Source organism: Chryseobacterium gwangjuense, from assembly GCF_021311115.1.
GTDB classification, from domain to species: Bacteria; Bacteroidota; Bacteroidia; order Flavobacteriales; family Weeksellaceae; genus Chryseobacterium; species Chryseobacterium gwangjuense.
Genome location: NZ_JAJTNP010000001.1, coordinates 115343 through 173013 on the forward strand (window position 1 = coordinate 115343; position 57671 = coordinate 173013).

The 57671-nt window shown below is 34.1% G+C and carries 51 protein-coding genes (2 of these 51 running past the window's edge); 32 read left to right on the forward strand and 19 right to left on the reverse strand.

Annotated elements, in window-relative coordinates; translation table 11 throughout:
* The 10 genes from atpB to LV842_RS00515 all read left to right on the forward strand — a co-directional run.
* A protein-coding gene (gene atpB / locus LV842_RS00470) for a F0F1 ATP synthase subunit A (protein WP_233109497.1) crosses the window boundary here: on the forward strand, positions 1-771 show its 3' portion. Its footprint begins 330 nt before the window's first position; 771 of the gene's 1101 nt are visible here — the last part of the coding sequence; its start codon lies off the left edge, out of view; its stop codon occupies positions 769-771.
* Positions 772-815: 44 nt separating this feature from the next.
* Positions 816-1010: an ATP synthase F0 subunit C gene (atpE, locus tag LV842_RS00475; protein ID WP_002979108.1), complete on the forward strand. Its 195-nt coding sequence runs from the start codon at positions 816-818 to the stop codon at positions 1008-1010.
* An 86-nt stretch (positions 1011-1096) separates the two neighbouring features.
* Complete coding sequence (locus LV842_RS00480) at positions 1097-1594, forward strand: F0F1 ATP synthase subunit B (protein ID WP_233109498.1); 498 nt, start codon at positions 1097-1099, stop codon at positions 1592-1594.
* 2 nt (positions 1595-1596) lie between these two features.
* Complete coding sequence (gene atpH / locus LV842_RS00485; protein ID WP_233109499.1) at positions 1597-2136, forward strand: ATP synthase F1 subunit delta; 540 nt, start codon at positions 1597-1599, stop codon at positions 2134-2136.
* Between the two features lie 18 nt (positions 2137-2154).
* A complete protein-coding gene (gene atpA, locus LV842_RS00490) occupies positions 2155-3732 on the forward strand; it encodes a F0F1 ATP synthase subunit alpha (RefSeq protein ID WP_233109500.1) in 1578 nt (525 codons plus the stop codon).
* An 86-nt stretch (positions 3733-3818) separates the two neighbouring features.
* Positions 3819-4682, forward strand: a complete 864-nt coding sequence (atpG, locus tag LV842_RS00495) for an ATP synthase F1 subunit gamma (RefSeq protein WP_233109501.1) — start codon at positions 3819-3821, stop codon at positions 4680-4682.
* Between the two features lie 164 nt (positions 4683-4846).
* The gene (locus LV842_RS00500; RefSeq protein ID WP_233109502.1) at positions 4847-5323 is read left to right on the forward strand and encodes a T9SS type A sorting domain-containing protein; all 477 of its coding nucleotides are present in this window, start codon (positions 4847-4849) and stop codon (positions 5321-5323) included.
* Between the two features lie 16 nt (positions 5324-5339).
* Positions 5340-7274 (forward strand): autotransporter outer membrane beta-barrel domain-containing protein, encoded by a 1935-nt coding sequence (locus tag LV842_RS00505; RefSeq protein WP_233109503.1) that lies wholly within the window; start codon positions 5340-5342, stop codon positions 7272-7274.
* Between the two features lie 247 nt (positions 7275-7521).
* Positions 7522-8880 carry a hemolysin family protein gene (locus LV842_RS00510; RefSeq protein ID WP_233109504.1) on the forward strand — a complete coding sequence of 453 codons (1359 nt, stop codon included), beginning with the start codon at positions 7522-7524 and terminating at the stop codon, positions 8878-8880.
* 11 nt (positions 8881-8891) lie between these two features.
* Positions 8892-9197, forward strand: a complete 306-nt coding sequence (locus LV842_RS00515; protein WP_233109505.1) for an ATP-dependent Clp protease adaptor ClpS — start codon at positions 8892-8894, stop codon at positions 9195-9197.
* 110 nt (positions 9198-9307) lie between these two features.
* Here the strand turns inward: LV842_RS00515 and LV842_RS00520 are convergent, their stop codons facing one another.
* The 7 genes from LV842_RS00520 to LV842_RS00550 all read right to left on the reverse strand — a co-directional run bounded on the left by LV842_RS00520 (position 9308) and on the right by LV842_RS00550 (position 16553).
* Positions 9308-9820 carry a hypothetical protein gene (locus LV842_RS00520; protein ID WP_233109506.1) on the reverse strand — a complete coding sequence of 171 codons (513 nt, stop codon included), beginning with the start codon at positions 9818-9820 and terminating at the stop codon, positions 9308-9310.
* A gap of 51 nt (positions 9821-9871) precedes the next feature.
* Complete coding sequence (locus LV842_RS00525) at positions 9872-11227, reverse strand: M20/M25/M40 family metallo-hydrolase (RefSeq protein ID WP_233109507.1); 1356 nt, start codon at positions 11225-11227, stop codon at positions 9872-9874.
* Between the two features lie 3 nt (positions 11228-11230).
* Positions 11231-12628, reverse strand: coding sequence for a M28 family peptidase (locus LV842_RS00530; protein WP_233109508.1), 1398 nt, complete (start codon positions 12626-12628; stop codon positions 11231-11233).
* Positions 12629-12682: 54 nt separating this feature from the next.
* Positions 12683-13927 (reverse strand): DUF1015 domain-containing protein, encoded by a 1245-nt coding sequence (locus tag LV842_RS00535; protein WP_233109509.1) that lies wholly within the window; start codon positions 13925-13927, stop codon positions 12683-12685.
* Between the two features lie 8 nt (positions 13928-13935).
* Entirely contained in the window at positions 13936-14895 is a 960-nt protein-coding gene (locus LV842_RS00540) for a D-2-hydroxyacid dehydrogenase (RefSeq protein WP_233109510.1), read from the reverse strand.
* A 123-nt stretch (positions 14896-15018) separates the two neighbouring features.
* On the reverse strand, positions 15019-16083 hold the full coding sequence (serC, locus tag LV842_RS00545; protein WP_233109511.1) for a 3-phosphoserine/phosphohydroxythreonine transaminase: 1065 nt from the start codon (positions 16081-16083) through the stop codon (positions 15019-15021).
* A 119-nt stretch (positions 16084-16202) separates the two neighbouring features.
* Positions 16203-16553, reverse strand: a complete 351-nt coding sequence (locus LV842_RS00550; RefSeq protein WP_034682968.1) for a 4Fe-4S binding protein — start codon at positions 16551-16553, stop codon at positions 16203-16205.
* Positions 16554-16612: 59 nt separating this feature from the next.
* Here LV842_RS00550 and LV842_RS00555 point away from each other — a divergent pair, with 59 nt between their 5' ends.
* Together LV842_RS00555 and LV842_RS00560 are read left to right on the forward strand one after the other, a co-directional pair.
* A complete protein-coding gene (locus LV842_RS00555; RefSeq protein ID WP_233109512.1) occupies positions 16613-17647 on the forward strand; it encodes an acyl-CoA reductase in 1035 nt (344 codons plus the stop codon).
* A gap of 37 nt (positions 17648-17684) precedes the next feature.
* Complete coding sequence (locus LV842_RS00560) at positions 17685-18131, forward strand: peptidylprolyl isomerase (RefSeq protein WP_233109513.1); 447 nt, start codon at positions 17685-17687, stop codon at positions 18129-18131.
* A gap of 119 nt (positions 18132-18250) precedes the next feature.
* Here the strand turns inward: LV842_RS00560 and LV842_RS00565 are convergent, their stop codons facing one another.
* The 5 genes from LV842_RS00565 to LV842_RS00585 form a co-directional block, all read right to left on the reverse strand.
* On the reverse strand, positions 18251-18499 hold the full coding sequence (locus LV842_RS00565) for a DUF6952 family protein (protein WP_002980002.1): 249 nt from the start codon (positions 18497-18499) through the stop codon (positions 18251-18253).
* Positions 18500-18554: 55 nt separating this feature from the next.
* Entirely contained in the window at positions 18555-18860 is a 306-nt protein-coding gene (locus LV842_RS00570; RefSeq protein WP_233109514.1) for a thioredoxin family protein, read from the reverse strand.
* A 128-nt stretch (positions 18861-18988) separates the two neighbouring features.
* A complete protein-coding gene (locus LV842_RS00575) occupies positions 18989-19621 on the reverse strand; it encodes a peroxiredoxin (RefSeq protein WP_233109515.1) in 633 nt (210 codons plus the stop codon).
* Positions 19622-19770: 149 nt separating this feature from the next.
* Entirely contained in the window at positions 19771-22710 is a 2940-nt protein-coding gene (locus tag LV842_RS00580) for a M16 family metallopeptidase (protein WP_233109516.1), read from the reverse strand.
* Positions 22711-22724: 14 nt separating this feature from the next.
* Positions 22725-23918, reverse strand: coding sequence for a pyridoxal phosphate-dependent aminotransferase (locus LV842_RS00585; RefSeq protein ID WP_233109517.1), 1194 nt, complete (start codon positions 23916-23918; stop codon positions 22725-22727).
* A gap of 138 nt (positions 23919-24056) precedes the next feature.
* Here LV842_RS00585 and LV842_RS00590 point away from each other — a divergent pair, with 138 nt between their 5' ends.
* The 5 genes from LV842_RS00590 to LV842_RS00610 all read left to right on the forward strand — a co-directional run bounded on the left by LV842_RS00590 (position 24057) and on the right by LV842_RS00610 (position 29308).
* A complete protein-coding gene (locus LV842_RS00590; protein WP_233109518.1) occupies positions 24057-24878 on the forward strand; it encodes a GLPGLI family protein in 822 nt (273 codons plus the stop codon).
* Between the two features lie 116 nt (positions 24879-24994).
* Positions 24995-25630 carry a 16S rRNA (guanine(527)-N(7))-methyltransferase RsmG gene (rsmG, locus tag LV842_RS00595; RefSeq protein ID WP_233109519.1) on the forward strand — a complete coding sequence of 212 codons (636 nt, stop codon included), beginning with the start codon at positions 24995-24997 and terminating at the stop codon, positions 25628-25630.
* A 35-nt stretch (positions 25631-25665) separates the two neighbouring features.
* Positions 25666-26073, forward strand: a complete 408-nt coding sequence (locus tag LV842_RS00600) for a hypothetical protein (protein WP_233109520.1) — start codon at positions 25666-25668, stop codon at positions 26071-26073.
* A 5-nt stretch (positions 26074-26078) separates the two neighbouring features.
* Positions 26079-26618, forward strand: coding sequence for a DUF922 domain-containing protein (locus LV842_RS00605; protein ID WP_233109521.1), 540 nt, complete (start codon positions 26079-26081; stop codon positions 26616-26618).
* A complete protein-coding gene (locus tag LV842_RS00610; protein WP_233109522.1) occupies positions 26615-29308 on the forward strand; it encodes a PD-(D/E)XK nuclease family protein in 2694 nt (897 codons plus the stop codon). The genes LV842_RS00605 and LV842_RS00610 overlap by 4 nt, the downstream gene beginning before the upstream one ends.
* A 237-nt stretch (positions 29309-29545) precedes the next feature.
* Here the strand turns inward: LV842_RS00610 and LV842_RS00615 are convergent, their stop codons facing one another.
* The 3 genes from LV842_RS00615 to LV842_RS00625 all read right to left on the reverse strand — a co-directional run bounded on the left by LV842_RS00615 (position 29546) and on the right by LV842_RS00625 (position 32831).
* Positions 29546-30724: an acyl-CoA dehydrogenase family protein gene (locus LV842_RS00615; RefSeq protein ID WP_233109523.1), complete on the reverse strand. Its 1179-nt coding sequence runs from the start codon at positions 30722-30724 to the stop codon at positions 29546-29548.
* Between the two features lie 102 nt (positions 30725-30826).
* Positions 30827-31621 carry an NUDIX hydrolase gene (locus LV842_RS00620; protein ID WP_233109524.1) on the reverse strand — a complete coding sequence of 265 codons (795 nt, stop codon included), beginning with the start codon at positions 31619-31621 and terminating at the stop codon, positions 30827-30829.
* Between the two features lie 16 nt (positions 31622-31637).
* Positions 31638-32831 carry an MFS transporter gene (locus LV842_RS00625; RefSeq protein ID WP_233109525.1) on the reverse strand — a complete coding sequence of 398 codons (1194 nt, stop codon included), beginning with the start codon at positions 32829-32831 and terminating at the stop codon, positions 31638-31640.
* Between the two features lie 178 nt (positions 32832-33009).
* Here LV842_RS00625 and LV842_RS00630 point away from each other — a divergent pair, with 178 nt between their 5' ends.
* The 6 genes from LV842_RS00630 (at position 33010) to LV842_RS00655 (ending at position 43855) form a co-directional block, all read left to right on the forward strand.
* The gene (locus LV842_RS00630; protein ID WP_233109526.1) at positions 33010-35913 is read left to right on the forward strand and encodes a SusC/RagA family TonB-linked outer membrane protein; all 2904 of its coding nucleotides are present in this window, start codon (positions 33010-33012) and stop codon (positions 35911-35913) included.
* 12 nt (positions 35914-35925) lie between these two features.
* Positions 35926-37461 carry a RagB/SusD family nutrient uptake outer membrane protein gene (locus LV842_RS00635; RefSeq protein WP_233109527.1) on the forward strand — a complete coding sequence of 512 codons (1536 nt, stop codon included), beginning with the start codon at positions 35926-35928 and terminating at the stop codon, positions 37459-37461.
* A 4-nt stretch (positions 37462-37465) separates the two neighbouring features.
* The gene (locus tag LV842_RS00640; protein ID WP_233109528.1) at positions 37466-38896 is read left to right on the forward strand and encodes a glycoside hydrolase family 30 protein; all 1431 of its coding nucleotides are present in this window, start codon (positions 37466-37468) and stop codon (positions 38894-38896) included.
* Between the two features lie 3 nt (positions 38897-38899).
* Positions 38900-41122, forward strand: a complete 2223-nt coding sequence (gene bglX / locus LV842_RS00645; RefSeq protein WP_233109529.1) for a beta-glucosidase BglX — start codon at positions 38900-38902, stop codon at positions 41120-41122.
* 391 nt (positions 41123-41513) lie between these two features.
* Positions 41514-42317, forward strand: coding sequence for a glycoside hydrolase family 16 protein (locus tag LV842_RS00650; RefSeq protein ID WP_233109530.1), 804 nt, complete (start codon positions 41514-41516; stop codon positions 42315-42317).
* Between the two features lie 98 nt (positions 42318-42415).
* A complete protein-coding gene (locus LV842_RS00655) occupies positions 42416-43855 on the forward strand; it encodes a glycoside hydrolase family 30 protein (RefSeq protein WP_233109531.1) in 1440 nt (479 codons plus the stop codon).
* Positions 43856-43987: 132 nt separating this feature from the next.
* Here the strand turns inward: LV842_RS00655 and LV842_RS00660 are convergent, their stop codons facing one another.
* Entirely contained in the window at positions 43988-44797 is an 810-nt protein-coding gene (locus LV842_RS00660; RefSeq protein ID WP_233109532.1) for an enoyl-ACP reductase FabI, read from the reverse strand.
* Between the two features lie 265 nt (positions 44798-45062).
* Between LV842_RS00660 and LV842_RS00665 the strand changes: the two genes are divergently transcribed.
* Entirely contained in the window at positions 45063-45620 is a 558-nt protein-coding gene (locus LV842_RS00665) for a DNA-3-methyladenine glycosylase I (protein ID WP_233109533.1), read from the forward strand.
* Between the two features lie 29 nt (positions 45621-45649).
* A complete protein-coding gene (locus tag LV842_RS00670; protein WP_233109534.1) occupies positions 45650-46510 on the forward strand; it encodes a hypothetical protein in 861 nt (286 codons plus the stop codon).
* Between the two features lie 42 nt (positions 46511-46552).
* Here LV842_RS00670 and LV842_RS00675 read toward each other — a convergent pair whose 3' ends face one another.
* Positions 46553-47407, reverse strand: coding sequence for a nucleoside phosphorylase (locus tag LV842_RS00675; protein ID WP_233109535.1), 855 nt, complete (start codon positions 47405-47407; stop codon positions 46553-46555).
* A 272-nt stretch (positions 47408-47679) separates the two neighbouring features.
* Here LV842_RS00675 and LV842_RS00680 point away from each other — a divergent pair, with 272 nt between their 5' ends.
* The 3 genes from LV842_RS00680 (at position 47680) to LV842_RS00690 (ending at position 52836) form a co-directional block, all read left to right on the forward strand.
* A complete protein-coding gene (locus LV842_RS00680; RefSeq protein WP_233109536.1) occupies positions 47680-49506 on the forward strand; it encodes a cytochrome-c peroxidase in 1827 nt (608 codons plus the stop codon).
* A gap of 229 nt (positions 49507-49735) precedes the next feature.
* A complete protein-coding gene (locus LV842_RS00685; RefSeq protein WP_233109537.1) occupies positions 49736-51880 on the forward strand; it encodes an alkaline phosphatase PhoX in 2145 nt (714 codons plus the stop codon).
* Positions 51881-51936: 56 nt separating this feature from the next.
* Complete coding sequence (locus LV842_RS00690) at positions 51937-52836, forward strand: leucine-rich repeat domain-containing protein (protein WP_233109538.1); 900 nt, start codon at positions 51937-51939, stop codon at positions 52834-52836.
* Positions 52837-52839: 3 nt separating this feature from the next.
* On the opposite strand, the gene LV842_RS00695 is transcribed toward LV842_RS00690, so the two are convergent.
* Together LV842_RS00695 and LV842_RS00700 are read right to left on the reverse strand one after the other, a co-directional pair.
* Complete coding sequence (locus LV842_RS00695; RefSeq protein ID WP_233109539.1) at positions 52840-53163, reverse strand: translation initiation factor; 324 nt, start codon at positions 53161-53163, stop codon at positions 52840-52842.
* Positions 53164-53222: 59 nt separating this feature from the next.
* Positions 53223-53960, reverse strand: a complete 738-nt coding sequence (locus tag LV842_RS00700; RefSeq protein ID WP_233109540.1) for a hypothetical protein — start codon at positions 53958-53960, stop codon at positions 53223-53225.
* A gap of 244 nt (positions 53961-54204) precedes the next feature.
* Between LV842_RS00700 and gpmI the strand changes: the two genes are divergently transcribed.
* From gpmI to map, 4 genes are all read left to right on the forward strand, one after another.
* The gene (gene gpmI, locus LV842_RS00705) at positions 54205-55746 is read left to right on the forward strand and encodes a 2,3-bisphosphoglycerate-independent phosphoglycerate mutase (protein ID WP_233109541.1); all 1542 of its coding nucleotides are present in this window, start codon (positions 54205-54207) and stop codon (positions 55744-55746) included.
* A 144-nt stretch (positions 55747-55890) separates the two neighbouring features.
* Positions 55891-56871, forward strand: a complete 981-nt coding sequence (locus LV842_RS00710; RefSeq protein WP_233109542.1) for an acyl-ACP desaturase — start codon at positions 55891-55893, stop codon at positions 56869-56871.
* Positions 56872-56963: 92 nt separating this feature from the next.
* Positions 56964-57395: a BT0820 family HAD-type phosphatase gene (locus tag LV842_RS00715; protein WP_233109543.1), complete on the forward strand. Its 432-nt coding sequence runs from the start codon at positions 56964-56966 to the stop codon at positions 57393-57395.
* A gap of 106 nt (positions 57396-57501) precedes the next feature.
* Positions 57502-57671, forward strand: the start of a protein-coding gene (map, locus tag LV842_RS00720; protein WP_233109544.1) for a type I methionyl aminopeptidase. It continues 640 nt past the right edge of the window; 170 of the gene's 810 nt are visible here — the first part of the coding sequence; the start codon lies at positions 57502-57504; its stop codon lies off the right edge, out of view.

Below are 57671 nucleotides of genomic sequence, written 5' to 3' on the forward strand. Positions count from 1 at the left end.
CACGAAAAAATTTACAAGACTGATGCAGCTGGAAATTTAACAGAAGATAAAGAAGGTCACGTTACTTCAGAGAAAGTTTTAGACTTATCAATTACGAAGAGTGTACTTATTATCATATTGACATCAATCTTTATGTTTGTATTGTTCACTGGAATGGCTAAGTCTTACAAGAAATCTGTAGTTCCTACAGGTGCAGCAAGATTTTTAGAGCCTTTAGTGATTTTCGTGAGAGATGAAATTGCTATTCCAAACATCGGACATAAATATAAGAGATTCATCGGTTATCTTTTAACTGTATTCTTCTTTATCTTATTCTTGAACGTATTAGGATTAATGCCTTTCGGGATCAATGTTACAGGTAATATTACCATGACATTCTTCTTGGCAATCCTTACTTATTTAATTACTACATTCTCTGCTAACAAAGATTACTGGAAGCACATCTTCTGGATGCCGGGAGTACCTGTACCAATGAAGTTGATCATGTTGCCAATCGAATTGTTAGGAACAATCACTAAGCCTTTCGCATTGATGATTCGTCTTTTTGCAAACATGACTGCAGGACACATCGTAGTAATGAGTTTGATCGGATTAATTTATGTATTTAAGAATTTTATTGCAGGTGTTGCATTCCCGTTCTTAACATTAGTAATCTATTTATTGGAAGTATTGGTAGCATTCTTACAGGCTTATATCTTTACAATGTTATCAGCTTTGTTCATCGGAATGGCAGTACAGGAGCATGAGCATGAACACCATGCAGCTCACTAATTAATTGAAATTAAACAGAAACAAATTTTTTAAAATTATATATTATGGAAATCCCTAAAATTGTAGGTGCTGGTATCGTAGTACTAGGTGTAGGTATCGGTCTTGGTAAAATCGGAGCTGCTGCTCTTGAAGCTATCGCTAGACAACCTGAACAATCTGGAAAAATCCAAACAGCTATGCTTATCGCTGCTGCCCTTGTAGAAGGTGTTGCGTTTGCTGCTCTATTCGCAGTAAACTAATTAAAACAAAAAATCACTATCTGTAACGGTTGGTTACAGGTAGTGGTTATTTAAGAAAAAGTAATAATTATTTATACATTTATATAATGGAATTAATTCATCAGTTTTCGTCAGGATTATTTATTATCCAGTCTGTTATTTTTCTAGCATTATTATTTTTGTTAGGTAAATTCGCTTGGAAACCTATCTTAAAATCTATCAATGATAGAGAAACTTCTATTGTTGACGCTCTTAACCAGGCTAAATTGGCTAGAAAAGAGATGGAAACTTTAAAAGAGGATAACGAAAGAATCATTCGTGAAGCTAAAATCGAAAGAGATGCGATCCTTAAAGAAGCTAGAGATATTAAAGACAGAATTGTAGCAGAAGCTAAAGATGCTGCTAAAGCTGAAGGAGATAAATTGATTGAATCTGCTAAGCAGACAATCAACGCTGAAAAAAATGCTGCAATGGCAGATATCAAAACTCAAATTGGTACAATTTCTATCAATATTGCAGAATCTATCCTTAAGCAGAAATTAGACAACAACGAAGCTCAGAATGAGTTGGTTCAGAATTATTTAAACAAATCAAATCTTAATTAAGAATGCTTACATCTAAAGTAGCTAAAAGATATGCACAAGGTTTGCTTGATTTTACAAACGAAACAAGCCAAACAGCTACTGTATTTTCTGAAATGAAAGCTGTAGTAAAGATAATGATCGAATCTAAAGATTTGAATAAATTCTTCCTTACTCCTTACATCGACTCTAAAAAGAAAATTGAAGTAGCTTCAGAAATTTTTAAAGGATTATCACAATCTTCTCAAAACCTAATTAAATTGGTTATTAAGCAAGGTCGTGAAGCTCAGTTGAAAAATATTGCTCAGGAATTCATCAATAAAGTTGAAGATATCAACGGGGTACAGAGACTTACTCTTACTACCGCTACAGAAATTTCAAATGCTAATATCGAAGAAATCTTAAAATCAAGTAAACTTGTAAACACAAGCGCTAACTTTGATTTAAAAAGAACGATTAATCCTGAAATTTTAGGAGGATACATTCTAAGAGTAGGAGATCAGCAGATTGATGCGTCTGTAAAGACTAAACTTAATCAAGTTAAAAAAGATTTTCAATTAAATTAAGAAAAAAACAACCATACAATGGCAGAAATAAATCCGGCAGAAGTATCTGCGATCTTAAAACAGCAATTGGCCAACTTCGACACTCAATCTAATGTTGAGGAAGTAGGTACAGTTTTAACCATCGGTGATGGTATCGCTCGTGTATACGGGTTAGAAAACGTACAATACGGAGAGTTGGTGAAATTTTCTAGTGATGTAGAAGGTATTGTACTAAACCTTGAAGAAGACAACGTAGGTGTTGCTTTGCTAAGTGAAAGTAAATTAGTAAAAGAAGGAGATACAGTAACAAGAACAAACAGAATTTCTTCTATTAAAGTAGGAGAAGGGATGTTAGGAAGAGTAGTAGATACTCTTGGTAACCCTATCGATGGTAAAGGTCCTATTACTGGGGAATTATACGAAATGCCATTGGAAAGAAAAGCTCCGGGAGTTATTTACAGACAACCGGTAACTGAGCCTTTACAGTCTGGTATCGTTGCTATTGATGCGATGATTCCTGTAGGAAGAGGGCAAAGAGAGCTTATCATTGGTGACAGACAGACAGGTAAAACTACTGTTGCGATCGATACGATCATCAACCAAAAAGAATTTTTTGATGCTGGTAAACCAGTATATTGTATATATGTTGCTATCGGTCAGAAAGCTTCTACTGTAGCACAAATCGTTAAAACTCTTTCTGATAAAGGAGCTTTAGCATATACGGTAATCGTTGCGGCTAACGCATCTGATCCAGTTCCAATGCAGGTATATTCTGCGATGGCAGGTGCTGCAATCGGTGAATTCTTCAGAGACAGCGGTAGACCAGCTTTGATCGTTTATGATGATTTATCTAAACAAGCGGTTGCTTACCGTGAGCTTTCTCTACTATTGAGAAGACCACCGGGTCGTGAGGCTTATCCTGGAGACGTTTTCTATCTTCACTCAAGATTATTGGAAAGAGCTGCGAAAATTATCGCTGATGATAATATCGCAAGTCAAATGAATGACTTACCTGAGTCTTTAAGACCAATCGTAAAAGGTGGTGGTTCATTAACAGCACTTCCAATCATTGAAACTCAAGCGGGTGACGTTTCTGCATATATCCCTACCAACGTAATCTCTATTACTGACGGACAGATCTTCTTGGAGTCTGATCTATTCAACTCAGGGGTTCGTCCTGCAATCAACGTAGGTATCTCTGTATCAAGGGTAGGAGGTAATGCTCAGATCAAATCAATGAAAAAAGTTTCTGGTACTCTTAAATTAGACCAGGCTCAATATAAAGAATTAGAAGCGTTTGCTAAGTTCGGATCTGACCTTGATGCTGCTACATTAGCGGTAATCTCTAAAGGGGAAAGAAACGTAGAAATCCTTAAGCAGCCAGTAAATGCACCACTTCCTGTAGACAGTCAGGTAGCGATCGTATATGCTGGAACAGAAAACTTAATGAGAAACGTTCCTATCAGAAAAATTAAAGAATTCCAACACGAATACATCGAGTTCCTAAGATCTAAGCATCCTGAAACAATGGCTGCAATTAAAGCTGGAAAAATCGATAACGAGATTACAGGAGTTCTTAAGCAGGCAGCTAACGATTTAGCTTCTAAATATAACTAAAAATTAGTTGATGGTTTTTGGTTGATAGTTGACAGAATTTTCTAAAACTAGCAACCAACAACCGACAACCAACAACTAACCCAAATATGGCAAACTTAAAAGAAATACGAGGTAGAATCAGTTCAATTTCATCTACGATGCAAATTACACGTGCTATGAAAATGGTTTCGGCAGCGAAACTAAAGAAGGCGCAAGATGCTATCGTAATGTTGAGACCATATTCTGAAAAGCTTCAGGAGATTATCCAGAATGTAAATTCAAGTTCAGATCCTGATCAGGTTTCTATTTATGCTCAGAAAAGAGAGGTGAAGAGAGTTCTATTTATTGCAGTAACTTCAAACAGAGGTTTGGCAGGAGCTTTCAACTCATCTATCGTAAAAGAGCTTAACAGTCAGTTTCAGAATAATTCTCAGTACGAAATTGAGGTTCTTACCATTGGTAAAAAAGTTTTTGATGCTGTAAGAAAAAACAGAACGGTATTTTCTAACGAAAGTGCAGTATTTGATAATCTTACATTCGACAGAGTTGCTAATGTTGCTGAAGGGGTAATGAAAAGCTTCAGAGATGGTAAATTTGACGAAGTATATTTGATTTACAATAAATTTGTAAATGCTGCAACCCAAGAGGTCATTTCAGAACAGCTTCTTCCTATTTCAATGCCTGAAACAGAAAAAACAGAAGTAGAAACTGATTATATCTTTGAACCAAATAAAAATGAGATTTTAGATAATTTGATTCCAAAATCAATTAAAACTCAGGTTTTTAAAGCAGTTTTAGATTCTGTAGCCTCTGAACACGGAGCAAGAATGACGGCAATGCATAAAGCAACAGATAATGCACAAGCATTGAAAAACGATCTTGTGATTTTCTATAACAAAGCGAGACAGGCTGCTATTACAAACGAAATCTTAGAAATCGTTTCAGGAGCTGAAGCTTTAAAGAATTCATAAATGAACTAGTATTTATAAAATCTATAATACACTAAGCATCGATATTTTCGATGCTTTTTTTGTTTTCGGGAATACCCTACTAAAGAAATGGGATTTTTACGATTGTGATATTTTCGGTTTAAGTGTAAATTTGTTGAATTAAAAACTAAAAAACCAACTTATCCATGAAAACAAAATTATATCTTTCGTTTTTTTTGCTATTATTTTTTTTCGTGAGTTTTGCTCAGGGATCAGTAAATGCTTCTGGAGGGGGTGTTACGAATGCTAGCAATACAATTTCATATTCGATAGGTCAACCTTTTTATCATCAGATAAATGGTGGAGGATTCATACTCATAGAAGGTGTTCAGCAACCTTATGAAATTATAACCATGGGAACAAGTGAATACTCAGGAATAGAATTGGGTATCAAAGTTTATCCTAATCCAACTACTTCATTACTTTTTCTTAAAATAGACGGTGTAGCTCTTAAAGGTTTGAGTTACCAGTTGTTCGATTCTTCCGGACGAAATATTTTTCAAGAAAAAATAAAACAGGTTGAAACATCTATTGACCTGAGTTCAAAACCTTCCGGGGTTTACATCTTAAGTGTATTTAATACCGAAAAAAGTATTAAAACCTTCAAAATCATTAAAAACTAATACAAAAATAAGGATCATGAAAAAAATCTCTCACTTAATGAAATTGGCCGTATTGGCTTATTTTTTCTTATTATTTCAAAACTTTTATGCTCAGGCACCCGATAAAATGAGCTATCAGGCAGTAGTAAGAAATGCAAGTAATGCTTTGATAACAAACCAGGCTATCGGAGTAAGAATCAGTATTTTAAGAACATCCCCTGCAGGAACAGAAATATATAAAGAAGTTTTCGCTCCTAATCCGACAACCAGTTCAAGTGGACTTTTGTCACTGGAAATAGGTTCCGGAACACCGGTTACAGGTACTTTTGCAGCTATTGACTGGGCTCAAGGTCCTTATTTTGCTAAAGTGGAAATTGATCCGGCAGGAGGTACAACTTATACACTTACTTCAAGTTCTCAACTCCTAAGTGTTCCTTATGCATTATATGCAAAATCTACATCAGGAGTAAGCGGTACAGCCAATACACTATCAAAATTTACTTCTGCCAATGCTATTGGTAATTCACAATTAACGGACGATGGAACAAGTATGGGAGTGAATACGGGTACATTAAGTCCTAATATAAAATTTCAGGTAACTGCCGGTTCAATTGGTAATACAATGAGAGGAACTTTGGTAGGAACTCCTGCGACTTCTATTGCTACAGCCGGTTCTATCTATGGGGAATCAACAACAGGAATCGGGGTGATTGGAGTCAGTGGTTCTCAAAACGGAGTGTACGGTTTATCTACCGGAACACTTGGAGGCACAGTTGGAGTAAGTACAGGAACCGGGAACGGAATCTGGGGAGTTGCGACCGGAGCAGGTGTTGCCGGATTTTTTGATGGAGGAACAACAGGACGTGGAATTATTGTATCCACTGGAGCTTCAGGATTCGGAACAAGTACTCCTACAGGAAGACTTACAGTAATGCAGCCAGTAACTCCACTTGCAGGAGTAGATGATTTCCCTGCGATATCAGGATATTCTTATACCGCACAGGGAGCACTTAAAGGAGGAGTTTATGGATATTATAACGGAAGTAATTATGGAACAGGTTTGCAAGGAACTGGTTATAATGGAGTAAATAATACAGATGCTAATACTACGTTCGGTGTAGGAAATCAGGATTTAGGAGTTTATGGTTCTGCTAATACGGCAGGTGTAATGGGTGGTTCCGTTGGAGGAATAGGAGTGGTTGGATATAATAAAAATGCATCTTTTGCTGCAACTACCGGAATCGGAAATACCTATGGAGTCTATGGGAATTCTCAAACTGTGGGGGGAGCTACCGTTCCGAATGTGCGTTATGGAGTCTATGGATTTGCTTCAGGTGCTACTACAAATTATGCAGGGTATTTTTCTGGAAACGTTCAGATTACAGGATCTATTTCCAAAGGAAGTGGAACATTTAAAATCGATCACCCGGTAGATCCAGAGAATAAATATTTATATCATAGTTTTGTTGAAAGCCCGGATATGATGAATGTATATAACGGAAATATCACGACTGATGCCAATGGCTATGCTACAGTAAAATTGCCCGGTTATTTTGATGCATTAAACAAAGATTTCCGTTATCAGTTAACTGTTATAGGAACTTTTGCAAACGCTATTGTTTCTGAAGAAGTAAAAGACAATGCTTTTGTGATAAGAACAGATAAACCTTCAGTGAAAGTAAGCTGGCAGGTTACAGGGATAAGAAAAGATAATTATGCGAATGCTCATCGAGTGATTCCTGAAGTAGACAAAGAACCGGAAATGAGAGGTAAATATCTTCATCCTGTGGAAATGGGCAAATCTCCACGTTTAGGAATTGATGAATCTACTCGTCCTAAAGATCCGTCTGAAATCAAAAAAGACAAGGATGTGAAATCAAATAATAATGCAGAAAAACCTATTTCAACTCAACAGAATAAGGATGAAATAGCAGGAGCAAATATCAAAAATCAAACTGCAGAAAAACAGTAGTTTTCTTCATATTAATTTTTTTCAAAGAATCAGCTATATCATCTGAATAGCTGATTCTTTTATATATTTAAAAAAGAGATTATAAAGCTGAAGTTTTCAAAAAAAGGAAAAAAACTGGAATATTTGATTGTTTTTCAATAGGTAAGTGATTGATTCTATTCACTGTTTTTAGGGTTTCTAAGAAGTAGTCAATATTTAATTGTTTTATTTTGCATATCTTTGTACTTAAATTTATATTAATTTCTAAATGGATTCGGACATAGTCAGGCTTTTGTTGGCCTTATTACTTGTTTTACTTAATGGCTTTTTCGTAGCCGCAGAATTTTCAATTGTTAAAGTTCGTTATTCACAAATACAGCTAAAAGCCGCAGAAGGAAACTCGATGGCAAAGCAGGCAGAACACATCATTAAACATCTTGATGAATATTTATCTGCAACACAATTAGGAATTACATTAGCTTCCCTGGCTTTAGGTTGGGTAGGAGAAAGTGCATTGCATCATATCATAGCAGATATTTTTAACTCTCTTAGCATTAATCTTAGCGAATCATCCATTACTTCGGTTTCATTGGTAATAAGCTTTGTTTTAATTACGATTATGCACATTGTTTTTGGAGAACTTATTCCAAAATCAATTGCCATCAGAAAATCGGAAGCGACTACAATGGCTACAGCAGTTCCTTTGAGGGTCTTCTATACGATTTTCAAACCATTTATTTGGTTGATGAACTCTATGTCGAATGCTTTCTTAAGAATCGTAAAAATTCATCCGGCTTCTGAGCAGGAGATTCACTCTACAGAAGAATTACAGCTTTTGGTAAAACAAAGTGCTGACAGTGGAGAAATTGAAGAAGAGAACTATGAGATCATTAAAAATGCGTTTGACTTTACTGATCATTCCGCAAAACAGATTATGGTTCCGCGTCAGAATATCACATCTATTGATTTTGAAGAAGATATCAACGATATTATCAACAAAATTATGGATAGCGGGTATTCTCGTATTCCTGTTTATGAAGACTCAATAGATAATGTTGTTGGTATTTTATATACTAAGGAAATCATCAGAGAATTTGTAAAAAGAAAAGGTGAATTGAATCATGATGATTTAAAAGAACTGATGCGTGATGCGTTCTTTGTGGTGGGAAGTAAGAAGATTTCAGATTTATTAAAAATCTTCCAGCAGAAAAAACAACATTTGGCAATCGTAATCGATGAATTCGGAGGAACGGAAGGAATTATTACCCTTGAAGATATTTTAGAAGAACTTGTAGGGGAAATTCAGGATGAAGAGGATGATGAAGAAAAGATTGTCGATAAAATCGGGGAAGATATTTATTGGGTTCAGGCAACTCAGCCTTTGGATGAAATCAACGAGTTTTTACCTAAGAAATTACCTCTTTCTGAAGAAAGCGAATACAATACATTAGCAGGGTTTATTCTTCATGCATTGGAGGATATCCCGGAAGAAAATCAGGAGTTCGATCTAGACACCTATCATTTCAAAATTTTGAAAATGAATAATAAAAGTGTCGAGCTTGTAGAATTGGTATATGTACATCCCAATAATACAAATGAATTGGCAGATAAATTAGGTGAAGTTTAAAATTAGGGAATATGTTTTTTCATAACCATATAGAAGATTACGAAGACCCGAAACGTCAGTATGAAGAAGAAGTACTTGTACTGGAGGATTTGGATGAAGTGTACAAATTGGTATTGCATAATGATGATGTTCATACTTTTGATTATGTGATAGACTCATTGATTGAGATTTGTAAGCATACGCTGGAACAAGCAGAGCAATGTACCATATTAGTGCATTTCAAGGGCAAATGTACAGTAAAAACAGGCTCAATGGATCTTTTGAAGCCTATGCACGAGAAATTGATTTCAAGGGAATTAACAAGCGAAATTGTGTGAAGATTTTAAAATCTTTATTATTTAATAGAAACAAAAAGAGTTCAGGATTTTCTGAACTCTTTTTTTATAAATAAATTTTTATTTTTTTCAAATAAGAGAATAAAAAAGTTTTATTCAATTTTGGTTATTGGAAAATAACATTCATTTACAGGATCTAATTTGCTTATTTTCTTTTCACAAGGTGTTTCTTTTTGCTTTCTTTTTTCAATACCCTCTTTATAATCTCGTAAAATTTCATTTTCATTTATTGCAGGGCTATCTGATCCAAAACCAACTTTTTCAAAGTCTATTTTAATACTTTTTAAGATTTTGTATGTTTTCAATCCTTTTTCATTTATAAAAGTAAAATCAAGCAAATCTATACAATCGCCATCAAAACCTTGCGGAATTCTTCTTCCAAAAAGTTGATTGTTATTTAAAAAGCATAATCCAAACCAATTATCAGTATTTTCCTGTTGTATATCTAAAACAATTGCTCTAATAGTTTTGTCTTGAATCTTTAATTCTATTAGATCTCCAAATTTTAATCTTAATTTTTTATCATTTATTTTACCATAATTTGTTCGAAAAATTTCAGCGACATTGTTATTTTCTTCTTTTGATGTTTTTGTATTACAATTCATCAAAAGAAAAAGGAATATTATCAATAAAATATTTTTTTCAAACTCATGGTATTACCAGTTTTTATCAATCATATAAATAAGCTGGGTCATTACCGTAGCACCAAGAAGTAACTCTCTTCTGTTGACTTTATCAAACGTATCTTCTTCGGTATGATGAATGTCAAAATATCTTTGAGAATCAGGCACAAGTTCCGCAGCAGGAACTCCCATATCCCGAAGTGGGTAAATATCTGTTCCTGAATATTTATTTTCAAAATCATAAGCTCCGTAAGGAAGAAACAGACTTTTCCAGCTTTGAATCTGTTTTCTTTTGGCTTCATCCATTTCCAGAGCAACTCCTCTAGGAGTAAATCCTCCTGCATCAGATTCTATGGCAAAAATGTGTTTTTCGTTGTTTCCTTTAACTGTTTTGCCATATTGCAATCCGCCTTTTACACCATTTTCTTCATTAGCGAAGCAAACCACTCGGATTGTATGATTGTTTTGAATTCCTAATTTTTTGAATGTTCTCAACACTTCGATACTCTGAACAATTCCGGCTCCGTCGTCATGAGCTCCTTCGCCTACATCCCAGGAATCTAAATGACCACCCACAACGATTACATTTTGGTCTTTGTTACCTGTGATTTCCCCAATAACAGAGTGAGAGAGTTTTTCCCCTTTCATTCCGCAATTGGAGTTCAGTTTTACGGTAACCTTTTGTGATTTTAAAAGTTCAGCTAATTCGTCGGCAGTAGAACTTCCAATCGCAACTGCAGGGATTTTTTTATCATCCTGATAACGCATTGCTCCTGTATGCGGAATATCATCAAAAGCGGATGAAAGAGATCTGATAATGGCAAATTTCCCTCCTTTTTTTGCTGTTAATGAAGCTGCTGTTGTTCTGTATTTTGCTGCATCGCTGTATCCTTTAAAGGTTTCGATATAAGACTGGCTAAACGGATAGTTGAAGAAAACAATTTTATCTTTTACCTTTTCTGCAGGTAATTTTTCATACTCATCCAAAGATTTTACCATGATAATTTCCCCGGAAACATCTTTACCGCCTGTTCCTTCAGAATTTCCTAAAGAGAGCATTTTTAAGCTTTTCCATTTTCCTGCATCGGTTTTGATCTGTAAAGATTCTTTGCCTCTTTCCCAAACAGGAATCATGACTTCTTGTAACCAAACTTTATCAGCTCCTGCATCACGAAGCTGTTGGGCTGCCCATTGAACGGATTTCTCATAGGCTGCAGAACCGCTCAGGCGATGTCCTATGTTTTTAGTTAAATCTCTAAGTTCGTTATAAGCTTTTCCGTTATTTAAAATTTCTGTTGAAATCTTACTGAATTGTACTGAATCTTCTTTAGTCTGTGCTACAGCAACGAGATTCAAGACGATGCATATAGTTCCTAAAACTTTTTTCATTTTTTACCAGTTTTGATCGATCATGAGTACCATTTGTGTCATAACCACCGAGCCTAAAAGAAGCTCACGTTTATTTACTTTATCATAAGTATCCTGAAAAGAGTGGTGATAGTCAAAATATCTTTGGGTGTCTACTACAAGTTCGGCCAAAGGAATATCCAGCTTTTTCAATGGAGAAATATCCTGAATTGCATCCGTCTGGTCAAAATCGTAAACACCGTATGGCAGGAAATAATTTTTCCATTCGAAGATCTGCCTTCTTCTTTGTGGGGACATATCCAATGAGAATCCTCTCGGAGAATATCCTCCTGCATCAGTTCCTAATGCAAAAATGTGCTTTTCGTCTTTCTTTTTTACAGAAGAAGCATATATTTCCCGTCCTTGTCCGCCATTCTCACTGTTGGCAAACAAAACAACTCTTATCGTATGATTGTTTTCATAGCCAAGTGTTTTTAATGCTCTCAACACTTCAATACATTGTACAACACCGGTACCGTCATCAATAGCACCTTCTCCAAAATCCCAAGAGTCCAGCTGAGCTCCTAAAAGAATTACCTTAGCATCTTTTTTACCGGGAATTTCAGCAATAATATTAGGATTTACAGTTTCGCCTTTTGATTCGGCAGACATGTTAATCTTTGCTGTAACTTTTTGCTTGTTTAACAATTTTTCAAGATCATCTGCAGATTTTGCGCCGATTGACAAAGCAGGAATTCTAGCCTTATCATCCGGTTCATAATACACCATTTTGGCATGAGGAATATCGTTGTAAGCTGTCGTTAATGATCTTATAATTAATGCTTTTGCTCCGGTTTTAGCAATCACTGAAGCAGAAATTAATTTTGATTTTGCCGTAATTAAATAAGAATCACTGGTATTAACAATGGTTGGATCTAAAGGCAGGTTGACGAAAACAATTTTGTCTTTTAACTGTCCTAGTGATAAAGAATTCAGCTCAGAAGTCGTATTAATTAAAACAATTTCTCCTGTAAGGTCTTTTCCTCCGGTTCCTTCAGAATTTCCGAAAGAAAGCATTTTAATATTTTTCCATTCGCCATTTCCCGCTTTTATTTGCAGAGATTCTCTTCCTCTGATCCAGATGGGAGCTTTTGCATCCTGTTTCCAGATGTTTTCAATTCCGATTTCTTTAAACTGTTTTTCAGCCCAGTCGACCGCTTTTGTATAACCAGGAGTTGCACTGAAACGTGATCCGATTCCTTTTGTAAGTTCACCCAGATTGTCATAGGCTGTTCCGTTGGTCAGAATTTCGTCTGAGATTCTCTTAAATTCAGTATGGTAATTATATTTAGGAGTAGGGACTATTTTTTTTACCTGCTTCTTTTGAGAAAATAAAAATCCACCCAAAAAGAGTGGAAATATGATAAGTAATGATTTCTTCATTTTTATACTGACCTTTTTCTTTTCAAAGCATAAAAGTAAATAAAAAATTATGAATTAAGGCTTCATATCATACATTAATAATGCAGTGATCAGTTTTGGTTCAATAAAAGTACACTTTGGTGGCATACTCAATTTAAGATCAGAAATTTTGATCATATCGTTGAAGCTTACAGGATAGATCCCGAATCCAACTTTACCTTCTCCCTGGTCAATATTTTCTTTCAGTAATTTAATTCCTTCAAGATTGGAAGTTCCTTTGATATAATTGATTTTATCGGAACTGTCAGAGTTTTCGATGTTAAGAATATCTTTAATAATATACTTATCCAAAAGGTGATGATCAAGATTTTCTAAAGACATTTCCTGAGAACGAAGATCATGCTTTACGTGAAGAGAATAAAACTTCCCGTCAAGATACATCGAAATATGAAACTTTTGAGAAGGGTAGTACGGAGTTTCTCCTTTTTCATGAATTAAAAAATACTTTTCGATTTTTGCTAAAAACTCTTCGCTGGTCAATCCATTTAAATCAGTGATAATTCTATTGTAATCATGAATTTTTATGGACTGATTGGAAACGATAAAACTATAAACAAAATTATAAGTTTCAGTTCCGTTGTGCTTTTTGTTTTTATCTTTCAGACGTTTTGCGTTCAATGCGGTAGATCCGATTCTGTGGTGTCCGTCTGCAATATAAAATGAATCAATCTGATCAATAACTTCCTTGAACTGCTGTAATTTTAAACGGTTGTCGATTCTCCAGATTTTATGACGTATTCCTATACTGTCTACATGATTGAAAATAGGAACATTTTTCTCCTCATGATTCATCAATAATTCTATTTTTGAATTAGAAGGATAGGTCAACAATACCGGTTCTGCCTGAATATTTACTTTTTCAAGATAATGCGCCAGTTTTTCCTTTTTTTGTGGAATGGTACTTTCGTGCCTCTTAATTTTTCCGTTCCAGAAATCTTCAATACTGCTTAAACCTAAAAGTCCTCTGAATACCTGTTTGTTAGGGTGTATTTGCACATAAAGATAATAGGCAGAACTATCCTGTACCAGTATTTTCTCATTCAGAAGCTCTTCGAAAGTAGTTCGGATTTTCCTTAGATTTCGGTCAACATCTTTAGATTTACTTACAACATATGGTTTTATCATATGGATATAAGTATTTTCAACCTGTGCTTTTTCTGCAATTTCAGATTGAGTAAAATTGTCTAGAGGATGTGTAGGAAAAGTTGATTCATAATCTTTATGAGGTCTTATTCCACGAAAAGGTTTAAAAACAGGCATATTTTCTTTTATAGTTCGTTTTTTAACTTAATAATTTGTTCTGCAAGCTCAAGTCCTATTTTTTCCTGAGCATCAACTGTATTTCCACCTACGTGAGGAGAAAGCGATAGAGCAGGATTCATGAGTAATGGTAATTCAGGATTGGGCTCGTTTTCAAAAACATCCAAAGCTGCTCCCGCCACTTTTCCAGACTCGATAAAGTCAATTAATGCCACTTCATTCAGTACTCCGCCTCTTGCAGTATTTACAATATAAACACCATCTTTCATTTTTTCAAATTGAGGCGTGTCTATAATATATTCGTTCGTTTTAGGAGTATTAATACTGATAAAATCTGATTCTTTTAAAAATGTATTCAGATCATTATCAGAAGTGATTTCGAACTTCACGTTTTGTCCGTCGAAAAACTCCAAACTAAGAACTTCCGTTTTAGGTTTTCTTGTTAAAACTTTAACTTTCATTCCTAAAGAAATTCCTATTTTCACCACTTCCTGACCAATACTTCCAAAACCAATAACTCCTAATGTTTTCCCTGAAAGCTCATAGGCATTACTGAATGATTTTTTCATGGCATTGAAGTGAGTATCTCCTTCCAAAGGCATCAACCTGTTGGATTCGTGAAGAAACCTTGCCAGAGAAAAGAAATGTCCGAAAACCAATTCTGCAACCGATTTTGAGGATGCGGTCGGTGTATTGATAATGTATTTTCCTTTTTCAATAGCGTATTCAACGTCAATATTATCCATTCCGATGCCGCCTCTTCCGATGATTTTCAGATTGGGGCATGCATCAATAAGATCTTGCCTTACTTTCGTCGCACTTCTTACCAAAAGCACATCTACATTATTCTCGTTGATGAAGTTGATTACATGGTCTTGTGCAACCCTGTTATCTAATACTTCAATTCCTGCATTTTTCAATGCCTGTTCTCCTGCTTTCGAAATTCCGTCGTTAGCTAAAACTTTCATGGTTTTTATTTTAATTTAAATATTCAATTGGTGAATTATTAAAAATTTAAATAGTTGCGCAAATTAAGAAAATTTAAAATAATACTCAATTGTTGTTTAAATATCTGAATTTTAGTTCTTTAATTATTTTATAGATCTCATTACATCTACTAAAACCTGTACACTTTCAATAGGTAAAGCATTGTATAAACTTGCTCTGTAACCACCCAAACTTCTGTGTCCGTTTAATCCGCTGATTCCTGCAGATTTCCATGCATTATCAAACTCTTCTTTTTTGCTTTCGTCTGTAATTTTGAAAGATACATTCATTAATGAGCGGTCTTCTTTTACACAGAACGTTTCAAATAAAGGATTGTTGTCTATTTCGTCGTATAAAAGTTTTGCTTTTGCTTCATTTCTTGCTTCAGCTGCTGCAATTCCTCCATTGTTTTCCAAATATTGTAAGGTAAGCAAAGATGCATAAATAGGGAACACCGGCGGCGTATTGTACATAGATTCTTTAGCAATATGCTGAGAATAATCCAGAATTGAGAACATATTGTCTCTTCCTGTCTTACCTAAGATTTCTTTTTTCACCACTACTAAAGTTACTCCTGCAGGTCCCATGTTTTTCTGAGCTCCGGCGTAGATCAAATCGAATTTAGAGAAATCCAATTGTCTTGAAAAAATATCAGAACTCATATCGCAAACCATTAAAGTGTCTACTTCAGGGAAAGATTTCATCTGAGTTCCGTAGATCGTATTGTTTGATGTACAGTGGAAATAATCATATTCTGAACCTACCGTATAGTTTTTAGGAATAAAAGAGTAGTTTTCTTCTTTTGAAGAACCAACAACGTCTACTGTGCCTACTTTCTTTGCTTCTTTTATAGCTCCTGCAGCCCAAGTTCCTGTGTCAAGATAAGCTGCTTTTCCACCAACTTTCATCAAGTTATACGGAACCATTGCAAATTGCAGACTAGCACCACCTCCTAAATATAAAACTTCGTAATCATCACCCAAATTCATCAATCTTTTTACGATCGCACGAGCTTCGTCCATTACGGCAACGAAATCTTTGCTTCTGTGCGAAATTTCAAGAAGTGATAATCCGATTCCGTTGAAATCTAAAATCGCCTGTGCCGATTTTTCAAAGACTTCCTGAGGTAAGATACATGGTCCCGCGCTAAAGTTGTGCTTTTTGCTCATATTTTTATTTTTTTGGTTTTGTAAACCTTTCGTATTTACAGTTGTACTTTTCGTTTTGATTGAGATGCTTGAAATATTTGGTAAAAAAAACCGTCTCATGATGTATGAGACGGTGTATCTTATTCACCGTGTAAGAATGCTTTTTTATTAAGCAATGCTTCTTCAGATTCTACATGATCCTCATCCGGAACACAGCAATCTACTGGGCAAACCGCTGCACACTGTGGTTCTTCATGGAAACCTTTACATTCTGTACACTTATCTGTTACAATGAAATAAACATCATCACTTACAGGTTCTTGTGGTGCATCTGCATCTACTGTAAGACCTGATGGTAATGTTACGGTACCTTTCAGTTCAGTACCTTCGGAAGCTTTCCAATCTACTGCTCCTTCATAAATTGCATTGTTTGGACATTCTGGTTCGCAGGCTCCGCAATTAATGCATTCATCAGTTATTTTAATAGCCATCGCTAATTTTTTTTAAATTTGCACAAAATTACAAAATATTCCCCAATTTAGCAGTAATTATGAATATTGAAAATCAAGTTTTAGGACTTATAAGGCTTAGTGGATATCTGAAAGCGTTTTTATCAAAGAAAACAGAGGATTATAATGATAACGATTTGGATTTTGAGTTATTATTGAAAAAGTCTGAAATAGAAAACCCGTGGTTCACTAATGAAAATCACAAATTTGCTTTGCAACAATGGGCGGATTTATTGACAGAAGATAATATAAAGAATTGGCTGAAAGCATATTCTCCTTCTACAACCTCAAAAAGAGTAGGATTGATTTTAGCAGGAAATATCCCTTTGGTAGGGCTTCACGATGTTATTTCTGTAGTGTTGAGCAATCATATTCCTGTCATTAAATTATCATCAAAAGACAGATATATGATTCCGTTTTTATTGAAAAAATGGAATGAATTTTCAGAAGGAAACATTCAATTCGAGTTTGTTGAAAAACTGGAGAATTTTGATGCTGTAATTGCTACAGGAAGCAATAATACAGCAAGATACCTTGAATATTATTTTAAAGACCGTTTAAATATCATCAGAAAAAACAGAACCTCAATCGCTGTTTTGAAAGGTGATGAAACAAACGAAGAGTTGCAATTATTAGCAAAAGATATCTTTCAGTATTTCGGATTGGGATGCAGAAATGTTACCCGATTATTGATTCCGCAGGATTTTTTAATTGACCGATTATTTGAGAACTTTCTAGATTTCCAGGATATCATTAATCATAATAAATATGCGAATAATTATGATTATAACAGAGCTGTTTATCTGTTGAATCAGGATAAATTCTGGGATAATAATTTCGTGATGTTGAAAGAAGACGATAAATTGTTCAGCCCGCTTTCTGTGATTAATTTCAGCAGATATTCTTCTTTAGAGGATGTGAAAAGCTTTATTGCAGAAAATGAAGAAAGTATTCAGTGTGTTGTAGCAAAAGATGAATTAGGACTAGATTCTATCCAGTTGGGAGAGGCTCAGAATCCGGGGTTAAATACTTATGCTGATAATGTGGATACGATGAAATTTTTAGAAGTTATTTAATTCTTTGTATCTTCATCACTTTAATCAATAAAGTTATATGAAAAAAATAGTTCTTGTATTTGCTGTTCTTTGTATTCAACTTGGATTTTCACAAAAGGTGAAAAGTATAAAGGTTGAAAATACCGAGCAAAAAGAAAAGCTGATAGAATTAAGTAAAAATCAAATTACATCTTATAATAATAATTTTTTAAAGTTTTTGGCTGCTTTGAAATCTTCTGATCGAAAAGTATCGGATGAGTTGTTGTCTGCCAAAGCTAAAGAGATTGTAAACGATAAAGTGTATAAAAAGCTTTCTGAAGATATCCATTTTGACAGAACCTTGAAAATTTTTAAATCAGGCTACAAACCTATGATCGACGGGAGCTCATATCCAATGATTCAGTATAAATATGCTGATGATAAGTCTTCAGTTCCTAATGAATTGGTGACAGTAGTATTTGAAGAAGGCGGGAAGATTCTTGGAGTGAAACCGTTTAAGAAATAAATTTTAATGAGCAGAAGAAGCTAATTGAAATTGAAGAAATTTTATAAACCCAAAAAATCCTGATGTCTTTTCATCGGGATTTTTTATTGTAAGAATTGGATTCTTAAATAGATATGGTGTTATTTGTCGATAGATCCTAAAACCTTTTGAGCGAATGAATTTAAAGCATCTTTTTCACTCATTCCGTTTTGTACGTTGGCATGAACTTCTAGAGCTCCGCAGATGTTGGTAATTAATTCTCCAGCAACATTTAAATCTTCTTCACTTGTTCCTCTGAACTCGCAAAAGCTTTCTAACACTTCTAACGTTTTTTCTAGGTTTTCAGGAGTCTGATTCTGATAAAATTGTCTGATTACAGGTAATTTCATGTGTGATTTTTATTTTTTTATTTGTCACATGGATTCGCATACAGCGAATTCATGATTACAATTCGTTAAATAAGTTAATTAAACTTTCTGCCTGATTAGACTGAACCTGATTGATCAATTCACCGTTTTTAAAGATCGCGAAAGTAGGTAAGTTGTCAACTTTAGCTAATTTTCTACTTTCCGGTAATTTTTCAGCGTCTACATAAAGGAAAGGAATGCTGTCGTTTTCAGAAGCTAATTTTTTGAATTTAGGCTTCATAATTCTGCAGTTTCCGCACCATGTAGCTCCGTATTGTACCACAACTTTTTCATTGTCGCTTACGATATTCTGTAGCGTATCTTCTGTTAATTCTGTATACATAAATTTGTTTTTTAGAAAAAATAAACAATGTAACAATCTGAAAATTTACCAATCTAACAATTCAAAAAAAGACTTTTTAAAATTGTTATACTGCTAGATTGTTACATTGTTATATTAAAATTAAGATATTAATTTTTTGCTAAATACTCAGCAGTAGAAGTTCTGTCAGCTTTCATAGCTTCTTTTCCTTCCTCCCAGTTTGCAGGGCAAACTTCACCGTGCTTCTGAACGTGAGTGTAAGCGTCAATTAGTCTTAAATATTCTTTTACGTTTCTTCCTAAAGGCATATCGTTTACAGACTCGTGGAAGATTTTTCCAGTTTCGTCGATAAGGTAAGTTGCTCTGTAAGTTACGTTAGAACCAGTGAAAACTTCTTCACCTTCTTCATTGTATTCGAAATCCTGATCTACAATTCCTAAAATGTTTGCCAATTGTCTGTGTGTATCAGCTAAAAGTGGATAAGTTACCCCTTCGATACCACCATTGTCTTTAGAAACGTTCAACCAAGCGAAGTGTACTTCGTTTGTGTCGCAAGAAGCACCAATTACTTTTGTGTTTCTTTTTTCGAACTCACCTAAAGCCTCCTGGAAAGCGTGAAGCTCAGTCGGGCAAACGAAAGTGAAATCTTTCGGATACCAGAACAAAAGAACTTTTTGTTGGTTTTCTGTAGCTTCCTGGAAGATGTTGATTTTAAGATCATCACCCATTTCAGACATTGCATCTACTGTTACATTCGGGAATTTTTTTCCTACTAAAGACATAATTTTCTCGTTTTTATATTTAAATTTTCTGCTGCAAATATATAAATATTTTATCTATCAAACAAATTGATTTCGATAAATAAAATCTATAATTGTTTTTAACTGCTTACAAAGAAAAAAGCTCTGATTTCAGAGCTTTTTATTTATTTTTAGTAACCAAATATTTCAGTTAAACTTAATTTTTTTACTTCACCGAGTTTCTTCATATCGGCTTCGTTTACTTTATCTTGAGAGGCTACAATACAATAAGTATAGTTTTTATCTTTCATTTCCTTATCATGGAAGGTATTGATGTCAGTAAATGAAAGCTTCGGAGCCTGATCGTACACATTTTTTCTAACGTCAAGATTGTTTCCCAGTCTTTGAGCTTTTAAATAAGAGAAAATGATTCCATCCTGAGTAATTCTTTCGGAAGCGATAGATTTTCTTAATCCGCTTTTTGCTGTCTCGAATAGCTGTTCAGATTTAGGAAGAGTGGTTAGAAGCTCATTCATTGCTGTTGTAGATTCATTGAATTTATCAGCCTGAGTTCCTACATACGCTAAAACCATGTCTTTGTCTTCTTTTTTGCTAGGAAGTGCAAAATAAGAATAAGTAGAATATGCTAAAGCTTTAGATTCTCTGATAGTTTGGAAAACAATAGATCCCATTCCGCCACCGAAATAATTATTGAATAAGTTAACGGTTGGTGTTGTAGAAGAATTGTATTGATCTGCATTTCTTACCCAAAAAATTTCAGACTGTACCATATCATAATGAGCAAACAAAACTTTGTTTTTATCCGTAGGAACCTGTACAAAGGTTTTTGCTTTTGTTAGTTCTTTAAGATCTTTCGGAAGGATATGAATAGGTTTTAAAGATGCTGTTACTTCATTACCTGATTTTGGACCGTAATACAGTACTTTGTGTTTATAATTGAATAAATCATGAAGAACTTTAATAAGGTCTTCTGCTTTTAAAGCATCCAATTCTGCATCACTTAATACATTGTTGAACGGGTTTTGAGAACCATATTGTGCATAACTTCTCAAACCAGACATAATTGCTCCTTTGCTTTGTTTTGCGTCAGTCCTTGCTTTTTTTACTCTTGCTTTATAAGCATCCAATGCAGTTTGATCAGCTTGACAGTTTTTGATTAGCTCTTCAAAAAGGGAAGCTGTTTTATCAAAATTTTCATTAAGACCTTCTAAGGTAACATATGTTTCCTCGTTCCCAGCACTTACATTAAAACTGGAAGCTAATCTGTAAAACTCTTTACTGATGGCTTCAGAAGATTTATTTTTTGTTCCTAAATACTGTAGATATTCTGCAGCTAACGGAAGGATTTTATTGTTCCATTTTCCGGAATCGAAGTGGTAATAAAGACGGAATAAAGCATTATCTGTATTTTTTACAGACAATACATCAATGCTTCCTAATTTATTTTTGGTAATATCTTTATCAAAATTCAACCAAACCGGAGAAATTGCGTTTTCAGGCATTTCGTCGATTTTCTTTAAGAAAGGAGATTGATCTTCTCTGTTTACAGAAACCGGTGTTATAGTAGGTTTGTCAACTTTTACAATGCTTTTGTCTTCTCCTTTTCTTTTGTAGATCGCTACATAATTATTGGCCTGCAAATATTTTGTAGCGAAATCCATAATGTCTTTCTTAGTCAGCTTAGAAATTTCTTCCAAGTATTCAAGAGAAACTTTATGGTCGATATCAGAAGTAAATTCATCCATTAAAATACTTGCTCTGGAAGAATACTTTTCATCTTTCTGAATAATGTTTTTCTTTTCATTATTCACAATAGATTCGATAAGATCATCCGAAAATTCACCTTTTCTCAATTTGTCAATTTCCTGAAGCAATAGATTTTTAACTTCATCCAGAGATTGTCCTTTGGTAGGTCTTCCCTGCAATAAAAGCACAGAATAATCTTTCAATACATAAGGAGAAGCATAAGCTGCCAAAAGTTTTTGTTTTTTTACCAGATCCAAATCGATTAAACCAGCTTGTCCGTTAGTAAGCATATTTCCAACTAAATTAAGCAGTCTTGCATCTTTAGTGGTCGCTCCCGGAAATCTGAATCCTAACATTACATTTTCAGGATTAGGTCCAACTACTTCCTTTACAATAGGAGCCGTAATAGGCTTTTCCTGACCGATTTTATATTCCGGAATCGCTTTAGACTTCATATAAGAAAAAGCCTTGTCAATTTTAGCAATCACTTCATCAGGATTGAAATCTCCGGACATGATGATTCCCATATTATTAGGAACATAATAAGTGTCAAAATACTGACGAATAGCCTTTAAAGAAGGGTTTTTAAGATGTTCGATAGTTCCTATCGTCGTTTGCTTTCCATAATTGTTATTAGGGAAAAGGCTCGCAAACATCATATCATATACTTTATCTCCGTCATCATCCAAAGATCTGTTTTTTTCTTCATACACAGCTTCCAGTTCCGTGTGGAAAAGCCTTAAAACAGGTTGTCTGAATCTTTCTGACTGTAGAGCAAGAAATTTATCTACAACATTTGCAGGAATATCTTCCGTATAAACGGTTTGCTCAAAAGAAGTAAATGCATTAGTTCCGTCAGCTCCCATTCCTGCCATCATTTTATCATATTCATTGGCAATGGCGAATTTTGCAGCTTCTCCGGAAACTCTGTCTATTTCTTTATAGATCTCTTTTCTTTTAGTTTCGTCTTTTGTTGTATTGTATTTTTCATACAACGCATCAATCTGATCCAGGATCGGCTTTTCTTTTGCCCAGTCCTTAGAACCAAACTTATCCGTTCCCTTGAAAAGCATGTGTTCAAGGTAATGCGCTAAACCTGTATGATCTGCAGGATCTGTTTTACTTCCTGCTTTGGTTGCAATGTAGGTTTGTATTCTAGGATCTTTGTTGGTAGGACTTAGAATAACGGTAAGTCCGTTTTTTAAAGTGTAATATCTTGCGGAAGTAGGATCATTGGTTACATATTTATACTTGTATCCGTTTGATTGGGCTTCTTTCCACTGGAAATCCTGTCCGTAAGCATAACCCACAAAACTTGCTGCAGCTATACTGGTTACAATACTGATTTTTTTGAAAAAGTTCATTTTTAAAATTTTGTTTAATTGAATTGGTCTAATAAGTTTTTAATTCTTTTCATGGCTTCTCTTAAATCTTCCTCTGAAGCGGCATATGAAAATCTGATGCATTCCGGGCTTCCGAAGGAAACACCACCAACGCAGCCAACGTGGGCATTTTCTAAGATAAACATAGCGAAATCATCAGAATTATTAATTTGAGTTCCGTTTAATGTTTTTCCGATATAATGAGAGATATCCGGGAAGAAATAGAAAGCAGCTTTTGGCAATACAACTTTAAATCCTGGAATTTCTTTCATTAGATCATAGACAAGATCCCTTCTTTTTTTGAAAGCATCAATCATATATCGGTATTCAGAAGGATCTGTTTTTAAAGCGGTAATAGAAGCTCTTTGAGCCATTGTATTGGCACCGCTAGTCATTTGTCCCTGAATTTTTTCACAAGCTTTTGCTAACCATTCCGGACATGCGGAATAACCGATTCTCCAGCCAGTCATCGCGAAAGCTTTAGACATTCCGTTGATTACGGCTGTCTGTTCATAGACTTCAGGAAACTGAGCAATCGATGTTGTTTTTGTTTCGTAATTGATATATTCGTAGATCTCGTCAGAAATTACTGTTACGTGAGGGTGTTTAGCGATCACTTTTGCTAAAGATTTCAGCTCATCATAGGTATAATATCCACCAGAAGGATTACAAGGCGAACTGAATAATATAGCCTTAGTTTTATCTGTAATAGCTTCTTCTAGTTGTTCAGCGGTAATTTTAAAATCTGTAACATAAGACGTAGGAAGCATTACGGATGTTCCACCCATCATTTTTACCATTTCATCATAACTTACCCAATAAGGATTAGGTAGAATTACTTCGTCACCATCATTAAGAATGGCTGCCAAAACATTTAAAATAGCCTGTTTAGCACCATTGGAAACACAAATTTGGGTAGGTTTGTATTCTAAATTGTTGTCTCTTTTAAGTTTGTGGGCAATCGCTTCACGAAGTTCCAAAAATCCAGGAACAGGAGAGTAGTGGCTATAGTTTTCATTGATGGCATCAAATGCTGCCTGCTTTATATTGTCCGGAACATCGAAATCCGGTTCTCCTAATGTTAAACTGATAACGTTGATGCCGTTAGCTTTCATTTCTCTAGCCTTATTAGACATTACGAAAGTCTGTGAGTAACCTAATTTGTTTACTCTATCTGAAAGTTTGTTCATGAATGTTTTTGAATTTTAACAAATATAAATAATAAAATTCTCTCAGGAAACAGAAATAAGTAAGGATTAATTTTTTTTGAATTTTAATCACTAGATTTGGAGATATTATGAATATTAATTGATAAAAAACATTCGAAAATGTATAAAATTTTATTTTTATTACTGACTTCTTTTTGCTCGGCGCAGAGCTATCGTTTTGTGTATGAATACAAAATGAAGCCGGATCATAAAATCGATTCTCTTGTTACGGACTATATGAATCTAGATTCAGATGGAAAGAAATCTTATTTTTACAACGCTGCAAAGTATGAAAGAGATTCTGCTTATAATAGTACTAAAGACAATGCTGTGCTTTACAACGGTAAGAAATACGACCAGAATCTTGGGTATATTGTTGGAAAAGAATATGCTCAAAAAAGTGTAAAATTTTATGATAAATATAAAACGGCCAATTTATTAGTGAATGAAAAGGAACCTCAGAAATGGAATATTGAAAAGGAGTTTTTAAAAATTAATAATATAAGCTGTCAAAAAGCAACAACCAATTACAAAGGAAGAGTTTGGGAAGCCTGGTTCAGTAAAGAATATCCGATTAATGACGGACCGTATAAATTCATAGGTCTTCCGGGGCTGATTGTAAGTCTTAAAGACAGTGAAGGCAATCATGCTTTTAATTTAATTCAAATCAAAAAAATCAAGACCGTTTTTGCGTTTTTACCCAAAAATAATAAGGAAATGAGCTGGAAGGACTATAGGAAAGCCATAATGACCTATACTCCCAATTTGGCTGATGATATAGAAAGTATGAGTGTCGAAAAAAATGTAGGAGTAATAAATCTTCAGTTTAAAGATGGATATGTAGGGAAATTTGATATTGAAAAATTGAAAAAAAACGGTAATATGGATGCTGAAATTGCCAGAATACTTAGGAAAACCAATAATCCGATCGAAAGAGAATAAAAATAAATGAAAAGGCTGTCAGTTGATGGTCTTTTTTTATGAAATGGAGTCAGGTGAGATTTAAATATTTGAACAAAGCCAATAAAAACTTATTTTTGCAGATTATAATAATTTATATGTCTACATCGTTACTATTAAAATATTTCCCTGATCTTACTGAAACGCAGATTGAACAATTTTCCAAACTGGAAGGGCTTTATACTGAGTGGAATGAAAAAATAAATGTGATTTCCAGAAAAGATATGGAGTCTTTGTATGAAAAACACATTCTGCATTCTTTAGGAGTTGCTAAAATTATGGAATTTGCTCCGGGTACAAAAGTGTTGGATATAGGAACGGGAGGTGGTTTTCCGGGAATTCCTTTGGCAATATTATTTCCTGAATCAGAATTTACCTTAATAGATTCTATCGGGAAAAAAATCAGCGTTGTAAATGCTGTTGCAGAAGGAGTCGGACTGAAGAATGTAACCGCCATTCATGGAAGAGCAGAAAAGCTGAAAGAAAAGTTTCACTTTGTAGTAAGCAGAGCCGTTACTCAAATGCCGGAATTTTTAAGATGGCTGAAAGGAAAGTTTGAAAAAGAGCAGTTCAATGCAAAACATAATGGTGTTCTTTATTTAAAAGGGGGTGATCTTGCGGAAGAACTTGCAGGGCTTAAATGTGAGATTTTTAATCTTAAAAACTATTTTGAAGGAGAGTTCTTCGATACAAAAAAAGTAGTTTACCTGTCAAAAGGCAATTTTAATTCGTAAATTTATATTTCCAAATCAAAATTAATATAATTGCTATGAAAAAGTTTATAAACATTGGTGTTTCTATGGTAGTATTAGGATTAATTTTGACATCATGTAACGATGACGACGACTATCAAACCATAGAATCAGTAGACAAAATAAAAATTGATAGTGTAAAAATCATTAATGATACCATGGATGTTTTTACGATTCAAAGCATTAAAACGTATTCTGCCTATCAATCTAATTGTGAAGGGTTTTATGGCTATGATTATATTCATGATGATAATGTAACCAGAACGGTAACGGCGTATAAATTTACCACAGACGGAGCTTGTGAACCATCCAAAAAAACTATTGCAAGCCAGATTAATTTCAGCCCGCAACAAACTGGAACTTATACTTTAAAATTCTGGAACGGAGGAAATACTTGGATTACCAAAACAATTGTAGTAGAGTAAATAAAATGTTGAAATTCATTGTTGTATTTTGTTCTTTACTCTCCATTCAGGCATTTGGTCAGAAAATAAGTTGGAGAGAAGATCTTAAACTTAAATGGGAAAATTTTCAAAGCCCGATTAACGGAAGAACTAACTCTGATGTAGTGGCTTATACCCATTGCGGATGGGAATATTCTGTGATAAAATCCAGTAATCCCAAAGCATCGATTGAATTTAATATTGAAACAATATTTAACGAAGATAAATCCTGGAAAGACACGAAAAGAATCAATGATTATGTGCTTTTACATGAACAAAAACACTTTGACATTGCTGAAATATTTGCCAGAAAATTAAGAAAAGAAGTTAAAGAAAAAATTAAAACATCTTCTGATTACGATAAATATTTTAAAGGGATTTATAACAAGATTTCAAACGATTATAAGAACTTTCAGATTACCTACGATAAAGCCACTGATCATGGTATAAATAGAGAAAAACAAGCAGAATACAACGAATTAATATCTTCCGAACTGGAAAATTTAAAAAACTTTAAAACCTCTTGAAGTTCCTCAACAAAATTATTAACGAATTATTAGCTCAAAGTTCTGATCTTTCCGAGTTTAATATTGTATTGCCGGGAAAACGTCCCATCGTTTTTATCAGAAGTATTTTAGAGGAAAATAACTATTCAGGGTTTTTACCCAATTTTTTTACGGTAGAAGAACTTATTAATCAAATTGCAGATAAGCAGCCTATTCAGGGGATTTCGTTGTGGCTTTTTGCTTATGATGTATACAAAAGTCTTAATCTGATTCCAAGAGACAGTTTTTCAGATTTTTTAAAATGGTTTCCTACGTTGCAGAAAGACTGGGATGACATTTTAAAGTTTTCTGAAAGCGATCAGACTGTGTTGCAATATATGTTCGATGAAGAACGAATTAAAGACTGGGCACAGGATTTGGGAGAAGATGATGATGTTCCCAGAAAAAAGTTCTTAAATTTTTGGAAGAATATGAATGTTTTTCTTCCGGTTCTCAAGCAGAAATTGCAGGAGAAAAACTGGGCTACTTCTGGAATGATTCACGAAACGGCAAAAGCTGAAATTGATCATTTTGCTAAAAATACGAAGGAAAAGTTTGTTTTTTGTGGTTTTAATGCCTTTACTCCGGTTGAAGAAAAGCTGGTAAGAAGTCTTTTACAGTGGGATAAAGGGCAATGTTTCTTTCAGGCGGATCATTATTATTTTGATGATGAAAGACAGGAAGCGGGGAAGTTTTTACGAAATCATAAAACCTGGAAAGAATTCAACGATCACAGAGCTTTTAACTGGATTGAAGATGATTTTAACCAGCCCAAAAACATAAAAGTATATGAAGTTTCAGGAAACATTACCCAAACGAAGGTTTTGCCTGAAATTTTTAAGGAAATAGAAAATAAGACTTATTCCAATACAGCGGTTGTACTTCTGGATGAGAATTTGCTTCCGGCAAGTTTAGATGTGATGTACGGAGTTCCAAATCTGAATATTACAATGGGGTTTCCATTGAAAAATCTTTCGTTTTCTAATGCAGTCAAACAGCTTTTTTACCTTCAGAAACAGCTTGAAAAGAACAAATCTTCTTACTATTATCGCGATGTTTTTCCTATTCTTGAAGAACTTCCGAAATCTACTGAAGATGAATTGGTGATCAATCAATTTAAAGCTAAAGTAGAGGAGAGGAATATCGTTTACATATCAAGAAAACTATTGCAGGAACTTTTAGGAGAACTTTCTTATTATAACTTGCTGCAGAAAGCAGATTCTACGACTGTTTATTTAGATTCTTTAATTGATTTTTGCAAGAAAGTAAAATGGTTGGAAATAGATGATATACAATATGAAAACGTATCTCACTTCGAGAATTCCTTTAGAATTATAAAAAACCAGCTGAGTCCGTATGATTTTGAAATTACGATGGAAACATTGGAAGTTTTAATCAATCAGCATATCAATTCTGAGAGTATAGATTTTCAGGGAGAACCCTTAAGAGGACTACAAATTATGGGGCTTTTGGAAACCCGTTTGCTGAATTTTGAGAATGTCATCCTGCTTTCGGTAAATGAAGGGAAGTTGCCACTCGGAAACTCTCAGAATACCTATATTCCGTTTGATATCCGAAAGTTTTTTGATCTTCATACGTTTTTAGAGAATGACAGTATTTATGCCTATCATTTTTATCGTTTGATTCAGGATTCCCAGAATGTGCATTTGTTGTTTAATGCACTGAGTTCGGGAGTGAATTCAGGAGAAAAAAGCAGGTTTATTACTCAGATCGAAATGGAGAGTACTCATAGCATTGAACATTTAATTATTGAAAATTCATCCGAGCCCATTATAACCGAACCTGTTGAGTTTATAAAAACACCTGTAGTCTTAGAGAAACTCGAAAAATGGAAAGAAAAAGTTTCGGCTTCACACCTTACAAGTTACCTGTACAATCCTGTTGATTTTTATCTTTCCAAGATTTTAAATACTTCCGAAAACGATGAAATTGAAGAAGAATTATCCGTTAAAAATTACGGAAATCTGGTACATTATACCCTTCAAGAAGTATATGAGGTTTTAAAAGGTAAGGTATTAAAAGAAAATGATTTAAAAGATTCAATTAAAGGGATAGATAAATATATTAATATTGCGATCGATAAGCTGAAACATCAACCTGAATTCTATGAAAAAGGAATGAACTTCATTCATAAAGCTATTGCTAAAAAAGTGATTGAAAGTATTCTGAATTATGATCTTGATCTGGTAAAGAAAGGTAATAAACTGGAAATTTTAGATATTGAAAAACGATTTGAAAATGTAGATTTCTATCTGGATGAATCTCAAAAAATATCATTATTTGGATTTATTGACCGAATCGACCGATTAAATGGAACCTTAAGAATTATTGATTATAAAACCGCAAAAATCAAAAACCTGATCGTCAAAATTGATCAGGACAATGTTGAAGAATATTTTCATAACAGCGATCGAAAACAAGCTTTACAGCTGTGCATTTATCAATATGTGGTACAGAATCTTCCTGAGTTTTGGGGACTTCCGATAGAAACGGGAATCTGGAGTTTTGCAGAAGCTAGAAAAGGGGTGGTTTCTCTGCAATTTGAGAAGGGAAATATTGATGATGCCATGAAATCTATTAAAAGTTTAATTGAAGAAGTTCTGAATCCGGAAATTAACTTTATTGAGGAGATTAAAACGTATTCAAATTGATTTTGAATATTAGTGAGTTATTTTAACGCAAAGGTAAATTTTTCACTGATTATATTTAAAGGAGCAAAGAATGAATCAACAAGTTGATTGGATGAAGCTTCCGATATAGCTTCGCGAAGCAATTTATTGCCTTTGCTTTCTGAAAATAAAAATAATACTAATTATTCTTTGCGTTTAAACAAAAAGAGCATGACTAACGAATGATCATGCTCTTTGTATATTTTAGACTTTTAGCTTTTAAAATGCATTGATTCCTGTAATATCAAGACCCGTAATCAGTAAATGAACATCATGAGTTCCTTCATAAGTAATTACAGATTCTAGGTTTGCAGCGTGTCTCATCATTGGGAATTCTCCCATGATTCCCATTCCACCAAGGATTTGACGAGATTCTCTTGCGATATCAATAGCCATTTTCACATTGTTTCTTTTTGCCATTGAAATCTGAGCAGGAGTTGCTTTGTGGGCATTTTTAAGATTTCCTAATTGCAGGCAAAGTAACTGAGCTTTAGTAATTTCAGTTAAGAATTCTGCTAATTTTTTCTGTTGCAACTGGTAAGAACCGATTGGTTTTCCAAACTGTTTTCTTTCTTTAGAATACTGAACAGCAGTACAATAGCAGTCGATAGCCGCTCCAATTACACCCCAAGAAATTCCATATCTTGCTGAATTTAAACAAGATAAAGGTCCTTTTAATCCTGTAACTCCAGGAAGTAAATTTTCTTTCGGTACTTTTACGTCATTGAAAACCAATTCGCCCGTTTTTGAAGCTCTTAAGCTCCATTTATTATGAGTTTCCGGAGTGGTGAAACCTTCCATTCCTCTTTCAACAATTAATCCCTGAATTTTTCCTTCTTCATTTTTAGCCCAGATTACGGCAATATCGCAAAGCGGAGAGTTGGTAATCCACATTTTGGCACCATTTAAAAGATAATGATCTCCCATATCTTTAAAATAAGTCTCCATAGAACTCGGATCCGAACCATGATTAGGCTCTGTTAATCCAAAAGATCCAATCATTTCTCCGGATGCTAATTTTGGTAAGTATTTTCTTTTTTGTTCTTCAGAACCAAATTCATTAATCGGGAACATTACTAAAGAACTCTGTACAGAAGCCGCAGAACGAACGGCAGAATCTCCTCTTTCCAATTCTTGCATAATTAATCCGTAAGAAATCTGATCAAGACCAGAACCTCCATACTCAACCGGAATATAAGGACCCAATGCTCCCGCTTTTCCCAATTCTCTCATTAAGCCGGGAATATCTGTATGATTTTGAGCAGCGTGATCTATCTGTGGCATTACAAAACTTTCTACCCATTCTCTGATCGATTGGCGTATAAGTTTGTGTTCTTCGGTAAGTAAGGCATCTATTCCGTAGTAATCTGGAATGGATGTAAGGGGATAATATGACATTGTAATTTAATTTTTCTAAAAATAGTACTTTTCGCTATTCCAGAAAAATTTTTTTTAAATGCCTTTTGATAATTGATTTTTTAAACTTTTTGAAAGACAAAATCAGACCTCATCATCCTTATCATTTGAGATAGGGTATTGGTTGGGAGAATTATGAACCTTAGTTTTAAATTTATACAGATATGGCGCTTTGTTCGCAGAGCCGTCATAGAGTTTTTCCATCCTGTCAAGAATATTAAGACTCAATATTTTACGCTGAAAATTATTTCTTCTGAACTTTTCTCCTAAGATGGTTTCATATAGAGACTGCAGATCTTTCATAGTAAACTTTTCAGGTAGTAAATTACTTGCTGCAACTTCAGTGTTGATATTCATTCTCAGGTATTCGAGCCCAGTTTCTATAATTCTGTCATGATCGAATGCCATTTGAGGAAGATCATTTACCTCAAACCATTCACAAGTTTCATTAAAAGCATCCGGAAATGTATTGGCAAGGGAAAAATCGATCAAACTACAATAGCCTACTGTAATAAATCGTTGGAAAATCCAATGGTCTTTCGGAATCTCAATCCCCTTATTTTGAAGCAAAATCTGGTGTACATTATTTTCAGTACGATCAATTCTTCCGAAGGTATGGAACTGTTTTAGAAAAATATCCTTCAGATGTGTTCTTTCAAACAAAACACGGGCTGCCGCTTCTCTGAGATCTTCATCATTAAATACAAATCCGCCGGGAAGAGACCACAAATTAAGATCATGGTACTTTAAAAGCAATACTTTCAGGATATTATTATGAAAACCAAATATGGTGCAATCTACAGATATATGAGCTACAAAGTCTTTTGTATCAATGAGTTCCTGAAGGTTTTGTTTGTTTTTTGTGTCTTTGATTTTCATGGATGTAAAAATAAAATTATTTTTCTAATGTTTTTCTACTTGTCTTAAAATACAGTAAACTTATTGAAAACAAGACTAGTACAGCAAATAAAATATAGACTGAATAGTAGTTGAGTAACTGGTTTCCAAATAAAATTGACATCATAATCGAACTGACAGAACTGCCTAAAGAAGAAAAAATAACGATTAACGAAGTAAAAAGATTTACTTTTTCTTTATCAATCTGGGGAATCATTTTTGAATTGATAACCGGATAAAGCGGTGATAAGAATAGACCGATTACAGGAAATAAAAACAACAAGATTCTTGAGTTTTCTGTGCCTAAGAACTGTATTCCAATAATAATGGATAACACAAAAACAATCAGTATAAGACACAGAACATAATATTTTGATAAAGAGAACCTGTGGATAATTTTAGAGGTAATCATTCTTCCTACATAAGAGAAAAGAGCCAGGAAAGAGGAGGCCTGAAGAGCGAAAAAGGAATTGACTTTTAAATGGTTTTTATAGAAAGAGGGTAACCATGAATTAAAACTTTGTTCAACAAAAACGATTGAAAAAAGTACGAATAAAAATATAACAATCAGCGGATTAATAAATTCTGAAAGTTCTTTAATCAGGTTTTCTTTTTCTTTTTTTACAGGTTCAGCAATTTCAAGCCGTGAAAATAAAAAAATTGTCACTGCACATAATGCTGAGATTAAGAAGAAGCCAAATTTCCAAAATTGAGAAAACTGACTTGAAATAATCCATCCAAACCCTGTATTCACTACAAAAATCCCGATCATAAAGGAAGCTTCCACACTGTTCATTGTTTTTGCAAGGGATTTTTCATCCGAAATATTATTACGGATTACCCCAAACACACATATTTTACCAATGGCAAAACAGGTCCCAATAATGGCAAACCAAAGTTTATAAAACCAGAATACTTCTACAAAAGGTAAGATGATGGAGCAGATTCCCACAATACTCAAAGCTAAAATCAAAGATTTTTTTGTTCCGAACTTACTGATAAAGTTAACAGCGAAAAGTGAAATAAGGGCAACCGGAATATCTTTAAATGACTCTAAAAAACCCAATTTATCATACGTGATTTTTGCTTCTGAAAGTTGTAGAATTACAATGCCCATACAGTTTAAGACCATTGAAAAAATCAAGAAAGTCAGTTTTAACGGAAGTGAAATTTTAGACAGCTTAGTCGTCATTTTGGGGATTTATTTAATTCTGTTTTACAAAAAAGCATCGTTTATTTTAATAAAAATTATGCCTTTGAAGTCCCAAAAATAAACGAAATATTAAAATAGTTATTAATAAAATGTTAATTATTTAAAAAAAAATATATTTTTATTGTCTCAATTTGAGAATTAAAAAAACTAACTGTATATGAAGGTAAAAATATCAAGAAGTTTAGGGTTGATTGCAGCACTTTATTTTACTGCAAATTTCAGTGCCCAAAACACGAAGAAAGACACTCTTCCTAAGGAGCAAAAAATTGAGGAAGTGGTAATGATCGGTTATGGTACTCAGAAGAAGAGTAATGTAACGGGAGCGATCTCGAGCTTAAAAGCTTCGGACATAGAAGATATTCCTGCAGGAAAACCGGAGCAAGTTCTTCAGGGGAGAGCAGCGGGAGTTACGGTAATATCTAATTCAGGTCAGCCCGGTTCTAATGCAACAGTACGAGTACGTGGTATAACAAGTTTTGGAGCAGGAAGTAATAACCCTTTATGGGTGGTAGATGGTATTGTTGTGGACAATATCTCCTGGCTAAATCAGTCCGATATTGAGAGTATGGAAATACTTAAAGACGGTGCCTCTGCTGCTATTTATGGTGTTTCTGCTGCAAAAGGGGTAATTTTAGTTACGACTAAAAAAGGGGTTAAAGGAAGACTGAATTTATCATATAATGGTTTTTATGGTTTTGGAAATGCTTCTAAAAAATTGGACCTTCTTGATGCTACACAATATGCTACCATTATTAATGAAGGGTTTACTAATGATGGAAAACCTGCAAGATTTTCTAATCCGGCACAATTTGGAAAAGGTACGGATTGGCAAGATTTGATTTTTAATACTGCAGAAAGAACTTCCCACGAATTTAGTATTAGTGGAGGAAGTGACAAATCTACATTTTATACTTCATTTGGCTACTATGGACAAGAGGGTATTGTAATGAGTGATATTTCTAATTATAGAAGAATCAGTGCGAGATTTAATTCAAATCATAAAGTACTTGATTGGTTAACTATAGGACAGACTTTTTCTTACACTAATAATAAAACAAAAGGCATTAATGCAAATGGAGAATTTGGTGGACCTTTGAGTTCTGCTATTAATTTAGATCCGACAACTCCAGCAATTGTAACAGACTGGTCATTGGTAGATCCAAACAATTATACCAACCAATATATTGTAAGAGATCCTAATGGAAATCCTTACGGGATTTCTCCATATGTTAACCAGGAAATGTCTAATCCTTTAGCTTTCAGATATACACAGCAAGGAAGATACAGCTGGTCTGATGATTTTGTTGCTAATGCCTTCGCGGATATGAAGTTTTTCAAACATTTTAATTTTAAATCAAGCATAAACGGAAAACTTTCATATTGGGGAAATCAAGGATTCACTCCTAAGTTTTATTTAAGTCCAACATATAGTAATTTAGGATTTAACAGTTTATCTAGAAATACTAATAAAAAATTGGAGTGGAGTTGGGAAAACACTATTAATTATCAAAATAGATGGGGTAAACATAATTTGAATGTTCTTTTGGGACAGGGAGTTTATGAATATAATATTGGGTATGGTGAAACTGTGACGCATACTAATTTACCTGTAGATAATTGGGAGGATGCTTCATTTAACTTTGGTCTTCCTAGGGAAAACAAAATTGTAGATGCTTATGATGGTATTCAAACAAATAAAACCTCTTATTTTGGAAGGGTTATTTATGATTACGCAAATAAATATTTATTTACCGGAACGATGCGTAGAGATGCGTCTTCAAGATTTGGAAAAAATAAGCATTGGGGAAACTTCCCATCAATGTCATTAGGATGGAATATTTCAAATGAAGAATTCTGGCCAGAAAATAAGATTGTTAATAATTTTAAACTGAGAGGGGGATACGGAGTTTTAGGAAATGATGAGTTTGAGAACTTTATGTTTGCTAGCTTTATGACATCAGGAAGTAATTATACAAATGGAAATAATGCAATTATTACAGGATATGCACCTGTAACATTAGAAAACCCTGATCTTCATTGGGAAGAAACATCACAACTTAATATTGCTGCAGATATCAAATTTCTCAAAAATTTTAATTTAACTATAGATTGGTATAAAAAGAAAAGTACAGATATCCTTCGACAAATTAGTATTCCTGGATATGTAGGAGTTACAAAAAACCCTTGGGCCAATGTAGGAGATATGAATAATACAGGAGTTGAAGTAAGTTTAGGGTATAATAAAAAATGGTCTGATTTCGGAATTTCTGTAAATGGAAATTTTGCATATCTTAAAAACGAAGTGATAAGACTTGAAAATGGAAGGAAATTTATTGATGGTCCAGGTTTTCAATCTATGGGGCCGGTTTCCAGAGCTCAAATAGGTATGCCATATGGTTCTTTTTATGGGTTTGAATATGATGGAATTTTCCAAAATCAAGCAGAGATTGATAATTATAAAAATGCTAACGGAGGGCTTATACTTCCTGGAGCAAAACCAGGAGACTTCAAATGGAAAGACCTTAATGGAGATGGAAAAATTGACGATGATGACAAGACGTATCTAGGTAATTCTTTACCAAAATATACTTATGGACTTACTTTAAATCTTAACTATAAGAATCTTGATTTTATGATATTTGCCCAAGGGCAGGCTGGAAATAAGATTTTCCAAGGTTTAAGAAGGCTAGATATGCTTGATGCAAACTACCAAACAACAATTATGGATCGTTGGACAGGCGAAGGAACGTCTAATACTACTCCTAGGATCACAAGAGAAGATACAAACGGGAATTTTTCTAGAATGTCTAATTACTATTTGCAAAAAGGGGACTATTTAAGAGTTAAATTGATTCAGTTGGGTTATAGTTTGCCAAAAGAAGTTTCACAGAGCCTAGGAGCTAGCAAGATTAGATTCTATATTACTGCTGAGAACTTACTGACGTTTACAAAATATACAGGTTATGATCCTGAGATCGCAGCAGGAGATGACTTCGGAATAGATAGGGCGTATTACCCTCAAGCTAGATCTTTCTTATTTGGAGCTAATATTCAATTCTAAATTTTATTAAAAATGAAAAATAAAATATATAAAAGTTTAACATTAATTTTGTTATCAGGACTAAGTTTAACAATAACATCCTCTTGTAATAACGATTATATTGAAGAAGTTAAAAATCAAGGTGCTTTTGATACTTCAAATTATTTTGCAAATGAAGAACAATCTTTTAGTGCATTAGTTGGTGTTTATGACATCATGAGAAAATATGCAGGAGGTTTTGAAAATACAGTAACATTCTTTAACGCTGCTTCAGATGATTTTTATGCTGGAGGAGGAAGTTCTACTGATGGAGCAGGTATTCAAGGGTTTTCTAATTATACTATTAATAAAAATACAGTTCCATTAAGTTATTGGAAAGATTTTTATCAAGGAATTGCGCGGGCAAATCTTGTAATAAAAAGAGTTCCTGATGCCTCTATGGATAATGCAATAAAAAATAGATTTATTGCCGAGGCTAAAACATTAAGGGCCTTATATTATTTTGAACTCTTGAGAATGTTTGGGAATATTCCATTAATTCTTGAACCAGTAAAGGCAAGTGATGATTTTTATAATATTCCGCAAGCTTCACCCGCTACTGTTTATTCACAAATTGAAGCAGATATATTATCTTCTATTTCAAGTCTTCCAATGACTGTTTCGGGAGCAGATAGAGGGAGAATTACCCAAGGGAATGCAAGAGCTATTCTAGGTAAAATCTATCTTTATGATAATAAAAAAACTGAAGCTGCTGCACAATTTGCTGAAGTCAATGGTACACCGGGACAAACAAGTCAATATGGTTATCATTTAATAGCAAATTATGCAGATCTGTGGAAGGTTGATAATAAATTTACAACAGAATCGATCCTTGAAGTGATGCATACTAATCAAGGAAGTTCAGATTGGGGATTTTGGGGGCAAGGAAATGATGAGGGAAATTCTATTTGTATCATGGTAGGATTGAGATCTTATACTCTTAAAACAACTACACCGAATAATGATGCACCTGATTTAGTTTCTGGTTGGGCTTTTAATACGGTTACAGAAGATTTGTTTAATTTTATGCAAGGAGATCCGCGTCTGGGTACTAGTATTTTAAATGCAAAGAAATTAGTACAAGAAAATAAAATTACTTATTCTCCTGCTTATAAAGATACAGGGTATTTCTTAAACAAATATTTACCAAGAACAGCAGACAAAACTAATTTGCCGGGTCCTGTAGAACTAAACTTCCGTCAGAATTATATAGCAATAAGACTTGCAGATACTTACTTAATGGAAGCTGAAGCACTTGGTGGTACAGGAGCAAGAGCTCAGGCTTTATTGGATGCAGTAAGAGCGAGAGTAGGATTGGCTTCGGTTCCAGTTTCTATACAGGCAATTAAAGATGAAAGGAGAAGAGAGCTTGCAGGGGAGGGGCACAGATGGTTTGATCTTGTTAGATGGGGAGATGCTTCTGCTAAGCTAGGATCAAGAGGATTTACAGCAAATAAAAATGAAATACTGCCAATTCCTTATAATGAGTTAGTAAATACAGCTTTAAAACAAAACCCAGGCTATAATTAATCACATGAAACTTCACGGTTTATATAGTTTCTTTTTAAGAAGTACTGCACTGCTATTTAGTGGTGTGGTACTTTTATCTTTAACGTCATGCAAATCAACGGTAAATACCAAAGGGCAGGTTCAATCTTGGCTGACAAAAGGAGATGAGAGCATAAAATTAAAGCAACAATTGCCGCTGGTTTTTGTAACTACACCCAATAACTTTCAGAATATTGAAATTGATGATACTCAGAAGTTTCAATATATTGATGGATTTGGATTTACATTAACAGGAGGAAGTGTTGAAGTAATGAATCGTCTTTCTCCTACGAAAAGAAAGGCTTTGCTGAATGAACTTTTCGGAAAAGGAGAAAACTCTATTTCCTTAAGTTATTTAAGATTAAGTATTGGTGCATCCGATCTGGATAGCGAAGTTTTTTCTTATAATGATTTACCTCAAGGAGAAACCGATCTTACATTGTCAAAATTCAGTTTGGAAAGAGATAAAGATCTGATTGCAATGCTTAAAGAAATCTTAGCGATCAATCCAAAAATTAAAATCATTGCCGCTCCTTGGTCACCACCGGTTTGGATGAAAGATAACGGAAGCTCAAAAGGCGGAAGTTTAAAACCTGAATATTATGATGTATATGCAAAATACTTTGTAAAATATATACAGGGAATGCAGAAGGAAGGCATTACAATCGATGCGATCACTCCGCAGAATGAGCCTTTACATCCGGGAAATAACCCGAGTTTACTGATGCCCTCGGATCAGCAGAAAGATTTTATCAAACAAAGTTTAGGTCCAGTTTTTAAATCCAATACGATCAAAACCAAAATTGTGGTTTATGATCACAATTGCAATAAACCTGAATATGTAACGAATATTTTAAGTGATTCGGAAGCTGCAAAATACATTGACGGTTCTGCTTTTCATTTGTATGAGGGTGATATTTCTGCTTTATCTACAGTGCATAATGCTTTTCCGGATAAAAATGTATACTTTACAGAACAATGGACGGGTGCTAAAGGAACTTTCAATGAAGATCTGAATTGGCACACCAAAAATGTAATTATCGGTTCTATGAGAAATTGGAGTAAAATTGCTTTAGAATGGAATCTTGCGAATGATACAGAGTATAAACCACATACTCCGGGAGGCTGTACAGAATGTAAAGGTGCCATTACCGTTTCGGATAAAGAAAATTTCACCAGAAATGTAGGATATTATATCATTGCACATGCTTCAAAATTTGTTCCTGCAAACTCTCAGAGAATCTCGTCTACACAAACAGATCTGCTTTCAACAGTGGCTTTCAAAACTCCTGACGGAAAAACAGTTCTGATTGTTCAGAATTATAGTAAAAATGACGAAAATTTTAATATTAAATACAAACAGAAAACCGTTCCGGTAAGTATTACAGGAAGTTCGGTTGCTACTTATATATTTTAAACTATGAAAAGACTTTATTTCATATTAGCATTTACAGTATTCGGAATTAATGCATTCGGACAAAAGACCATTGATCAGAAAGTTTCTGAATTGTTATCGAAAATGACACTGGAAGAAAAAGTAGGACAATTAGTTCAGTACAGTGGTTTTGAATATGCAACAGGTCCTCAGAATTCTAATTCTGCAACTGTTTTAAATGAAATAAAGCAAGGTAAAGTAGGTTCCATGCTTAATGTGGCAGGAGCTGAAGAGACCAGAAAGTTTCAGGAATTAGCTTTAAAATCAAGATTAAGAATTCCTTTATTGTTTGGCCAGGATGTTATTCATGGATACAGAACAACATTTCCTGTGAATTTAGGCCAGGCTGCAAGCTGGGATTTAAGATTAATAGAAAAATCTGAGCGAATTGCGGCGACAGAAGCTTCGGCTTATGGAATTCACTGGACTTTTGCTCCAATGGTTGATGTTGCGAGAGATCCGAGGTGGGGAAGAGTCATGGAAGGCTCGGGTGAAGATACCTATTTGGGAACACAGATTGGCTTGGCAAGAATCAAAGGTTTTCAGGGAAAAGGTCTTGGAAATCTTGATGCCATTATGGCTTGTGCAAAACATTTTGCGGCGTATGGAGCAGCAGTTGGCGGAAGAGATTACAATTCCGTTGATATGAGTTTAAGACAATTGAACGAAACGTATTTACCTCCTTTCAAAGCAGCTGCAGAAGCTGGTGTAGCGACTTTCATGAACTCTTTTAACGATATTAATGGAATTCCTGCAACGGCAAATAAATATATTTTAAGAGACCTATTAAAAGGAAAATGGAATTATCAAGGTTTTGTGGTTTCGGATTGGGGAAGTATCGGAGAAATGGTTCCTCACGGATATGCAAAAGACAATAAAGAAGCTGCAGAAAAAGCCATTCTGGCAGGAAGTGATATGGACATGGAAAGCCGTGCTTATATGGCTGAACTTCCAAAATTGGTTCAGGAAGGAAAAGTGGATACGAAATTAATCGAGGATGCAGCGAGAAGAATTTTGATTAAAAAATTTGAAATGGGATTATTTGATGATCCTTACAGATTCAGTAATGAAAAAAGACAGAAGGAACAATTAAATAATCAGGAAAACAGAAAATTCGGAAGAGAATTTGGTTCAAAATCTATTGTTTTGCTTAAAAACGAGAAGAACATTCTACCGCTTTCAAGATCAACAAAAACGGTTGCTTTAATTGGTCCCTTTGGAAAAGAAACTTCTGCCAATCACGGATTTTGGTCGATTGCCTTTAAAGATGATAATCAAAGAATCATCACTCAATTTGATGGAATTAAAAATCAATTAGACAAAAATTCTACATTATTGTACGCAAAAGGCGCTAATGTTGATGATCAGGATAAATCGATGTTTGCAGAAGCTGTGGAAACTGCTAAGAAAGCAGACGTTGTCATCATGACTTTAGGGGAAGGTCACGCCATGAGCGGTGAGGCGAAAAGTAGAAGTAATATTCATTTTTCGGGAGTTCAGGAAGATCTTTTGAAAGAAATTGCAAAAACAGGAAAACCGATTGTTTTAATGATCAATGCAGGAAGACCTTTGATTTTTGATTGGGCAGCGGATAATATTCCGACAATCCTATACACTTGGTGGTTGGGAACGGAAGCAGGAAATTCTATTGCAGATGTTCTTTTCGGAACCATAAATCCGGGAGGTAAGCTTCCTATGAGTTTTCCTAGAACTGAAGGACAAATTCCGGTGTATTACAATCATTATAATACAGGAAGACCTGCAAAAAATAACACGGACAGAAATTATGTTTCTGCCTATATCGATTTGGATAACGATCCGAAATTTCCGTTTGGTTTTGGTTTAAGCTATACTCAGTTTAAATATGCTGATATGAATTTGAGTTCAACGAATCTTAAAGGGAATCAGGCTTTAAATATCAGTGTAAATGTTACCAATACAGGAAATTACGATGGGGAAGAAGTTGTGCAATTGTACATCAGAGATCTTTTCGGAAAAGTGGTAAGACCTGTGAAAGAATTAAAAGACTTCCAGAAAGTTTTCATTAAAAAAGGAGAAACTAAAACCATCACGTTTACTTTAACTCCGGAAAATTTGAAATTCTATGATGATGAGGTGAATTTCGATTGGGAATCCGGAGAATTCGATATCATGGTCGGAACCGATTCTCAAAATGTGCAAACAAAAAGAATTAATTGGTCAAAATAAATAATAGTTTACTTACTAAAAGCGGGACAAAACCCGCTTTTGGCGGTAAAAGACATTGGATTTTAAATAAACTGAGTCTTGTCATTCTGAAAGAAGCGAAGCGTAGTGAAGAATCTTTATTATTAACTAGATTCCTCGTTCCTCTGAATGACAAACTTTGAAAATAAGTTATTATCCCTTAATTTTAGTTAAATTTTTAACCGCAAAGATTTAGAAAATGAGAAAACATTATTTTAAGGAGCAAAGATTGAATCATTACAATTGATTTTATAAAGTGAGCTTAATCAGCAACTTTGTTGCAAGTCTTAGTTTCTTAAAATCAAAAAAAATGTAAATAAAAACTTTGCGTTAAAAAAAATAAAATAAACACAGAAAACTCCAATTTTTAAATATGAAATTCCCAACTATCACTACTATCTTAATCGGAGGAAGTTTCCTTTTTTCTGTTTTAAATTGTGCTTCAAACCAACCGGATTCAAGCAGAAAACTGATTTGGAATGATGAATTTAATAATAAAGGATTACCCGACTCATCCAAATGGAATTATGATGTTGGAGGTCATGGTTTTGGGAATGAAGAGGCTCAGTTTTATACAAAAGAACGATTGGAAAATGCGAGAGTGGAAAAAGGAAATTTAATCATTGAAGCCCGAAAAGAAAACTGGGAAGAAAGTAAATATACTTCGGCAAGACTTCTTACGAAAGGGAAATTTTCGTTTCAATACGGAACAGTCGAGGTGAGAGCAAAACTTCCCAAAGGTCGTGGAACCTGGCCTGCCATCTGGATGCTAAGCGAAGATTTGAAACAATGGCCTAATGACGGGGAAATAGATATTATGGAACATGTGGGATACAATCAGGGATTCATTCATGCTTCCATTCACACAAAAAATTACAATCATCTAAAAGCAACACAAAAAACTGATACGTTAAAAGTAGATGATGCCAGTGAGAAATTTCATGTCTATAAAGCCGACTGGACTCCGGAAAAAATTGATTTTTATATTGACAACCAAAAATTCTTCTCTTATGAGAATGAAACCAAAACCTATGAGACCTGGCCTTTTGATAAACCGTACTTTATCATTTTAAATTTGGCTGTTGGAGGATTTTGGGGCGGAAAAGAAGGAATTGACGATACCATTTTTCCTCAGAAATATTACATAGATTACGTAAGAGTCTATCAAAACAAATAATGCACATCACTAAATTCCCCTCCTCTGGAGGGGTGGATAAATTTTCACTAAAAATTTAGACGGGGTGGTTAAACATAAAGAAAAAGAAGAAGAAATAAATGAAAAAGCTAATTGTAAGTTGCTTTGTAATAGGTATAACCTTCAATGCAAATGCACAAAATTATTGGAAAAAGAATGCAGGTAAAACAGCAAAAGTCTATGTTACCAATTCTAAAACCAATGAGAAAATGGCAGACAAAGGGACTGTGAAATTTGAAAAATTTGGACAGCCTAAAGAAACGGATGCGTGTATTTTCGTAGATCCGGATTTTAAATACCAGAAATTGATAGGAATTGGAGGAGCCATTACAGATGCTGCTGCTGAGACTTTTTATAAAATGCCTAAGGATAAACAAAAAGAAATTCTTGAGGCCTATTACGGGAAAAATGGGTTAGGCTATACTGTTGTCCGCACCAATATGAACTCATGTGACTTTTCAAGTGATTCTTATACCTATATTCAAGATAATGATTTTGCTTTAAAAACGTTTAATGTCGCTCATGATGAAAAATATAAGATTCCATTGATTAAAGAGGCTCAAAAGGCAATCGGGAAAGATTTTACATTTTATTTTTCACCCTGGAGCCCGCCTGCCTGGATGAAGTCTAATCAAAGTTTGTATAAAGGAGGAAGATTAGAAAATCAGTATTATCAGACATGGGCAGATTATTATATTAAATTCATCAAAGAATACGAAAAAAGAGGAATCACTATTTGGGGATTGACAGTTCAGAACGAACCTATGGCAACACAGAGTTGGGAATCTTGTATCTATACGGCTGAAGAAGAGGGCGATTTTCTGAAAAATAATTTAGGACCAACGCTCTGGAAAAATGGGTATAAAGATAAAAAAGTAATGATATGGGATCATAACAGAGATTTAATTTACCAAAGAGCGACAACAACTTTAGGAGATCCGGAAACCGCAAAATTTGCGTCAGGAATCGGATATCACTGGTATGAAACATGGAATAACAAGACTCAGCTTTTCGATAATCTAGCCGAGACACAAAGAGCTTTCCCTGATAAGTTCTTAGCTTTTACAGAAGGTTGTAAAGAACAGTTTGACCTTTCTAAAATTTACGATGTAAAACTAGGCGAATTATATGGCAGAAACATGATTAATGATTTTAATAAAGGAACTGCTTTATGGACAGATTGGAATGTACTTCTTGATGAAACCGGAGGTCCAAATCATGTTGGAAATTTCTGTTTTGCCCCGATTATTGCGGATACAAAAACTGGAGAAGTTCATTATACTTATGAATATTATTATGTGGGGCACGTTTCAAAATTTATTAAGCCCAATGCACAAAGAATCGGAAGTTCATCCAATAGAGTTGCTTTAACTTCAACCTCTTTTATGAATGAAAACGGACAGTTAGTTACCGTGATCATGAACGATACAGATAATGACATCGATGCCAATTTGTGGATTGAAGGAATGGCAACCAAACTTGCTGCACCTGCACACTCTATACAGACCGTAATCCTATAAACTTCATATTAATATTATTTTTTAAGAATCGGCGGAGCCAAAGGCTCCGCCGATTTGATTTTATTACATGTTTTCAATAAAAAAACCGAAGCAATGACTTCGGTTTTATATATTATTGAAAGAATAATTAAATTATTCAGCATCATATTTACTGATTACTCTCTGAGTAACTCCTGAACTGCTGAATCCTCCATCATGGAAAAGGTTCTGCATTGTTACTTTCTTAGTAAGATCTGAGAAAAGGGTAACACAGTAATCTGCACATTCAAGAGCGGTAGCATTTCCTAGCGGAGACATATCTTCAGCATATCCTAAGAATCCTCCGAAACCTTTCACTCCGCTTCCTGCAGTAGTCATTGTTGGAGACTGAGAAACAGTATTTACACGTACTTTTCTTTCTCCCCAATAGTTTCCGAATGTTCTTGCGATACTTTCAAGATAAGCTTTGTTATCAGACATATCGTTATAATCAGGGAATGTTCTTTGAGCCGCAATATAAGTAAGCGCCAAAATACTTCCCCATTCGTTCATACAGTCTTTTTCCCAAGCCACACGCATTACTTTATGGAAAGAAACCGCTGAAATATCCCAACCTTTTTCCAACCAATCATAGTTCATTTCTGTATAATGTTTTCCTTTTCTCACATTAATAGACATTCCTATAGAGTGAAGGATAAAGTCGATTTTACCAAATTTTGCTGTTGCAGCATCAAAAAGTTTTTCAAGATCCTCAATAGAAGTAGCATCTGCACCAATTACTTCAGATCCGGTTTTTTCTGCTAAACCGTTAAGTTCGCCCATTCTCAAAGCGATAGGAGCATTAGATAAGATAAACTCAGCACCTTCTTCATGACATCTTTCTGCAACTTTCCATGCGATTGATTGTTCATTAAGGGCTCCAAAAATAATTCCCTTTTTGCCTTTAAGTAAACCGTATGACATAATTTTTTAATGTTTATTTACCTACAAATGTAGCAATAATTTGTGTTTAGAACATAATAAAAAACGAAGCCTTCTATAAAAAGACTCCGTTTTTCTTGAAAATATTTATATAACTGAAATTTTTAATTTGTTTACATCATTTTGCGCTTACTTATTTTATAAACAAGAACTATTCCTAAGATCATAGTATGATGTTAAATTTTTCATAAACTTTTGTTATCTTTTTACAATGAATACTATCTTTAAGTTAAAAAAATAAACAGCTATGGAGAAAATACGTTGTGGATGGTGTGAAAAAGATGATGTGTACAGAAAATATCATGATGAAGAATGGGGAAAACCTGTATATAATGATGAAACGATTTTTGAGTTTTTAATCCTGGAAAGTTTTCAGGCGGGATTGAGCTGGTATACCATTCTTTCAAAACGAGAAAATTTCAGGAAAGCTTTTGATAATTTTAATTATAAGAAAATTGCGAAGTATTCGGATGAAAAAGTAGAAGAGCTTATGCAAAACTCTGGAATCATAAGAAACAGACTGAAGGTTTTGGCGACGATTACCAATGCTCAGAAATTTCAAGAAGTTCAAAAAGAGTTTGGAAGTTTTTCAAATTATATTTGGGGATTTGTAGATGGAAAACCCATTGATAATAACCCCAAAACACTGAAAGAGGTTCCTGCCACAACAGAAATTTCAGATACGTTATCAAAAGACTTGAAAAAAAGAGGATTTAAGTTTATGGGGTCTACTGTTGTTTACGCACATATGCAGGCGACAGGAATGGTGAATGATCATGTGGAAGGCTGCTTTTTGAGAGGCTAGAAAACATAAATTTTCTTACTTTAGCGAGTATGAAGAAACTTTATTATCTGGGAGCAGCACTCCTTATTTTTAGCTCATTCAATGCTCAAAATAAAAAGAAAGATGCAGAATTTATTCCTGTAGAAATCACTAAAGAAAATGGAGAAACAGAAAATGTTCTGTTAAGAGGAGTGTATTCTCCCAGACACGAATCTTATGTGGGAGTTATAGGCCAATCATATAAACCTAATAGCATGTATCCGATGAATCTCCACTTTGAATATAAAAATATTGAAGATATTGATGAAGAATCGGATAAGAAACCTGAAATTAAAAAAATTAAGTTTAATGATTTAAAGAAAATTAGAGTTTTAGATTATCAACAAGGTGATATTGTAGGTTATGAAAAGCTGAAAATTCTGGAATTTGATTCTGATATGAAGCTTGGACATAAGAATTATGAAATTTTGGCTCCTATTCTTAATGAAGGGAAAATCAATATGTATGGTTTTGATTTATATATTAATAATTTTTACATGTCAACGTTGATTTATTTAAAAAAAGATGGAGATCCTTACGCGGTAATGCCGATTGATTATGATAGAAATTCAATTTTAAAAATGAAAGCATCCAGCGAGCGTTTTATTAAGAGTTTAAGACAAATAGGAGGGAAATGTACACCGTTTTCGAATTATATAGATGAACTTGAAAAGAAATTTGAAAAAGAAAGCGTTACTAAGGAAATGGCAAGAGGATCTTGGGAATATTCTAAAAAAGTAAGGAATGAAAATAAGGAAACCAATGTACCGCTTTCAAAAAGAAGAAGAGAACTAGATAAAGGAAACCACGATTATACAGTCAATTATATTCAGGAGGTTATTGATGTGTATGAAAAAAATTGTTCTAATTAAAAAAGAGGCTTTTCAAATTTGAAAAGCCTCTTTTTTAATTTATTACTTTATAATTCTCTCTAGCACCCATTCAATCAGATTCTTTTCAGAAGTATGATGGTCTGCCGAGAATTCTCCTCGTCTTCTGTTGGCAATTACATTATTTACCGTGATCGCTTTGTGTCCTAAAAGTTTAGATAAAGCATAAATCGCAGAAGTTTCCATTTCGAAATTGGTCACTCCAAGATCATTTAAAGTTTCCAAAAATTTATCATCTACTGCTTTTAAACGAAGCTGTCTTCCTTGTGGAGCATAAAATCCCGGGAAAGTAGCTGTATTTCCATGGTATTTCGCGTCTTTATACAGTTCTCCTAATTCTTCTGCCCAATCGGCGAAATAAAGCATTGGTTTGATTTTAGGATAAGGGAATTGTTCTAAGAAGTTTTTAGAAAACTCGTTCTCAAATTCATAATCCTGATAAAAATGCATCAATCCGTCTAATCCCACAACATTTTGAGTCACCAACATATTGTCAACCTGAACATCAGGATTTACACTTCCGCAGGTTCCCATTCTGAATAATTGAAGCGCAGAATGCTCCGTCTTAAATTCTTTGTTTTTAAGATCAATATTTACCAAAGCATCAAGCTCGTTCATCACGATATCAATGTTCTCTGTTCCGATCCCTGTTGACATTACCGTGATTCTTTCTCCTCTTAACGTTCCTGTATGAGTATAAAATTCTCTTTTATTTTTTTTGACTTCTACTTTGTCAAAATATTTTGAAACTTTTGCCACACGATCCGGATCTCCAACCAGGATGATCTTTTCAGCAATGTCTTCAGGTAAAAGATTTAAGTGATACACACTTCCGTCTTCGTTCAGAACAAGTTCTGAAGCTGCAAGTTTATTTAGCATAAATAGGTTTTTATAGTTTAAATTGTGATTTGATTATATTTATTTTAAAAATCCTCCCCAAATATCCCTTCATCATTATTTTAAAAACATGGTCGATAGAGAAATCGACCGCTTAGTATAATGAATTTTGATTTCGGGGTTTAAAATTAATAAAAATTCTTTTATGGAAGAGTTTGTTTCCTATCTTAATCTCTTCTAAAAATGTAAACATTAGTTAATCCAAATTTAAAATTGTCGTAATCTGGGGTCAATAGCTTTGTCGCTAAAAATTCATGAGATCCTATCCATTACTTATTGTAATCCTTTTGATTGGTTTTGCAATAATGTCATTCAATCCTACACATAAAGGAATTGAAACTGAAAATACCTTTATTAATAGAGGGTTAAGCGATTTTAAAATAAATCTTGACCATTTAAAATCAGGTGCTTATCAATTTTCTGAGGATAAAATCTCTCTTGCGGAACTTCAAAAAACATTAAAAGAAACAAGAAATTCTTTCAAAGAAATAGAATTTTACGTTGCCTATCATTATCCTGAATTTACAAAAACTCACCTTAATGCAGCTCCATTATTTCACATTGAAGCAGCGGGAACAACGGCTTATACACTTCCTCCGGAAGGTTTGCAGGTCTTGGATGAACTGGTTTTTTCTGATGAAGCTGCAGAACAAAAGGAGAAAATTAAAACGATCACAGATTTTTTATATAACAGTTATGCCAATTTTTATCTGAGTGCTGTCAAAAATGGTATTAGTAAAGGAAATAACAAGACTTTACCATTAAGAATTGAACTGATCAGAATATACAGCTTGGGAGTTACCGGTTTTGATACTCCGGGTTCATTGAATATTTCCGAAGAAGCTAGCCATGCTTTTTTAGGAATGAAAAGATACATCAATGACGATTTATATTTTAAAAACTATAATGTTGAAAAAGCCAATGCAATCTTAACGGAAGGAATTGAATATTTGTCTAGAAATACAGATTTTGAAACCTTTGACAGGATAGAATTCTACAAAAAGTACATTCAGCCTTTATACGAGGAATTGGGAAAATGGGACGGAAGAAACGATGATCTGAAAGAGTTTTCAGGATGGAATATCAATAATAAAAACTTGTTCAGTAGCGATTTTTTAGATCCTTATTTTTATACTTTATTAAAGCAGAATGAAGACAATGAAGAACTGAGAAAACTGGGAAAAGAGATTTTCTATGACCAAAACCTGAGCAGCAATGGAAAAATGAGTTGTGCAACCTGTCATTTATCGGAGAATGCGTTTACCGATTTAAAAACAAAATCTCAGAGTAATGTCGAAGGAAAAACCGTGCTGAGAAACTCGCCGTCTTTATATAATGCTGTTTTCGCGAAAAGGTTTTTCTATGATTTAAGAGCTTTTTATCTTGAACAGCAGGCAGAACATGTGATTTATAATGAGGATGAATTCAATACAAGCTATGAAAGCATTATCCAAAAATTAAAAACCAAAAAAGAATATAAGAAAGCTTTTAAGGCTGCTTTTAAAAACGGAGCAGTCAATAAAGAAAATTTTTCTAAAGCGTTAAGCTCTTATGTGGCATCATTATATTCTTATGAAAGTGATTTTGATAAATTCATGAGAAACGAGAAAGAAATTTCTTCTGATGCAAAAAAGGGATTTAATTTATTTATGGGAAAAGCCAACTGTGCAACGTGTCATTTTGCTCCGAACTTCTCAGGATTGGTTCCGCCGTTTTTTAATGAAAATGAATCTGAGGTTTTAGGAATTACCAAACAACCAATCAGTCAGAAACCTTTGGAACTTGACACCGATAAAGGAAGAATAAACAGCCCTGTAAGAAAAGAAAATTCATGGATTTACGAAAATTCTTTCAAAACAGTAACGGTAAGAAATATTGCTTTAACAAAACCTTATTTCCATAACGGAGCTTTTAATACACTGGAAGAAGTTTTGGACTTTTACAATGGAGGAGGAGGAGAAGGTTTAGGGTTAAAAATGAAAAATCAAACTTTAGCTCCCGATAAGCTGAATTTGACCCAGACAGAAATCAAACAGATTATTGCCTTTCTGAATTCATTAACAGATGTGAGCAAAAAATAAGAATTAATTTATCAGTTTTTATAATAGCGACAGCCTGCATATTCATTTGAAATGCGGGTTGTTTTTATTTAAAAAATCACTTTGTATAGATTTAATTAATACTTTGTTAACCTGATTAACATTAGGTTTTCGATTAATTAATATTGAGTAAGATTTATTTAAAGTCATATTAATAGAGGGTTCACAGCAATAAAATAGCTTTGCAACGTCTAAAAAATCGAAATTTAAAATGAAAAGAAAATTACTAACAGTTGCAGCTCTTGCATTGATGACATGTTCTGTATTCCAGGCACAGACATTTGTCTTTAACACCAATTCGGCGTGGAAATACAATGATAGCAATACAGCATTGGCAGATCAGTGGAAAAGTTCAAATTTTGATATTTCTACGTGGTCTCAAGGAAACGGACCTCTTGGATATGGAGATCCGGTAACGACTACGATTAATACCGGTCTTACTGCAGCATATTTTGCTAAAGATTTTACAGTAAATTTGAATGACCTTTCTGCTACAATGGAACTAGGAGTGATGAGAGATGACGGAATCGTGGTCTATCTGAATGGAGAAGAAGTAGTGAGAGACAATATGCCTACCGGCACAATTACTTTCAATACGTTTTCCAGTACAATAATTGACGGAGCTGCTGAAAGTGTGTATAATATTTTTTCTATTCCAAAATCTAAATTTGTAAACGGAAACAACAGAATTTCTATCGAATTGCATAACAGAAGCACAACAAGTTCTGACCTAAGATTAGATGCTTATCTAAAGACTGTTGTTACGACAACTCCGGTTCCGTGTAATGCGAATCATATCAGCTGCTTTACGTCTATCGTTCCAACGGCTCAAACTAATAAATTAATTATTCCTACAGAACATAATTATCAGTTGATTTTAAAAGAAGGAGACAGTTATACAGAAGGAGGAGGATTAGTAGGAGGACAAAATGACTTTACAGGGTATGTTCCGAAAAACGGAAGTGCTACCAACGGATATCTTTCTGTAAACCACGAAACGAATCCTGGAGGAGTTACAATGGCTGAAATCAATTATAGTGCATCCACAAAACTTTGGCAATTAACTAAATCCAGAGCGGTAAGCTTCTCTGCTCCAAGTTTGGTTCAGACGATCAGAAACTGTTCAGGAGGAGTTACACCTTGGGGAACAATAGTTACTGCTGAAGAACAAACGACTTCAAGTGATGTGAATGCAGACGGAATGAAAGATTACGGTTGGTTGGTAGAAATCGACCCTGCAACCGCTCAGGTAATTTCTCAAAATACAGATGGTTCTAAAGGGAAACTTTGGCAGATGGGAATTATGAATCACGAAAATGTAGTGGTCAATAATGCAGGAACTACAGCCTATTTCGGGGAAGATGGAGGAACCCATATGTTATATAAATATGTAATGGATACTCCGAACAATCTTTCTTCAGGAAATTTATATGTTTTAAAACTGGATCAGGGCTTAAGTAACGGAGATCCTGTAGCGACTACAGCAGTCTGGATTCAGGTTCCTAATAAGATAAAAGCTGACCAGAATAATACTACCGCTTTAGCACAATCTTTGGGAGGAACTTCTTTCAACGGAATTGAAGATGTGGAAATAAGCCCGATCGATGGTAAAGTGTACTTTACGGCAAAAGGATTGAACAAAGTGTACAGATTACAGGATAATGGAACTACTGTTTCTCAGGTTGAAACTTTCGTAGGAGGTCTTACCACCAATTATTCATTTACAACGGCTCAGGGAACAAAAACTGAAGCTTGGGGAGACGGAAACGATAACCTTACTTTTGATGAATTAGGAAATCTTTGGGTTCTTCAGGATGGTGGGAAAAACTACATTTGGGTAATTGCTCCGGATCATACTCAGGCAAATCCTAAAGTGAAATTATTCGCTTCTATGCCTGCAGGTTCAGAACCGACTGGTCTTACCTTTACACCGGATCATAAATTTGGATTCTTCTCCATTCAGCATCCGGATGCAACGATTTCTACAGATGTTGATGCAACAGGAAATACAATCAATTACATTGGAAAATCTGCAACAATCGTAGTGGCTCTTAAAAATAACTTAGGAACTGCAGGATCTTTGGGAACCAGCGAAACTCATGCAGAAACTTCAGTGACAGTGGCTCCAAACCCAACTTCAGGAATCGTAAAAATCAATTCTCCGAAAGGATTGAAAAACATTTCTGTAACGGCATACAGCATGGACGGTAAAATTGTATTTACTCAGAAATTCTCAGGAACGAACAATGCTTTAGATTTAAACTTTACAAAACAGCTTGAATCTTCAAGAGTTTTAGTTTTAAATATCGAAGCTGACGGAGGATTCCAGAAAACGGTAAAACTTTTGAAAAAATAAATCTTAATAATTCTGAGCTGCCGGTAATTAAAAACTACCGGTGGCTTTTTCTCTTTATGAAAAAACTGTTTTTCTCTATTTTTCTTCTGCTACTTTCACAGGCAAAAGCTCAGATTGATCCTGTGAAATATCCCACTTATACCAATGTTGATGAGGCTTTGAAGAGTAAACAGATTGTTTACAGTATGAGTTTCAGAGGAAAAAAGATGTTTAATCTCCCGACAGAAATTCAAAAGCTGAATTCTATATTCTTTCTAAATTTAATGGAAAATAAGTTTGAGAAAATGGATGAATCAATTTTTGCATTAAAAGATTTGACGATTCTAAATTTGAATGAAAACAGTATTAAATTCATTCCGGATGATATTGCAGAACTTCAGAAGCTGGAAAGTTTTTCAATGAATTTAAATAGTTTGACAAGCGTTAATCCAAATCTGGCAAAACTTCAAAAATTAAAGGCTATTCACCTCGATGCCAATAATCTGAATGTTTTTCCTGAAGCCTTATTACAAATTCCGAGTCTGGAAGAAATTAACTTACAGGGAAATCAGATCAGTTTTATTACTAAAGATTTAGATGAAATTAAAAACTTAAAATCATTAAATCTTGCTTCTAATCAAATCAAAGATTTAGGAAACTTAGAATTTCCGAAACAATTAAAATATCTGGAATTGCAGCAAAATTCAATTTCAAAACTACCGGAAACTATGTTTCAGTCAAAAAGTCTGGAGTTTTTAAATGTAAGTCAGAACAAGATCAAAGAAATTTCACCCAAAGTAAAAGGGTTGAAGAATGTTGTCAGCATGAATCTGGCTAATAATGATTTAAAAGATCTTCCAATCGAATTTTCACAACTGAAAAATCTTAAAACATTAATATTAACGGGCAATCCAATGGAAAAAACAACCATTGAAAAACTAAAAGCCATGATGCCGGAAACCCAAATTTATTTCTAAAATTTAGCCGCCGACTCTTTTAGTTTTATATCCCATTTCCTTAAGGATATTCATTATTTTATCACGATTATCCCCTTGAATGATAATCGTTCCATCCTTTTCAGAACCACCTATTCCAAGTGTGGTTTTTATTTTTTTTGAGATGTTCTTAAGCTCTTCTTCACTTCCTTCCCAACCTTCAACAATCGTTACCGGTTTACCGTTTCTGCCTTTTTTCTCAAACTTACACACCAACGGCTCTTTCTGTTTGAACTGCTCTTCAGGCATCTCAAAATCCTGCTCATCATGATCAGGAAAAAGGTTCTTTAATTGATCTCTTAAATCCATGAAACAAAATTAATAAAATTCTAAGAAAGAAAAGATAGTGTAGTTTTTCTCTTTTAGTCTTAATTAACCAAACTGATGTTATATATAGTTAATTTCTTTCTTTCTTTCTTTCTTAATTGTTTCTTTTTTAGTCTTCTATATTTTTTATACTCCGAATAGTTTTTGTTATTCAATATTGTAGCTGCACTCCAAGAGACACCATCTCTAGTCCAGGAAAAATAGGGGACTTCTGTTATAAATTTTTCTCTATTTTTTTGATATTCAATTATTCTATCGATTTCAGTTACAAAGAAATTTATTAAATCGGATTCATTAAATTTATCTTGAGAAGTTGGTGTCCAATAATGTTTATATGAATACGTTTTCTCGTTTTTAAATTCTATTGAGTAAGTAATTCCGTCAAAACCGAATTTCCATTTTTCAATTTGTTTATCACTAGGGATTTCATTTATTTTTAGCGAATCAATAAGTTTTTTAATTTCATTAATTTGAGATTTTGTCAAATCGATTTGTTTAATAAAGGTTTCTCCAGTTTTTTTACTATCCCATATCTCGTCTGCATAGATAAGATATTTATTAGATTCATCGGAAAGTTCTAAATAATATTTGCTAGAACTAAAGCGAAAGAAATTTTTGTTTTTTTCTGGATTAATAAGTTTTAATTTTTCAAGTATTGGTTTGTCATATTTAGAATAGTAAAGTGTATCACTGTCTTTTGTTAATTCATAACTTTTACTTTCTTGTCCGAATAGATTTATAGAAGAAATGCAAAAAAATAGAAAAAATATATGTTTCACTTTGGTTATTTGTAATTCATTATGTCTCAAATATACAAAGTTATAATACTAAAAGCATTAGAAATGTATTGTATAAATTAGGAGAATATTTTTACATTTTTTATTTTGGAATAAAAAATGCACCTAAAGTAAAAGTTAATAGTTACGATAATCTTTTCCATTTAAGATTAATAAAAAAAATAAATACTCCAAATTCTTCCATTCATTTCAAAATAAATAAATTTGTACTACAAAAGTTTACATAATGTCGAAAAAAGCAATATTGGCAATCCTTGACGGATGGGGATTGGGAATGAATCCGGACGTTTCAGCAATTGATAAAGCAAATACACCATTTATAGATAACTGTCTTAAAAATTTTCCTCACACAACGCTTGAAGCAAGTGGTTTGGCGGTAGGTTTACCAGCCGGACAAATGGGAAATTCTGAAGTAGGACACATGAATTTGGGGGCGGGGAGAGTCGTTTACCAAAATTTGGTAAAACTGAATATGGCTGTTGAAAACGGAACCCTTGGACAGGAAAAAATCATTCAGGATGCTTTCGAATATGCTAAAAAAGAAAACAAAAAAATACACTTTATCGGATTGGTTTCCAATGGAGGAGTACATTCACATATCAATCACTTAAAAGGTCTTTTGACTGCTGCAAAAGAATTTGGATTAAACGAAAATGTTTTTGTTCATGCTTTTACAGACGGTCGTGACTGTGATCCGCTTTCAGGAAAAGGTTTTATAGAAGAACTTCAAAATCATATGGAAGCTACTACCGGAAAATTGGCGACAATTGTCGGAAGATATTACGCAATGGACAGAGATAAAAGATGGGAGCGTGTAAAACTGGCTTATGATGCTTTGGTAGAAGGTGTTGGAGTAGAAACAACTAATGCGTTAGCTGCAATTCAGGATTCTTACAATAATAATGTAACGGATGAATTCATCAAACCAATTATTTTAACGCAAACAACGGAAACTGGAAATATAGTTCCGGTTGCTAAAATTATTAATGATGATGTTGTTATTTGTTTCAATTTCCGTACAGATAGAGGACGAGAGATCACAGAAGTGCTTTCTCAGAAGGATTTCCCGGATTTTTCTATGAAAAAACTGAATCTTTATTATGTTACTTTAACGAACTATGATAAAACTTTCCAGAATGTACAGGTAGTTTTTGATGAGAATGTTCTTCAGGATACGATGGGAGAGGTGTTGGAAAGAAACCATAAAACACAGATCAGGATTGCAGAAACAGAGAAATATCCTCACGTTACCTTCTTCTTTTCAGGAGGCAGAGAAGCTGAGTTTATTGGTGAAAAAAGATTGCTTTGCCCAAGTCCGAAAGATGTTCCGACTTACGATCTAAAACCGGAAATGTCAGCGTATGACATTACCAATGCAATCGTTCCTGAACTGGAAAATGGAACTGCTGATTTTGTTTGTTTGAATTTTGCAAACACAGATATGGTAGGTCATACAGGTGTTTTCTCAGCAGCAGTAAAAGCAGCGGAAGTTGTGGATTCTTGCATCGAAAAAGTAGCTACGGCGGCTTACGAAAACGGATATGCAGTGTTCATTTTGGCAGATCATGGGAATTCTGATGTAATGATTAATCCGGACGGAACACCAAATACACAGCATTCTACAAACTTAGTTCCATTTATTGTAATGGATAAAGAGCAGACTTGGAATTTAAAACCTGGGAAATTAGGAGATGTAGCTCCAACCATTTTAAAAGTAATGGGAGTAGATGCCCCGGAAGCAATGACAGGAGATATTTTAGTAAGCTAAAAACAACAATATTGTTAAAGAAATGCCGTTATTGTTTCAATAATGGCATTTTTTATGATTAATATCAGAAAGGGTTAACATAATATTATGTCTTAAATAATAAATAATATCCTATCTTTGTAAATTAAAATCTAAATATATATAATGTATCAAACGCTTGTAAGGAAAGAAGTAATGGGAATTTTGGGAAAGGAAGTTGGTTCTTTTCTGGATAAGTTTTTAACGCCGATTGAAAAAATCTGGCAACCTTCAGATTACCTTCCGGATCCTTCAAGTGAAGATTTTAAACACGATTTAGAAGAAATTCAGACTTTTGCTCGTGAAATGCCTTATGATTTATTCGTAACATTGATCGGTGACTGTATCACAGAAGAAGCATTACCTTCTTACGAATCTTGGTTGATGGGTGTAGACGGCATCGATCAGGAAGAGAAAGAAATAGGATGGGCAAACTGGGTAAGAGCGTGGACGGCTGAAGAAAACAGACACGGAGATCTTTTGAGCAAATATCTTTACTTGTGCGGAAGAGTGAATATGAGAGAAGTGGAAGTGACGACTCAATATCTAATCAATGATGGTTTCGATTTGGGAACAAGCATGGATCCATACAGAAATTTCGTGTATACAAGCTTTCAGGAAACGGCTACTAATATTTCTCACAGAAGAGTAGGAACATTGGCAAAGCAGTCAGGAAACGGAAAATTGGCTAAAATGTGTGGAGTTATTGCTGCTGACGAAGCAAGACACGCAAAAGCTTATAAATATTTTGTAGCAAAAATTCTGGAAGTTGATCCTTCAGAAATGATTTTGGCATTTGAAGATATGATGCGTAAAAAAATCGTGATGCCGGCTCACATGATGAGACAATCTGGTCAGAAAGCAGGTGAACTTTGGGGACATTTCTCAGATGCTGCTCAGAGATGTATGGTGTATACAGGACAGGATTATATCAATATCTTAAAAGATTTGTTAGATGAATGGAAAATAGAACACGTAAAAGGTCTTAATGAAAAAGCTGAAAAAGCTCAGGAATATCTAATGAAACTTCCTTCAAGACTTCAGAAAATTACAGACAGAATTTCAACACCAGATTTACAATTCCAGTTCAATTGGGTGAAAAGTTAGTTCATATTTCATTAAATTATAAAGTTAAGAGTGCTAAGTATTTTTGGCACTCTTTTTATTTCTTATCTTTGCACTTCTAAATCATAATCGAAATGATGAATAATAAAAAAATTGCGGTTGACTTTGACGGAACTATTGTAGACGATGCATATCCGGCGATCGGGAAACCGAAAATTTTTGCTTTTGAAACGTTAAAAAAACTTCAGGCTCAAGGGTACAGACTTATTTTATGGACTTATAGACACGGTCCGGCTTTGGATGAAGCAGTAGAATTTTGTCAGAAAAACGGAATTGAATTTTATGCAATCAATTCAAGTTTTGAAGGAGAAGTTTTTGATTCGGCAACACAGTCCAGAAAATTAGATGCCGACTGGTTTATTGATGACCGAAATATAGGAGGCTTTCCGGGTTGGGGAGAAATCTACAACATTATTCAGGAAAGAATAGAATTTCGTGTAGAAGGCAAAGAGGTTTTGGCGTATTCAAAACTAAAAAAAGAAAAGAAAAAAGGATTATTCTGGTAGGAATATAATAATGTAGTAATTTACCGATATAACAATCTGCCAATCAGGAAGTGCAAATAATTGCTACACTGATACACTGTTATATTGTTACATTTTAAATTAGAACATGATTCAATTAAAAACAATAGACGAATTACGTCTTATGAAGCAGAGTGCTCAGTTGGTTTCAAGAACATTAGGAATGTTGGCTAAGGAAATCAAACCGGGAATTACCACTTTGTATTTAGATAAATTAGCACACGATTTTATTAAAGACCACGGTGCAGAACCTGCATT

Bases quoted from the DNA above. Each gene is read 5' to 3' on its own strand.
- atpE (WP_002979108.1), top strand. From the start codon at position 816: ATGGAAATCCCTAAAATTGTAGGTGCTGGTATCGTAGTACTAGGTGTA.
- LV842_RS00480 (WP_233109498.1), top strand. From the start codon at position 1,097: ATGGAATTAATTCATCAGTTTTCGTCAGGATTATTTATTATCCAGTCT.
- atpH (WP_233109499.1), top strand. From the start codon at position 1,597: ATGCTTACATCTAAAGTAGCTAAAAGATATGCACAAGGTTTGCTTGAT.
- atpA (WP_233109500.1), top strand. From the start codon at position 2,155: ATGGCAGAAATAAATCCGGCAGAAGTATCTGCGATCTTAAAACAGCAA.
- atpG (WP_233109501.1), top strand. From the start codon at position 3,819: ATGGCAAACTTAAAAGAAATACGAGGTAGAATCAGTTCAATTTCATCT.
- LV842_RS00500 (WP_233109502.1), top strand. From the start codon at position 4,847: ATGAAAACAAAATTATATCTTTCGTTTTTTTTGCTATTATTTTTTTTC.
- LV842_RS00505 (WP_233109503.1), top strand. From the start codon at position 5,340: ATGAAAAAAATCTCTCACTTAATGAAATTGGCCGTATTGGCTTATTTT.
- LV842_RS00510 (WP_233109504.1), top strand. From the start codon at position 7,522: ATGGATTCGGACATAGTCAGGCTTTTGTTGGCCTTATTACTTGTTTTA.
- LV842_RS00515 (WP_233109505.1), top strand. From the start codon at position 8,892: ATGTTTTTTCATAACCATATAGAAGATTACGAAGACCCGAAACGTCAG.
- LV842_RS00520 (WP_233109506.1), bottom strand. From the start codon at position 9,820: ATGAATTGTAATACAAAAACATCAAAAGAAGAAAATAACAATGTCGCT.
- LV842_RS00525 (WP_233109507.1), bottom strand. From the start codon at position 11,227: ATGAAAAAAGTTTTAGGAACTATATGCATCGTCTTGAATCTCGTTGCT.
- LV842_RS00530 (WP_233109508.1), bottom strand. From the start codon at position 12,628: ATGAAGAAATCATTACTTATCATATTTCCACTCTTTTTGGGTGGATTT.
- LV842_RS00535 (WP_233109509.1), bottom strand. From the start codon at position 13,927: ATGCCTGTTTTTAAACCTTTTCGTGGAATAAGACCTCATAAAGATTAT.
- LV842_RS00540 (WP_233109510.1), bottom strand. From the start codon at position 14,895: ATGAAAGTTTTAGCTAACGACGGAATTTCGAAAGCAGGAGAACAGGCA.
- serC (WP_233109511.1), bottom strand. From the start codon at position 16,083: ATGAGCAAAAAGCACAACTTTAGCGCGGGACCATGTATCTTACCTCAG.
- LV842_RS00550 (WP_034682968.1), bottom strand. From the start codon at position 16,553: ATGGCTATTAAAATAACTGATGAATGCATTAATTGCGGAGCCTGCGAA.
- LV842_RS00555 (WP_233109512.1), top strand. From the start codon at position 16,613: ATGAATATTGAAAATCAAGTTTTAGGACTTATAAGGCTTAGTGGATAT.
- LV842_RS00560 (WP_233109513.1), top strand. From the start codon at position 17,685: ATGAAAAAAATAGTTCTTGTATTTGCTGTTCTTTGTATTCAACTTGGA.
- LV842_RS00565 (WP_002980002.1), bottom strand. From the start codon at position 18,499: ATGAAATTACCTGTAATCAGACAATTTTATCAGAATCAGACTCCTGAA.
- LV842_RS00570 (WP_233109514.1), bottom strand. From the start codon at position 18,860: ATGTATACAGAATTAACAGAAGATACGCTACAGAATATCGTAAGCGAC.
- LV842_RS00575 (WP_233109515.1), bottom strand. From the start codon at position 19,621: ATGTCTTTAGTAGGAAAAAAATTCCCGAATGTAACAGTAGATGCAATG.
- LV842_RS00580 (WP_233109516.1), bottom strand. From the start codon at position 22,710: ATGAACTTTTTCAAAAAAATCAGTATTGTAACCAGTATAGCTGCAGCA.
- LV842_RS00585 (WP_233109517.1), bottom strand. From the start codon at position 23,918: ATGAACAAACTTTCAGATAGAGTAAACAAATTAGGTTACTCACAGACT.
- LV842_RS00590 (WP_233109518.1), top strand. From the start codon at position 24,057: ATGTATAAAATTTTATTTTTATTACTGACTTCTTTTTGCTCGGCGCAG.
- rsmG (WP_233109519.1), top strand. From the start codon at position 24,995: ATGTCTACATCGTTACTATTAAAATATTTCCCTGATCTTACTGAAACG.
- LV842_RS00600 (WP_233109520.1), top strand. From the start codon at position 25,666: ATGAAAAAGTTTATAAACATTGGTGTTTCTATGGTAGTATTAGGATTA.
- LV842_RS00605 (WP_233109521.1), top strand. From the start codon at position 26,079: ATGTTGAAATTCATTGTTGTATTTTGTTCTTTACTCTCCATTCAGGCA.
- LV842_RS00615 (WP_233109523.1), bottom strand. From the start codon at position 30,724: ATGTCATATTATCCCCTTACATCCATTCCAGATTACTACGGAATAGAT.
- LV842_RS00620 (WP_233109524.1), bottom strand. From the start codon at position 31,621: ATGAAAATCAAAGACACAAAAAACAAACAAAACCTTCAGGAACTCATT.
- LV842_RS00625 (WP_233109525.1), bottom strand. From the start codon at position 32,831: ATGACGACTAAGCTGTCTAAAATTTCACTTCCGTTAAAACTGACTTTC.
- LV842_RS00630 (WP_233109526.1), top strand. From the start codon at position 33,010: ATGAAGGTAAAAATATCAAGAAGTTTAGGGTTGATTGCAGCACTTTAT.
- LV842_RS00635 (WP_233109527.1), top strand. From the start codon at position 35,926: ATGAAAAATAAAATATATAAAAGTTTAACATTAATTTTGTTATCAGGA.
- LV842_RS00640 (WP_233109528.1), top strand. From the start codon at position 37,466: ATGAAACTTCACGGTTTATATAGTTTCTTTTTAAGAAGTACTGCACTG.
- bglX (WP_233109529.1), top strand. From the start codon at position 38,900: ATGAAAAGACTTTATTTCATATTAGCATTTACAGTATTCGGAATTAAT.
- LV842_RS00650 (WP_233109530.1), top strand. From the start codon at position 41,514: ATGAAATTCCCAACTATCACTACTATCTTAATCGGAGGAAGTTTCCTT.
- LV842_RS00655 (WP_233109531.1), top strand. From the start codon at position 42,416: ATGAAAAAGCTAATTGTAAGTTGCTTTGTAATAGGTATAACCTTCAAT.
- LV842_RS00660 (WP_233109532.1), bottom strand. From the start codon at position 44,797: ATGTCATACGGTTTACTTAAAGGCAAAAAGGGAATTATTTTTGGAGCC.
- LV842_RS00665 (WP_233109533.1), top strand. From the start codon at position 45,063: ATGGAGAAAATACGTTGTGGATGGTGTGAAAAAGATGATGTGTACAGA.
- LV842_RS00670 (WP_233109534.1), top strand. From the start codon at position 45,650: ATGAAGAAACTTTATTATCTGGGAGCAGCACTCCTTATTTTTAGCTCA.
- LV842_RS00675 (WP_233109535.1), bottom strand. From the start codon at position 47,407: ATGCTAAATAAACTTGCAGCTTCAGAACTTGTTCTGAACGAAGACGGA.
- LV842_RS00680 (WP_233109536.1), top strand. From the start codon at position 47,680: ATGAGATCCTATCCATTACTTATTGTAATCCTTTTGATTGGTTTTGCA.
- LV842_RS00685 (WP_233109537.1), top strand. From the start codon at position 49,736: ATGAAAAGAAAATTACTAACAGTTGCAGCTCTTGCATTGATGACATGT.
- LV842_RS00690 (WP_233109538.1), top strand. From the start codon at position 51,937: ATGAAAAAACTGTTTTTCTCTATTTTTCTTCTGCTACTTTCACAGGCA.
- LV842_RS00695 (WP_233109539.1), bottom strand. From the start codon at position 53,163: ATGGATTTAAGAGATCAATTAAAGAACCTTTTTCCTGATCATGATGAG.
- gpmI (WP_233109541.1), top strand. From the start codon at position 54,205: ATGTCGAAAAAAGCAATATTGGCAATCCTTGACGGATGGGGATTGGGA.
- LV842_RS00710 (WP_233109542.1), top strand. From the start codon at position 55,891: ATGTATCAAACGCTTGTAAGGAAAGAAGTAATGGGAATTTTGGGAAAG.
- LV842_RS00715 (WP_233109543.1), top strand. From the start codon at position 56,964: ATGATGAATAATAAAAAAATTGCGGTTGACTTTGACGGAACTATTGTA.